The sequence below is a fragment of the Rhodococcus sp. BS-15 genome (assembly GCF_000813105.1).
Taxonomy (GTDB): domain Bacteria; phylum Actinomycetota; class Actinomycetes; order Mycobacteriales; family Mycobacteriaceae; genus Rhodococcoides.
The window spans coordinates 1-57,671 of record NZ_BAOX01000002.1 but is presented as its reverse complement, the minus strand read 5'-3'; the positions used below and the strand labels follow the sequence as shown (position 1 = coordinate 57,671).

The 57,671-nt window shown below is 64.0% G+C and carries 53 protein-coding genes, 1 tRNA gene and 9 pseudogenes (1 of these 63 running past the window's edge); 27 read left to right on the top strand and 36 right to left on the bottom strand.

The genetic code is table 11. The features are described from left to right. From gcvH to idi, 7 genes and pseudogenes are all read right to left on the bottom strand, one after another. Positions 1–127, bottom strand: partial view of a glycine cleavage system protein GcvH gene (gene gcvH / locus RHBS_RS00680; RefSeq protein ID WP_094614226.1) — the 5' portion only. Its footprint begins 278 nt before the window's first position; 127 of the gene's 405 nt are visible here — the first part of the coding sequence; its start codon is at positions 125–127; the stop codon falls past the left edge of the window. 41 nt (positions 128–168) lie between these two features. Further along, positions 169–918, bottom strand: a complete 750-nt coding sequence (locus RHBS_RS00675; RefSeq protein ID WP_128644560.1) for a DUF881 domain-containing protein — start codon at positions 916–918, stop codon at positions 169–171. 3 nt (positions 919–921) lie between these two features. Then, positions 922–1,281, bottom strand: a complete 360-nt coding sequence (locus RHBS_RS00670; protein ID WP_128644574.1) for a small basic family protein — start codon at positions 1,279–1,281, stop codon at positions 922–924. Between the two features lie 64 nt (positions 1,282–1,345). Beyond that, the gene (locus tag RHBS_RS00665; RefSeq protein ID WP_236745319.1) at positions 1,346–2,140 is read right to left on the bottom strand and encodes a DUF881 domain-containing protein; all 795 of its coding nucleotides are present in this window, start codon (positions 2,138–2,140) and stop codon (positions 1,346–1,348) included. Between the two features lie 86 nt (positions 2,141–2,226). Further along, positions 2,227–2,827: pseudogene (locus RHBS_RS29560) on the bottom strand (CDP-alcohol phosphatidyltransferase family protein). Between the two features lie 61 nt (positions 2,828–2,888). Then, positions 2,889–3,524, bottom strand: a complete 636-nt coding sequence (locus RHBS_RS00655) for an NUDIX domain-containing protein (protein ID WP_187298304.1) — start codon at positions 3,522–3,524, stop codon at positions 2,889–2,891. A 27-nt stretch (positions 3,525–3,551) separates the two neighbouring features. Then, the gene (idi, locus tag RHBS_RS00650; RefSeq protein ID WP_128644559.1) at positions 3,552–4,160 is read right to left on the bottom strand and encodes an isopentenyl-diphosphate Delta-isomerase; all 609 of its coding nucleotides are present in this window, start codon (positions 4,158–4,160) and stop codon (positions 3,552–3,554) included. A gap of 44 nt (positions 4,161–4,204) precedes the next feature. On the opposite strand from idi, the gene RHBS_RS28620 reads away from it, so the two are divergent. The 3 genes from RHBS_RS28620 to RHBS_RS00640 all read left to right on the top strand — a co-directional run bounded on the left by RHBS_RS28620 (position 4,205) and on the right by RHBS_RS00640 (position 5,986). Next, the gene (locus RHBS_RS28620; protein WP_179275515.1) at positions 4,205–4,363 is read left to right on the top strand and encodes a hypothetical protein; all 159 of its coding nucleotides are present in this window, start codon (positions 4,205–4,207) and stop codon (positions 4,361–4,363) included. A gap of 103 nt (positions 4,364–4,466) precedes the next feature. Further along, positions 4,467–4,724 (top strand): hypothetical protein, encoded by a 258-nt coding sequence (locus tag RHBS_RS00645; protein WP_032398144.1) that lies wholly within the window; start codon positions 4,467–4,469, stop codon positions 4,722–4,724. Beyond that, positions 4,721–5,986, top strand: coding sequence for a cupin domain-containing protein (locus RHBS_RS00640; RefSeq protein WP_128644558.1), 1,266 nt, complete (start codon positions 4,721–4,723; stop codon positions 5,984–5,986). The genes RHBS_RS00645 and RHBS_RS00640 overlap by 4 nt, the downstream gene beginning before the upstream one ends. A 3-nt stretch (positions 5,987–5,989) precedes the next feature. On the opposite strand, the gene RHBS_RS00635 is transcribed toward RHBS_RS00640, so the two are convergent. Beyond that, positions 5,990–6,751: an SDR family NAD(P)-dependent oxidoreductase gene (locus RHBS_RS00635; protein ID WP_094614219.1), complete on the bottom strand. Its 762-nt coding sequence runs from the start codon at positions 6,749–6,751 to the stop codon at positions 5,990–5,992. A gap of 25 nt (positions 6,752–6,776) precedes the next feature. Beyond that, positions 6,777–8,573, bottom strand: coding sequence for an acyl-CoA dehydrogenase (locus RHBS_RS00630; RefSeq protein WP_128644557.1), 1,797 nt, complete (start codon positions 8,571–8,573; stop codon positions 6,777–6,779). A 317-nt stretch (positions 8,574–8,890) separates the two neighbouring features. Between RHBS_RS00630 and car the strand changes: the two genes are divergently transcribed. Continuing rightward, positions 8,891–12,418 carry a carboxylic acid reductase gene (gene car / locus RHBS_RS00625; RefSeq protein ID WP_128644556.1) on the top strand — a complete coding sequence of 1,176 codons (3,528 nt, stop codon included), beginning with the start codon at positions 8,891–8,893 and terminating at the stop codon, positions 12,416–12,418. 42 nt (positions 12,419–12,460) lie between these two features. Here car and RHBS_RS00620 read toward each other — a convergent pair whose 3' ends face one another. From RHBS_RS00620 to RHBS_RS00605, 5 genes and pseudogenes are all read right to left on the bottom strand, one after another. Further along, positions 12,461–14,131 (bottom strand): regulator, encoded by a 1,671-nt coding sequence (locus RHBS_RS00620; RefSeq protein ID WP_237668891.1) that lies wholly within the window; start codon positions 14,129–14,131, stop codon positions 12,461–12,463. After that, a complete protein-coding gene (locus RHBS_RS00615; RefSeq protein ID WP_128644555.1) occupies positions 14,049–14,762 on the bottom strand; it encodes a cysteine hydrolase family protein in 714 nt (237 codons plus the stop codon). Before RHBS_RS00615 ends, RHBS_RS00620 begins: the two co-directional genes overlap by 83 nt. Next, positions 14,759–15,187, bottom strand: a complete 429-nt coding sequence (locus RHBS_RS32005; RefSeq protein WP_374700509.1) for a hypothetical protein — start codon at positions 15,185–15,187, stop codon at positions 14,759–14,761. Before RHBS_RS32005 ends, RHBS_RS00615 begins: the two co-directional genes overlap by 4 nt. Before the next feature lie 27 nt (positions 15,188–15,214). Beyond that, positions 15,215–16,590, bottom strand: a pseudogene (locus RHBS_RS00610) (allophanate hydrolase); the annotation flags it as partial. A gap of 57 nt (positions 16,591–16,647) precedes the next feature. Continuing rightward, positions 16,648–17,322, bottom strand: a complete 675-nt coding sequence (locus RHBS_RS00605; protein ID WP_128644554.1) for a GntR family transcriptional regulator — start codon at positions 17,320–17,322, stop codon at positions 16,648–16,650. A gap of 104 nt (positions 17,323–17,426) precedes the next feature. Between RHBS_RS00605 and RHBS_RS00600 the strand changes: the two genes are divergently transcribed. After that, positions 17,427–17,723 (top strand): DUF503 domain-containing protein, encoded by a 297-nt coding sequence (locus tag RHBS_RS00600; protein WP_128644553.1) that lies wholly within the window; start codon positions 17,427–17,429, stop codon positions 17,721–17,723. A gap of 16 nt (positions 17,724–17,739) precedes the next feature. Here RHBS_RS00600 and RHBS_RS00595 read toward each other — a convergent pair whose 3' ends face one another. Continuing rightward, positions 17,740–18,303, bottom strand: a complete 564-nt coding sequence (locus tag RHBS_RS00595) for a dihydrofolate reductase family protein (protein ID WP_128644552.1) — start codon at positions 18,301–18,303, stop codon at positions 17,740–17,742. 90 nt (positions 18,304–18,393) lie between these two features. Between RHBS_RS00595 and RHBS_RS00590 the strand changes: the two genes are divergently transcribed. From RHBS_RS00590 to RHBS_RS00570, 5 genes are all read left to right on the top strand, one after another. Further along, the gene (locus RHBS_RS00590) at positions 18,394–19,545 is read left to right on the top strand and encodes an FAD-binding oxidoreductase (protein WP_128644551.1); all 1,152 of its coding nucleotides are present in this window, start codon (positions 18,394–18,396) and stop codon (positions 19,543–19,545) included. A gap of 19 nt (positions 19,546–19,564) precedes the next feature. Further along, positions 19,565–19,855, top strand: a complete 291-nt coding sequence (locus tag RHBS_RS00585) for a hypothetical protein (RefSeq protein ID WP_128644550.1) — start codon at positions 19,565–19,567, stop codon at positions 19,853–19,855. Between the two features lie 50 nt (positions 19,856–19,905). Beyond that, complete coding sequence (locus tag RHBS_RS00580) at positions 19,906–20,325, top strand: hypothetical protein (RefSeq protein WP_128644549.1); 420 nt, start codon at positions 19,906–19,908, stop codon at positions 20,323–20,325. Further along, complete coding sequence (locus tag RHBS_RS00575) at positions 20,322–20,618, top strand: transcriptional regulator (protein WP_128644548.1); 297 nt, start codon at positions 20,322–20,324, stop codon at positions 20,616–20,618. Before RHBS_RS00580 ends, RHBS_RS00575 begins: the two co-directional genes overlap by 4 nt. Before the next feature lie 104 nt (positions 20,619–20,722). Continuing rightward, the gene (locus tag RHBS_RS00570; RefSeq protein ID WP_121869789.1) at positions 20,723–21,142 is read left to right on the top strand and encodes a VOC family protein; all 420 of its coding nucleotides are present in this window, start codon (positions 20,723–20,725) and stop codon (positions 21,140–21,142) included. A gap of 15 nt (positions 21,143–21,157) precedes the next feature. On the opposite strand, the gene RHBS_RS00565 is transcribed toward RHBS_RS00570, so the two are convergent. Further along, entirely contained in the window at positions 21,158–22,429 is a 1,272-nt protein-coding gene (locus RHBS_RS00565; protein WP_128644571.1) for an MFS transporter, read from the bottom strand. Between the two features lie 13 nt (positions 22,430–22,442). Continuing rightward, positions 22,443–23,075, bottom strand: a complete 633-nt coding sequence (locus RHBS_RS00560) for a GyrI-like domain-containing protein (protein WP_237668890.1) — start codon at positions 23,073–23,075, stop codon at positions 22,443–22,445. A 168-nt stretch (positions 23,076–23,243) separates the two neighbouring features. Here RHBS_RS00560 and RHBS_RS00555 point away from each other — a divergent pair, with 168 nt between their 5' ends. From RHBS_RS00555 to RHBS_RS00550, 3 genes are all read left to right on the top strand, one after another. Then, entirely contained in the window at positions 23,244–24,089 is an 846-nt protein-coding gene (locus tag RHBS_RS00555) for an MFS transporter (RefSeq protein ID WP_236745314.1), read from the top strand. After that, entirely contained in the window at positions 23,972–24,436 is a 465-nt protein-coding gene (locus RHBS_RS29555; RefSeq protein ID WP_237668895.1) for an MFS transporter, read from the top strand. Before RHBS_RS00555 ends, RHBS_RS29555 begins: the two co-directional genes overlap by 118 nt. 65 nt (positions 24,437–24,501) lie before the next feature. Then, complete coding sequence (locus RHBS_RS00550) at positions 24,502–25,449, top strand: LysR family transcriptional regulator (protein WP_121869786.1); 948 nt, start codon at positions 24,502–24,504, stop codon at positions 25,447–25,449. Here the strand turns inward: RHBS_RS00550 and RHBS_RS00545 are convergent. From RHBS_RS00545 to RHBS_RS00505, 11 genes and pseudogenes are all read right to left on the bottom strand, one after another. Then, positions 25,442–26,419, bottom strand: coding sequence for a cyclase family protein (locus RHBS_RS00545; RefSeq protein ID WP_128644546.1), 978 nt, complete (start codon positions 26,417–26,419; stop codon positions 25,442–25,444). The two genes, RHBS_RS00550 and RHBS_RS00545, sit on opposite strands and share 8 nt — an antisense overlap. Further along, positions 26,416–27,141 (bottom strand): SDR family NAD(P)-dependent oxidoreductase, encoded by a 726-nt coding sequence (locus RHBS_RS00540; protein ID WP_128644545.1) that lies wholly within the window; start codon positions 27,139–27,141, stop codon positions 26,416–26,418. Before RHBS_RS00540 ends, RHBS_RS00545 begins: the two co-directional genes overlap by 4 nt. Continuing rightward, entirely contained in the window at positions 27,134–28,108 is a 975-nt protein-coding gene (locus RHBS_RS00535; protein WP_128644544.1) for a fumarylacetoacetate hydrolase family protein, read from the bottom strand. Before RHBS_RS00535 ends, RHBS_RS00540 begins: the two co-directional genes overlap by 8 nt. After that, positions 28,105–29,043: a VOC family protein gene (locus RHBS_RS00530; protein ID WP_121869783.1), complete on the bottom strand. Its 939-nt coding sequence runs from the start codon at positions 29,041–29,043 to the stop codon at positions 28,105–28,107. Before RHBS_RS00530 ends, RHBS_RS00535 begins: the two co-directional genes overlap by 4 nt. Next, positions 29,040–29,252: pseudogene (locus tag RHBS_RS32000) on the bottom strand (amidohydrolase family protein); the annotation flags it as partial. The pseudogene RHBS_RS32000 and the gene RHBS_RS00530, both read right to left, overlap by 4 nt. Beyond that, complete coding sequence (locus tag RHBS_RS31340) at positions 29,222–30,055, bottom strand: amidohydrolase family protein (protein WP_374700508.1); 834 nt, start codon at positions 30,053–30,055, stop codon at positions 29,222–29,224. The pseudogene RHBS_RS32000 and the gene RHBS_RS31340, both read right to left, overlap by 31 nt. 157 nt (positions 30,056–30,212) lie before the next feature. Further along, a pseudogene (locus tag RHBS_RS31335) lies at positions 30,213–30,332 on the bottom strand (FAD-dependent monooxygenase); the annotation flags it as partial. Next, the gene (locus tag RHBS_RS00520) at positions 30,326–31,177 is read right to left on the bottom strand and encodes an FAD-dependent monooxygenase (protein ID WP_272913827.1); all 852 of its coding nucleotides are present in this window, start codon (positions 31,175–31,177) and stop codon (positions 30,326–30,328) included. The gene RHBS_RS00520 and the pseudogene RHBS_RS31335, both read right to left, overlap by 7 nt. Further along, the gene (locus RHBS_RS00515) at positions 31,174–32,160 is read right to left on the bottom strand and encodes a fumarylacetoacetate hydrolase family protein (RefSeq protein ID WP_236745313.1); all 987 of its coding nucleotides are present in this window, start codon (positions 32,158–32,160) and stop codon (positions 31,174–31,176) included. The genes RHBS_RS00520 and RHBS_RS00515 overlap by 4 nt, the downstream gene beginning before the upstream one ends. A 142-nt stretch (positions 32,161–32,302) precedes the next feature. Beyond that, positions 32,303–33,847 (bottom strand): sodium:alanine symporter family protein, encoded by a 1,545-nt coding sequence (locus RHBS_RS00510; protein WP_128644543.1) that lies wholly within the window; start codon positions 33,845–33,847, stop codon positions 32,303–32,305. Between the two features lie 90 nt (positions 33,848–33,937). Continuing rightward, complete coding sequence (locus RHBS_RS00505) at positions 33,938–35,155, bottom strand: EAL domain-containing protein (protein ID WP_237668889.1); 1,218 nt, start codon at positions 35,153–35,155, stop codon at positions 33,938–33,940. 185 nt (positions 35,156–35,340) lie between these two features. Here RHBS_RS00505 and RHBS_RS31330 point away from each other — a divergent pair, with 185 nt between their 5' ends. The 12 genes and pseudogenes from RHBS_RS31330 (at position 35,341) to RHBS_RS00455 (ending at position 48,317) form a co-directional block, all read left to right on the top strand. Beyond that, the gene (locus tag RHBS_RS31330) at positions 35,341–36,693 is read left to right on the top strand and encodes a serine/threonine-protein kinase (protein ID WP_128644541.1); all 1,353 of its coding nucleotides are present in this window, start codon (positions 35,341–35,343) and stop codon (positions 36,691–36,693) included. A gap of 30 nt (positions 36,694–36,723) precedes the next feature. Then, the gene (locus RHBS_RS00495; protein WP_128644540.1) at positions 36,724–38,058 is read left to right on the top strand and encodes an NAD(P)/FAD-dependent oxidoreductase; all 1,335 of its coding nucleotides are present in this window, start codon (positions 36,724–36,726) and stop codon (positions 38,056–38,058) included. A gap of 110 nt (positions 38,059–38,168) precedes the next feature. Then, a pseudogene (locus RHBS_RS00490) lies at positions 38,169–39,634 on the top strand (alanine/glycine:cation symporter family protein). Positions 39,635–39,721: 87 nt separating this feature from the next. Next, positions 39,722–41,326: a DASS family sodium-coupled anion symporter gene (locus RHBS_RS00485; protein ID WP_128644539.1), complete on the top strand. Its 1,605-nt coding sequence runs from the start codon at positions 39,722–39,724 to the stop codon at positions 41,324–41,326. Between the two features lie 186 nt (positions 41,327–41,512). Further along, the gene (locus RHBS_RS00480; protein WP_128644538.1) at positions 41,513–43,576 is read left to right on the top strand and encodes an AMP-binding protein; all 2,064 of its coding nucleotides are present in this window, start codon (positions 41,513–41,515) and stop codon (positions 43,574–43,576) included. 547 nt (positions 43,577–44,123) lie between these two features. Beyond that, on the top strand, positions 44,124–44,381 hold the full coding sequence (locus RHBS_RS00475) for a hypothetical protein (protein WP_128644537.1): 258 nt from the start codon (positions 44,124–44,126) through the stop codon (positions 44,379–44,381). A 50-nt stretch (positions 44,382–44,431) separates the two neighbouring features. Further along, the gene (locus RHBS_RS00470) at positions 44,432–44,881 is read left to right on the top strand and encodes a carboxymuconolactone decarboxylase family protein (RefSeq protein WP_128644536.1); all 450 of its coding nucleotides are present in this window, start codon (positions 44,432–44,434) and stop codon (positions 44,879–44,881) included. A 170-nt stretch (positions 44,882–45,051) separates the two neighbouring features. Further along, positions 45,052–45,450: a DNA-formamidopyrimidine glycosylase family protein gene (locus tag RHBS_RS29980; RefSeq protein WP_237668887.1), complete on the top strand. Its 399-nt coding sequence runs from the start codon at positions 45,052–45,054 to the stop codon at positions 45,448–45,450. 20 nt (positions 45,451–45,470) lie between these two features. After that, entirely contained in the window at positions 45,471–45,740 is a 270-nt protein-coding gene (locus RHBS_RS29975) for a hypothetical protein (protein ID WP_306303497.1), read from the top strand. Positions 45,741–45,814: 74 nt separating this feature from the next. Further along, positions 45,815–47,113, top strand: a pseudogene (locus RHBS_RS31685) (DEAD/DEAH box helicase); the annotation flags it as partial. 161 nt (positions 47,114–47,274) lie between these two features. After that, a complete protein-coding gene (locus RHBS_RS28545) occupies positions 47,275–47,742 on the top strand; it encodes a helicase-related protein (RefSeq protein ID WP_237668885.1) in 468 nt (155 codons plus the stop codon). Beyond that, entirely contained in the window at positions 47,742–48,317 is a 576-nt protein-coding gene (locus tag RHBS_RS00455; RefSeq protein ID WP_128644534.1) for a hypothetical protein, read from the top strand. Before RHBS_RS28545 ends, RHBS_RS00455 begins: the two co-directional genes overlap by 1 nt. 16 nt (positions 48,318–48,333) lie before the next feature. On the opposite strand, the gene RHBS_RS00450 is transcribed toward RHBS_RS00455, so the two are convergent. Together RHBS_RS00450 and RHBS_RS00445 are read right to left on the bottom strand one after the other, a co-directional pair. Then, positions 48,334–48,798: an SRPBCC family protein gene (locus RHBS_RS00450; RefSeq protein WP_128644533.1), complete on the bottom strand. Its 465-nt coding sequence runs from the start codon at positions 48,796–48,798 to the stop codon at positions 48,334–48,336. Between the two features lie 104 nt (positions 48,799–48,902). Beyond that, positions 48,903–49,271: a helix-turn-helix domain-containing protein gene (locus tag RHBS_RS00445; protein WP_128644532.1), complete on the bottom strand. Its 369-nt coding sequence runs from the start codon at positions 49,269–49,271 to the stop codon at positions 48,903–48,905. Between the two features lie 79 nt (positions 49,272–49,350). Here RHBS_RS00445 and RHBS_RS00440 point away from each other — a divergent pair, with 79 nt between their 5' ends. Further along, the gene (locus RHBS_RS00440; protein WP_128644531.1) at positions 49,351–49,761 is read left to right on the top strand and encodes a RidA family protein; all 411 of its coding nucleotides are present in this window, start codon (positions 49,351–49,353) and stop codon (positions 49,759–49,761) included. Positions 49,762–49,819: 58 nt separating this feature from the next. Here RHBS_RS00440 and RHBS_RS00435 read toward each other — a convergent pair whose 3' ends face one another. Then, positions 49,820–51,811, bottom strand: a complete 1,992-nt coding sequence (locus RHBS_RS00435) for a TerD family protein (RefSeq protein ID WP_128644530.1) — start codon at positions 51,809–51,811, stop codon at positions 49,820–49,822. A gap of 181 nt (positions 51,812–51,992) precedes the next feature. Here RHBS_RS00435 and RHBS_RS00430 point away from each other — a divergent pair, with 181 nt between their 5' ends. Beyond that, positions 51,993–52,745 carry a potassium channel family protein gene (locus RHBS_RS00430; protein ID WP_128644529.1) on the top strand — a complete coding sequence of 251 codons (753 nt, stop codon included), beginning with the start codon at positions 51,993–51,995 and terminating at the stop codon, positions 52,743–52,745. A gap of 104 nt (positions 52,746–52,849) precedes the next feature. Here the strand turns inward: RHBS_RS00430 and RHBS_RS00425 are convergent, their stop codons facing one another. The 5 genes and pseudogenes from RHBS_RS00425 to RHBS_RS00405 form a co-directional block, all read right to left on the bottom strand. Continuing rightward, positions 52,850–53,632: a class II aldolase/adducin family protein gene (locus RHBS_RS00425; RefSeq protein ID WP_121869759.1), complete on the bottom strand. Its 783-nt coding sequence runs from the start codon at positions 53,630–53,632 to the stop codon at positions 52,850–52,852. Between the two features lie 721 nt (positions 53,633–54,353). Then, positions 54,354–54,427: transfer RNA gene (locus tag RHBS_RS00420), tRNA-Pro, on the bottom strand. An 85-nt stretch (positions 54,428–54,512) separates the two neighbouring features. Then, positions 54,513–55,960: pseudogene (der, locus tag RHBS_RS00415) on the bottom strand (ribosome biogenesis GTPase Der). Next, positions 55,957–56,639, bottom strand: a pseudogene (gene cmk / locus RHBS_RS00410) ((d)CMP kinase). Before cmk ends, der begins: the two co-directional pseudogenes overlap by 4 nt. Further along, positions 56,639–57,671: pseudogene (locus RHBS_RS00405) on the bottom strand (pseudouridine synthase); the annotation flags it as partial. The pseudogenes RHBS_RS00405 and cmk, both read right to left, overlap by 1 nt.

Below are 57,671 nucleotides of genomic sequence, written 5' to 3'. Positions count from 1 at the left end.
CCACGTCGCCCAACTGCGCCTGCGCGAAATCGGTGATACCGATGCGCACCGTTGCAGGCCCCGTGCGCTGCACCCACTCGTGCTCGGGGGTGTAGTACAGATCAGCTGGTGTGTCGATGTCGCTCAACGCGGCATTCCCTTCGATCGTGGCCCGGGGCGATCAGGCGGTCAGTTACCGGGCTGAGCGTATTGACGCGGGCGCGGGTCTCGCAAGGCGGACACCGTGACCTGGTCCGACTGCGCGATGTTCGACGTAGCGCCGTTGCGAGTGACCGTGTCCACGACCCCGCCGGGAATGTTCAATGCCGACGCGAGCGTCGGCGGGTCTCCGATGGCAGTGAAGGTGTACGGGGCTCGTAGTTCTCGCCCGTCGACCACCACCCGACCCGCGGAACCGGCGATCCACGAATCGACGCCGATGCGAACGGCGTTTCCGCCGCCTTCGAGCTGGAGTGCTTCGGCACCGGCGGCGCGCAACTCCTGCATGGCGTCGAGCAGCACCTCCGATCCAACGCCCGAGTTCGGGTCCTCGATCACCAGTGTCACGCCCGGCCCCTGGGCCGCGACGGTGCCCACTTGAATCGACAACGCGGACAATCGTTCCTGCGCTTCCGCCACTGCCGCCTCCGATCCCGAACCGGACTGGCGCAGCGTCGCCAGAGTGGCCTGCAAGGTGCCGATCTCGTCCCGGATCGACGCCTCGCGTCGGGTCAGGGTGTCCAGCACGACCAGTAGGTCCTCGGGCCGGGAGTTCTCCAGGCCATCGGTGGTGCTCGTCTCTCGTACCTGCGTGGCCAGGCCGATTCCCAGGAAGCACAGCAGTGTGAGCGCGAGAACGCCGAATGCCGCTCCGCGCCTTCGCCCCTGCGCATCGGGACGTCGCGCGCGCCATCCGTGCCGTCCGCCGCTTGCCGTCATTTCCTAGGCACCGAACAGACGTCTGCGCAGCGCCGCCGCGTTGCCGAAGATGCGAATTCCGAGGACGACGACGATGGCCGTGGACAGCTGGGTCCCCACCCCGAGCTGGTCGCCGAGCCACACGATCAAGGCCGCGACCAGAACGTTGAAGACGAACGAGATGACGAACACCTTGGCGTCGAAGATCCCGTCGAGAAAAGCCCGTACACCGCCGAACACCGCGTCGATCGCCGCCACGACGGCGATCGGCAGATAAGGAGCAACCACTGCGGGAACCTGAGGACCCGCAACCGTCCCGATGACGACCCCAATGATCAGCGCGGCGATCGCGGCGAGAGCGTAGACGCCGTGGGTTGGGGTGATCGGCGCGTCTGTCGACGCCTGCACCTCGGACTCGGCCGGTAGGGCACTCGGTGATCGTGCTCCGTCATCGTGGGCCTGCCTCCTCTGCCTCGAACGACTCTCTCACAGCGGCGGGTCCGAACTCGAGATTCGTAGCCGGACGCACCGTGAATCCGACGCCGTACAACTGCGCCACCGTGCTCATCCGCAGATAGGCGTCGCTGACGACGAACTGGACCTGAATGCGCTGCGGCGGCCCGATCGCGTCGATCTCGTAGGGCGAGTCGATCGGGCGATTGTCCAGCAGCATCGCCCCGCCTGCCTGCCGGATGGTCACGTTCGGGCCGACTCGAATACCGTCCACCGACACCGCCTCCGCACCGCTCGCCCACAACGAATTGACGATCGCAGCGATGTCCCGATCGAGCACGGCTGCGCCCGAACCCCGGCGAACCGACCTATCCGACGTGTCGTCCTCGGCCACCGGTTCGGTGACGACGACCGAAAGCCCGGGCCCGGACACCGAATCGATGCCCGCAGCAGATTCGACTGCGCGCAATCGCTCCAGCAGCGCACTGCCCGAGACATCGGACTGAAGGGCTCTGTCGCGCTCCGAGGACACCTGTTCGGCCAGTGCCTGCTGTGTCGCTTCCAAATCAACGCTGCGATCCTGTGCGGCTCGGACCGCAGCCGACGCATCGGAGCCCGCACGGTCCACATCGGACGCCAGTTGCGAGAACGCGATACCGAAGATCACCCCGACGACGACGGCCCCGCCCAACAACCAGAGCGCCGCAGGCACCCGCGGCTTTCGGGTGTGGAGCGCGCTACGTTCGGCGGCCGCTGCGCCGTATCCCGGGTCCAGATGGTCGGTGAGCAACGACGTCAGCAGCGACGGGACGGGATTCCTTCTGACCTGTGTTCCCGGTCGTTCGGCTCTCTCCGGTCGTTCCGCAGGCTCCACAGTCAGGTGCCGGCCACTGTCGGATCGACTGCCCTGGCGACAGCGATCGCTTTGCGAGGTACAGCAGACCGGTCCAGGTGTACAACGCCGTGCCCCAGATCAGCAACGCGTATCCGAGCGGTCCTGCGGCGTCGGCCACCGAATTGCTGCCGGCCGATACGAGCAGGACCGGCAACGCGATCATCACCACGAACGTGGCGGCCTTGCGAGGTAGATGACGTCCGGAGGCGGGAGGGATCTGCGGCGGTAGACGAACATCGTCAATCCGAGTACGGCGTCGCGCCCGATGAGGATCGCCGCAACCCACCAGGGGATGATGCCGCGCAGAACGAACGCCACCAGAGTGCTGACGACGTAGAGCCGATCGACCAGTGGATCGAGAATGGCACCGAGCTTCGATGCCTGGCCGAGCATGCGAGCCAATTTGCCGTCGAGCCAATCGGTTCCACCGCTGACGAGCAATATCACCAACGCCCACCCGTCGGCCTCGGGGCCAAGCATGAGATAGAGGAACAGCGGAACGCCCAACAGCCGGATTGCGCTGAGCAGGTTGGGAATGGTCGCGATGCGATCCGACACCTCGAGCTCATGGTTGTTCGTCATCGGCAATCACCTCCTTCTCGTCCTGCTCGTCGCAGTCTGCCCACCGGGGCTTGCGGCCACGTTAGCGCCACGCGAACACCGGCTGCTCGAAGTCCGCGACTCGGGTGTGTCGACCGTGCAATACCACTTCACGAAACTGGTGGACGATCGCGCCGGTCGGAGCGTGGATGGCCCCGGTTCGGTACGGCCACCGAATGACCGGGCGCGTCGATTCGGGGATCGACACGAATTGGGCGTCCACGTCGAGTTCGTCGACCGTCACCTCGAACACCTCGGCCACCTCGTCCTCGCTGGGTAGCAACGTGGACGAGTAGTCGCCGACCCACACCACGAACGGAGTGATGACGTACCCGGATCGAGTGACGTAGTCGTCCAACCTGCCGAGTACGTCGGCCTCATCGGCTCGAATCCCCAACTCCTCGGCCAGTTCCCGCAGACAGGCCTGCATCGTGGATTCGCCCGGGTCCACACCGCCGCCGGGCAACGCGTACTGACCCGGATGCGCGCGCAACCGATCCGGCCGCCTCGTCAGGAGCATGCGCCTGTCCCCCGGCGGTCCACCGACCGCAACGGCGACGGCAGCGGCGCGCAGTCCGTCGGATTCGGCGGTGCGATGGGAGAAACGGGCGAGTTCGCGCGCGACGGAAGCTCGATCGAGCAGGTCCTCGTTCGGCCTACCGGAATCGTCGACAGTCACAGTAAGAACCCTAGAGGCCCGGCGAGATCAGCGGGTATCGGCGGGCCGGGCGGCGGGTGGTAGCAGGTCGTCCGGCGACGCCGGCCAGCCGAGTGGCTCGTCGGCCAGAGCGGTCAACTGCTCCACCTGCGTTCGGCACCAGGGTGATACGTCGATGGTGCCGCCGAGCACCCCTGCGGAGAACTCACGCCACGACACCCATCGTGTCTCGTCCACCTCGGCCGGATCCGGATCGAGTGTCGCGTGCTCGTCGACTCTCACGCGGTACACGGGACATATCTCGTTCTCCACGATTCCGTTGTCCATGACGGCCCGGTATCGGAAGTGCGGCAGTACCAACTCGGCGGATTCCGCGCGCAGGCCGAGTTCTTCACCGATCCGGCGCAGCACGGCGTCGTCGAGCTTCTCGCCGGGAGCCGGGTGGCCACAGCACGTGTTGGTCAGCACCCCTGGCCACGTCGTCTTGCTCGACGCTCTGCGGGTGAGAAGAACAGCGCCGTCCGATCTCACCACGTAGCTGGAAAATGCCAGGTGAAGTGGCGTGTCCAGCGTGTGGACGGTGGTCTTGTCGTGCGTGCCGACGGCACGGCCTTCGTCGTCGAGCAGCACCACGTGCTGCGCTCGGGATCGATCCATCGCTCCATGGTCCCACGGCCTGCGCGGCGGTCTACTGTCGAACCATGGGACGTGACGAGAACACCGACAACGAGAACCCTACAGAGTCCGAGAAGGCATCGGACACGCCGAAGGGCGGCCGACCAGGCCCCGTGGACGGCGGCGGCGGAGGCGGGATGGCGACGCGGGAGAACGCGCCCGAGATCGCCGACGATTCTGCCTGAGATTCACGGCGTCATCGCTGTTTGAGAAACAGAGTTTGCGTCAATACCTCCGATGTTCTCGCGCTGCGCGGGCACACGAACCTCCACGACCGGAAGGACTTCGATGAGCATCAACGACGACGACATCACCACCACGGGCGGAGCCGCAGGTGAAGGACCCGCCGACGGCGGATCGAACCCCGGTGGTCATGACGGCGGAGCAGACGGCCCCGCCGGAGCCGGTGAAGGACCCGCCGACGGTGGATCCAACCCCGACGGACACGACGGCGGAGCAGACGGCCCCGCCGGAGCCGGTGAAGGACCCGCCGACGGTGGATCCAACCCCAACGGACACGACGGCGGTGCGGACGGTACCGCTTGAGCACTGAGCCGAGCGGCGAGCGCGGATCGGGAAACCGGTCCGCGCTCCGTCGTCTGACCGGTATCGACCTCGGGACCTTCGCAGATCGGTTCTGGGGCGTTGCTCCCAAGCTGACCAGATCAGCTGATCTGTCGGACTCGTTCGACGATCTGATGACGCTCGACGCGGTCGACGAGCTGATAGCCGAACGCGGAGTCCGTACCCCGTTCGTGCGCATGGCCAAGGACGGCCGTCTGCTGGACAAGTCGCAGTTCACGGCGTCCGGCGGGTTCGGTGCCGAGGTGACGGACCAGGTCGACTCCGCAGCGGTGCTGGCAGCCTTCGCGGCCGGAAATACGTTGGTACTTCAGGGCCTGCATCGACTGTGGCCCCCGCTGATTCATTTCGTCGGTGATCTCGTTCGCGAGCTGGGCCATCCGGTGCAGGTGAATTCCTACGTCACACCGGCTGCGTCCCAAGGCTTTTCACCGCACTACGATGTGCACGATGTGTTCGTCGTGCAGATCGCGGGTACCAAGCGGTGGAGCGTCCACTCGCCGGTGCACGTGCATCCGCTCAACAATCAACCGTGGTCGGATCGACGGTCGGCCGTCGAGGACCACGCATCGAACACTCCCGAACTGGACATCGTCCTCGAGCCCGGCGATGTGCTCTACCTGCCACGCGGGTGGATCCATTCGGCCCAGGCGCTGGGCGACACCACCGTGCACCTGACCATCGGCGTCGCGTCGTACAACGGCTACGACCTCGCCCACCACGTGCTGAAGTCGCTCGGCGACGTCGAGAGTCTGCGTGCTCCGCTCCCCGCCGGCCTCGACCACTCCGACCCCGAGTCCATCGTTCCGCATATACACCGAGTTGTGGACGCCATGCGCGCCGCGCTCGACGACATCGACCGAGACCCCGACGCGGTCCGTCGACTCGCCGAGCGCGTCGCAGATCGTCACGACGACCTCGTCCGACCGGAAGCGGTGCGCCCACTGGCGAGCGTCGCCGCGATGGGAGCGTTGCGGGGCGAGGATTCGATCCGACTTCGGCCCGGCATGTTCGCGCGGATCGCGCACACGAGAGACGGCGTATCGATGGTTCTTCGGAACAAAACGGTCACGCTGCCGTCTCAGTGCGCCGACGCGATCGAGTCCCTGATGAAGGGCGCTCCGTGCCGCCTGGATGCGCTGCCCGGACTCGACACCGACGACTCGCTGGTAGTTGCGCGCAGACTGATCCGCGAGGGCATCGCCGTGCCGGCCGTCGAGGGATAGCCGTCAGGTGATCGTGATCCCGCCGTCGACCGCGATTGTCTGACCCGTCACGTATCCCCCGGCGTCCGAGGCGAGCCAGATCGCGGTTGCGGCCAGTTCTTCGGGATCGCCCTTGCGTCCGAGAATCATACGCGGAGCCATCGAGTCGAGGTATCCCGGCTGGTACGAGTCCGTCATCTCGCTCTGGAAGAACCCTGGCGCAATAGCGTTGACCCTGATGCCTTTTCGTGCGCCCCACTGCTGTGCGAGATCGCGGGTGAGGCCGATGATGGCGGCCTTGCTGGCGCTGTAGGCCGCCTGCGGAAGGCCCGCGGTGGTCAGGCCAAGAATGCTGGAGATGTTCACGATCGAACTGCCGGGTGCCATCACCCGTCCACAGGCCTGCGCTGCCCAGTACGACCCGTTCAAGTTGATGTCGATCACCGAGCGGAACTGCTCGGGTGTCTCACGAGTTGCGGGGTAGGCCGTGCCGACTCCGGCGTTGTTGATCAGAATGTCGACCTTTCCGAACTCCGTCATCGCGGCCTCGACCATCGCGGTGCACTGATCCGGGTCGACCACGTCGGTGGCTACCGTGATCGAGCGCCCTCCGACGCTGTCGATCAACTCGGCGGTCTGCGCCAACTTGTCCACTCGCCGTGCGGCGAGCACCACATCCGCTCCTGCCTCGGCAGCTGCTTTGGCGAATGCCACGCCCAGTCCCGAGGATGCACCGGTGACGATGACGACACGTCCGTCCAGGCGAAATTTGTCCAAGATCGACATGTTGATGAATCTCCTTGTACTCGACTCAGAACCAAGCGGGTGACATATCGAGGGTCGTGCGGTCCAGTCTCGCCAACAGGTCGAGCTGGACGTCCACCTTCGGCAACTCGTAGACGTAGAAATACTTTGCTGCAGAACGCTTTCCGTCGTAGAAGTCGCCGGCTTTCGTGCCAACGGCCAGCAACTGCTCGAGCCACATCCAGGCGATGACCGTGTGCCCCATCGCCTCGAGGTAGGCCGTGGAGTTCGCCAGCGCCACAGCGGCATCGCCGGTACCCCACACCGCAGCAGTGACCTCGACGATTCTGCCGACGCGCGCGTGCAGTTCGTCCGCGTACCGAGCAGCGTCACCGCCCGCTGCGTGCGCCCGATCGACCGTCTCCGCGATGTGTTCGGCCAGCAGAGCCAATCCCGCGCCGCCCTGCATGATCACCTTGCGCCCGAGCAGATCCAAACCTTGAATACCGTGTGTGCCTTCGTGAATGGGATTCAGGCGATTGTCGCGGTAGTGCTGCTCGACGTCGTAGTCGCGGGTGTATCCGTAACCGCCGTGCACCTGAATGGCCAAACTGTTGGCTTCGAGGCACCACTGCGACGGCCAACTCTTGGCGATGGGCGTCAGTACGTCGAGCAGCAGTGTCGATCGCGCAGCTTCGGCATCGTCGGACGCCGAGTCCTGATGATCGACCAGACGCGAACAGTAGAGTCCGAGCGCCAGCGCTCCCTCGACGTAGGACTTCTGCGCCAACAACATTCGACGAATGTCGGCGTGTTCGATCAGCGCGACCGCAGGTGCAGCCGGGTCCTTGGCACCGAGTGGTCGCCCCTGAGTACGGGTCTTCGCATACTCCACCGACTTCAGGTAACCGACGTAGCCGAGGGCGATCGCGAGGAATCCGACGCCGATCCGGGCTTCGTTCATCATGTGGAACATGTACGACAATCCGCGGTTCTCCTCGGCGACGAGGAAGCCGACTGCTCCGGGTTGCTCACCGGGAGAGTGGGTTCCGTCGCCGAAGGCCAACAGGGTGTTGGTGGTGCCGCGGTTGCCCATCTTGTGATTGAGGCCGGTCAACACGATGTCGTTGCGCTCGCCCGTACCGCCGTCGCCATTCGGAAGAAATTTGGGAACGATGAACAGGGAGATTCCCTTGACCCCCGGCGGTCCGCCCGGCGTCTTGGCGAGCACCAGGTGAACGATGTTCTCGGTGAGTTCGTGATCTCCACCCGAAATCCACATCTTGGTACCGGTGATGCGAAAGCTTCCGTCGTCCTGCGGTACTGCCTTGGTCGTGATGTCCGCCAGTGACGATCCGGCCTGCGGTTCCGACAGACACATGGTTCCGAACCAGCGCCCGTCCAGCATGGGCCGGACGTAATCTCGCACCTGATCGGGTGTGCCGTACGTCGCGATCAGGTTGGCGTTGGCCATGGTGAGAAACGGGTACGAGGAGGTCCCGGCGTTGGCGGCCTGGAAGAACGCCATCGCTGCCCGGGAGACGGTCGCGGGCAGTTGCATGCCACCGATCGACTCGTCGAACTGCCCGGCGATCAGGCCCGCCGACGCGTAGACATCGAGCGCTTCCTTGACTTCCGGTATCAGCTCGACCGAACCGTCCGCATTCATCGTCGGCTCCTGCGCGTCCGCCTTCTTGTTGTGCGGAGCGAAATGCTTGCGGGCGATGTCCGCACTGAGGTCGAGTACCGCGTCGAAGGTCTCCCTCGAGTGCTCCGCGAAGCGAGGTCGAGCAGTCAGTGCCGCCACGTCCAGCCATTCGTACAGCAGAAAATCCAGGTCGCGTCGCGAGAGGACGTCCGACATTCACTTCTCCGATCGCGAGGGGTGACACGTGCGCACGATGGTGACGAGCACTGTGACGCACATGACTGTGGATTCACCATACAAGTCGCGATCTCCCGCTTTCACCGAGTACCCGCGTGAGCTGTCAACGCAGATCCGCGTCCGCGATCCGGACTCGAAAAGCGCAGTCAGGCAGACATTTACGACCAATCAGACTATGAGGAGCGTCACGATTGGCGAGATGCCTCACGGCATATACTTATCTTTGATAACGAAATGAAGCGGACAATCGCGAGGTGCTCCGAAGGATCGGTGTGCTTCGTCGGAGGGAGTCGAGCATGACGCACACACTGGCCGTCGACAGCCGACAGGATCGTCAGCGCAGGCAACGCAGTCGATTCCAGGAACTGCACGAGTCCGACCAAGAGTTTCGAGCCGCCGAACCGGACAGCGCAGTGGCCGACGCTGCCCAGGAGCTGTCGCCCAACCTGGCCCGCGTGGTTGCCGAGATCATGACGCGTTACTCGGATCGGCCTGCCCTCGGCCGCCGAGCGCGAGAGATCGCCCGAATCGACGGTGCGAACACGCTGCGGCTGCTCCCGCGCTTCGACACCGTCACCTACGGCCGAGCGTGGAACGACGCCGGTGCACTGGCCTCGGCGCTGACGCACGACGCATTCGGTATTGCTTCAGGAGACTTCTTCGCAACCCTGGCATTCGCGAGCGCCGACTATGTCATTGCGGAACTGGCCACGATTCGACTCGGTGCGATTGCCGTTCCGTTGCAGGCCGGTGCCACCGCGGGCCAGCTCTCGGCCATCGCCGACGAGGTCGAACCCGTCGTCCTCGCAGCCGATGTCGACAACCTGTCCGTCGCGGTCCAGGTTGCCACTCATTGTCGGTCCATTCGGCAAATCGTCGTTCTCGACTACGACGGTGCAGTAGACGCGCACACGCGAATCATGAAGTCTGCGCGCACCGATGCCGAACAGGTGGGAATCTTCGTTCGGCCGCTCACCGAGCTGGTTCGCGACGGCGCGCAACTTCCGGAGGTTCCACTACCCGCTGCCGAGGATCCCGACCGACTCGCAACGCTGATCTACACCTCCGGCAGCACCGGCACCCCCAAAGGGGCGATGCACACCGAACGAATCGTGTGCGGGGCCTGGACCGGGGCCTGGCACCACACCGGAGCTTCCTCCGAGTCCGCGGACGGGCCGGCCTTCCCAGTCATCACTCTCGACTATCTTCCGATGAGTCACCTGGCCGGCCGTGGCCTCGTTTTCTCGACGCTTGCGGCCGGCGGCACCGTCCACTTCGCAGGAACGAGCGACCTGTCCACCCTGTTCGAGGATTTCGCTCTCGCCCGGCCCACGATGGCACTGTTGATCCCGCGGGTCTGCGAGATGATTCGCCACAACGTCCTGGCCGAGATCGACCGCGAGGTCGAACGCTCTGCCGGTGGCGATGCCGACAGGACGCGTCGGGAGGTCCTCGAACGCAACAGGATCGAACAATTCGGCGGACGTGTTCTGGCTGCGATGGTCGGGACCGCACCGATCGCCGAGGAGGTCAAGGACTTCGTCACGGAGCTGCTCGATATCGAGGTGCGCGACAACTACGGCTCCACCGAAGCCGGAATGGTGTTGCACGACGGCGTCGTTCAACGCCCGCCGGTGATCGAATACAAGCTCGACGATGTGCCCGAACTCGGCTATTTCTCCACCGACACACCGCATCCGCGCGGTGAGCTCCTCCTCAAGACGGCGTCCATCATTCCCGGCTACTACAAGCGCCCGGACGTCACGGCCGACGTCTTCGACTCCGAGGGCTTCTATCGCACCGGTGACGTCGTCGCCGAGATCGAGCCGGACCGACTGGCCTATGTCGACCGGCGCAAGAACGTGCTGAAGCTGGCGCAAGGCGAGTTCGTCGCGCTGGCGCGCCTCGAAGCCCTGTTCGGTACCAGCGAGCTGGTCGACCAGTTATTTCTGTACGGCAACAGCCAACGGGCGTATCTCCTGGCAATCGTCGTACCGGCCCACCCGGATACGACTGCGGGTTCGGTCATCGAATCGTTGCAGAGGATCGCGCGCACCGAAGCGCTGAACTCGTACGAAATTCCGCGCGAGGTCATCGTCGAGCACCAGCCGTTCACACAGGAGAACGGACTGTTGTCCGGTGCAGGCAAGCAACTGCGTCCCAAGTTGGTCGAGCGCTACGGGGACGAACTCGAGCGTCGTTACGCAGACCTCGAATCCGGTCAGAACGAGCGCCTGCGCGAACTCAGGCGCACTGGTGCCGATGCCCCTGTCCTGACCACCGTCGGCGATGCCGCGCAGGCCCTGCTCGGGTGCGCCGGGTCCGATGTTCGCCCCGATGCCCACTTCAGCGACTTGGGCGGAGATTCGTTGTCGGCGTTGACGTTCTCGACGCTGCTCCGTGAGATCTACGAAATCGATGTTCCGGTCGGAGTGATCACCGGACCCGCCATGGACTTGGCAGCGCTGGCCGAGTACATTTCCTCGGCTCGCGACAATGATTCCGACACAGCGACATTCGCCTCGGTGCACGGCCGCGGTGCCGCCGTTGCACGCGCCTCCGACCTGCGTCTGTCGGCATTTCTCGACGACGCCCTCCTGGACGCCGCACACCATGTGCCCGGCCCACGAGAACAGACCAGCACGGTCTTGCTGACCGGTGCCAACGGGTACCTCGGCCGCTTCCTCTGCCTGGAATGGCTGGGGCGCATGGCCGAGGTCGGCGGAAAGGTCGTCTGCCTGGTGCGCGGACGCTCCGATTCCGACGCGCGAGCTCGTCTCGATGCAGCCTTCGACAGTGGAGACGTGGAACTGTCGGAGCGTTATCGAACCTTGGCCGACGCCGCACTCGAGGTCGTGGCAGGCGATCTCGGGACACCTCACTTCGGCCTGGACCACAAGGCATTCGAGGCGCTGGCCGAACGGGTGGATCGCATCGTCCACCCCGCAGCGCTGGTCAACCATGCCCTGCCGTACGAGCACCTCTTCGGGCCCAACGTCGTCGGTACGGCCGAGGTGATCCGGCTGGCGCTGACCGACCATGTCAAGCCGGTGACCTACCTGTCGACGGTGGCCGTCGCAGCGGGCGTCGCGGAATTCCGGGAAAACGGCGACATCCGTGTCGACAGTCCGTCGCGGGCCGTGGACGATTCGTACGCCAACGGCTACGGCAACTCCAAGTGGGCCGGTGAAGTGCTGTTGCGCAATGCGTTCGACGAGTTCGGCCTACCCGTCTCGGTCTTCCGCTCGGACATGATTCTGGCGCACAGCACGTGGACGGGTCAGCTCAACGTCCCGGACGTGTTCACGCGTTTGATCCTGTCCGTCGTCGCAACCGGTCTGGCTCCACACACGTTCTACGCCACCGACACCGGGGCACCGACCGACGAGAAGGGGCGACCGCTGGCCCACTACGACGGACTGCCGGCCGATTTCAGTGCGTCGGCCATCACGTCGATCGCGGGTGGCGATACCTCGGGCTACCGAACCTTCGACATCCTCAACCCACACGACGACGACATCTCGCTGGACACGTTCGTCGACTGGATCCGTGACGCAGGTCGCGACATCGAGACTGTCGAGAACTACGACGAATGGTTCGAGCGTTTCAGCGCCGCAGTCGAGGCTCTTCCGGAGAAGCAACGTTCACACTCGCTGCTCCCCCTGATCGACTCGTACGCAGAGCCGCAACACCCGTCGTCCGGGGCGATACTGCCTGCCGACGAGTTCGCCTCGGCCGTCGGGGATATTCCGCACCTCGGACGCGAACTGATCGAGAAGTATCTCTCCGATCTCGTGGCGCTCGAGCTCGTGAGCAAGCGCTAGAGAAGTTCCCGATGCGGGCCGTGCGGCCCGCATCGGGATGCACTACTCCCCGACCGGTTGTGGCTCGGTCGTCGGCTTCGGTGCGGGAATCAGCCGCGAGTACGCCAGACACACGAGCCCGAAGAACAGATAGCCGAGTGCGACTTGGGGATTGGCTGCCCACCCCACCTCGTGCGAGTGGATCAGACCGACCCACGACAGTGCCGCGGCCACCCCACTCGCTGTTGCGGCGGCGAGAAACCGTTTGTCGAGAACGAACGTGACGATGGTGCCCAACATGAGTCCGGCGAGTACCGCTCCCGACCCGAATGTCTTCAGCCCGTCGTAGACGACACCCGCCTGACCCAGTGCCTCGCTTCCCACTTCCGTCGCCGACGTGCCTGCCGCGCTGAGTGCGTTGTCGATCAGACCCACCGCCCACTCCGCGAGGTTCGGTAGCAGGGCCACGACCACCGCGATGGCGTGCAGCTTGGGCACCGACTGGAATGCCTGGGCACCGATCAGCAGTCCGATGTACAGCAGAATCGGGACGATCGCGGGAATCGGAAGCAACGTTGCCAGCAATCCGAACAATCCGAGAAAACACATCACCCCGATCGCGACGCCCGACGCGACCGAGTATCCGCTCCGGCCGCCTGCGTCTTTCCAGCCGGGATGGCCGATGTAGACCGCGGGCGGGAACGGCGATCCGAACGCCGAGCCGACGACCGCACCGAAGCCGTCGGCGAGCAGCACACTGCGCAGGTTGTAGTTGTCTCCGGCAGCAGATGCGCTCTCGACGTTGCTCATCGCCTCGGTGAAGTTGTAGACCCCCAGAGGAATTGCGGTCGCGAGCAGCGGTGCCAGATTGCCGAGCCCGTCGAGGAGCAGGTCGAGGCGTAGATCGGGAAGGCCGATAGCGATGTTGCTCGCCGCCTCGGTCACGTCCGGCACGGACATGTATCCGCCGATCCAGCCGATCGCCGTGCCCACCAGGAGCGCGGCGAGCCCCACCGGAATATTGCCGGGCAACTTCACATCGGTGAAGAAGCCGATGAGAATGATTGCGAGAACAGGCAACCCGATCCAGGCGGCCTCCCACATCTGCGCGGCCGGGCGCATCGCGATGAAGGTGATCGAGATGCCGGCCAACGTGCCGAGCATGGCCGCGCGCGGGGTGATCCTGCGAATGTAGGGCCCGACGAACGCTCCGATCATGACGATGATGCCGATCATGAAGGCCCAGGCGAGCCCTGCCGCCCACGCCTGCACCGCGTCTCCCGTCGCCAGGTAGACCGGGAGCATGACCACGAACACGACGATGAACATGTGCGGAACGCTCGGGCCGTACGGTAGCGCCGTCACATCGGTTCGGTTCTCGCGCTTGGCAAGTCGACGAGCGAGAACCATGTAGTACAGGTTCCCCAGGATCAGGGCGATCCCGAGGGCAGGCAGCAGGGTCCCGAGGACGTCGCTTCCTGGAATTCCGACCACCGCGATGCTCAAGGTCGTCAGAGTGAGCACGTTGACGAGAATGTTGAAGCCGAGTCCGAAGAATGCGTTGGTGTCGCCCTTCGTCCACCACGGGAGGGTGAACGAGGACGAGAGCCTGCAGCGGGTGAGTCCTTGACGTCCATGGTCATGTTCGGTCCTATCGACTTGCCGAGGTGGGGACGAGCGCAACCAACGCGGCCACGACGTCGTCCGACGGCGCGGTCCAACCGAAAATGCCACCTTGAGCCGAAATCATCTCGAGGCCCACTCGCTGGAAATCCGGGAAGTACGAACCGACACAGTCCGTCACAACGAGGCACTCGTAACCTCGATCATTGGCCTCCCGAACCGTGGTGTGCACACACACCTCCGTCGTCACACCGGTGACGAGCAGAGTGGTGATTCCGGCGCTCGCGAGAACCTCGGAGAGCTCGGTGGCGTAGAACGCCCCTTTGCCGGGCTTGTCGATGACGGTCTCGCCCTCGAGCGGTGCCAGCTCGTCGACGATGTCGTGGCCGTACTCACCGCGAACGAGGATGCGGCCGAACGCTCCTGGATCGCCGATGCGCTGTGACGGGTTACCGCGGCGCAGCTTTGCCGGCGGGCAGTCCGACAGGTCCGGTAGATGCCCCTCCCTGGTGTGGATCACGGGTATCCCGGCTTCCCTGGCCACTGCGATGAGACCTGCGAGTGGTTCGATCACGGTTCGGAGCAGTCCGACATCGTTGCCGAGGCTCTCACCGAAACCGCCAGGGAGCAGAAAGTCCCTCTGCATGTCGATGACGAGCAGTGCCGTCGTCGCGGCATCGATGGTGAACTCCGATGGTGACGCCGACCGTATCGACGTTTCCCGAGGGTGTGCTGAGGTCATGAGATCTCCTGTGCTGCAGTGGAAGTGTGGTGAGCAGAACTGATCGCCCGGGAATATGCCCGCCAGCCACCGAACTCGCTGATGTCGTCGACGGTGTGCCGCTGCGCGCCGGCCTGCACAGTGACGTCGCAGACGTAGCCGAGAACGTCGGAACCGTCGGCCAGCAGTACTCGTCCCAGAGCGAGTACCGCCGGCATTCTGCCCGCGAGTACCGCAAGAGAAGTGGCGGGCAGACGCCACCTCTCCACGTCGATTGCGCTGCCGCCGAGAGGAACTCGCAGCAGGCCGGGTGTCGGATCGGCGGTTCCGATCCGAAGCAGTGTGTATGTCGGGGCGGTGGACGTGGCCTCGACCAGGGACCCGCCCAGCTCGAGCAGCTGCGGGTTGGCCCGCTCCCCCGACAGGTGATGCCCGGCAACGACGATGTCGATGGTCTCGACTGTCGACCCATCGGCTGCGGGGTGCGGCGAGTCGGCGCGCCCTTCTCCGAGCAACCGAGCCGCGACCGCGAGAATCGTATCGTCGGCCAGCGCAGGCCCGATCACCATGAGACTGACGGGTCGACCGTCCTCGGTGAGCCCCACGGGAACCGCTACCGCAGTCAGGTCGAGAAGGTTCCCGAAGTGGGTGTAGTGACCGAGCTTCGTATTGCATGCAATGGGGTCCGCGAGTACCTCCGGCACGGTGAAGGTGGTGCCGATGGTCGGCACGATCATCACGTCCATCGACGTCCACAGCTGTGCGACGCGAGCGCGAAGGTCTTGCAGCGTCTGCAGTGCACGGAAGGCATCGACGGCGCTGTACCGGCGCCCACCCAGAAAGATCTCGCGGACGACGGGAACGATGGAATCGGGTTTCTCGATGAGGAATTCATCGAACTCGACCAGTCGCTCGGCGACCCACGGCCCCTGATACAGCAACGAACCGGCTTCGAGAAACGGAACGAGATCCGCTGTGGTGGTGAGTAATCCACGATCGGCGAGCGACAGGCGTGCGACCGAGTGCGCGTCGAACATGGCTGAGTCGCCGAAAAAGTCCAGCTGCTGCAGGTCCGGTAGTCCGACAGTGATCTCTCGCCCGTCGTATCTCGCTCCGCGCGGGCGTGCCCACCCGTCCACTGGATCCTCGGCGCACATGATGTCGAATACGCGATCGAGGTCCTCGATCGTGGTCGCCATCAAGGTGATGCAGTCCAGCGACTTGCACGCGGGGACGAGTCCGACGGTGCTGATCAGCCGCGCGACGGCTTGTATCCGACGATCCCGTTGAGCGCGGCAGGCACTCGACCGGATCCTGCGGTGTCGGTGGCCACACAGAACGGCACCTGCCCGAGGGCGACGGCCAATGCCGAACCGGAACTGGAGCCACCGGAGATCATGTCGTTGCCGTAGACGCTCCGCGGAATCGGGTGCGGCGTGCGGGTTCCGTTCAGCCCGGTCGCGAACTGGTCGAGGCTGGTCTTGCCGACGAAAATGGCTCCGGCGTCGACCAACGCCTGCACTGCGGGGGCCGTCGAATCCGCCGTGTACGCGTAGTCGGGACAGGCGAGGGTGGTCGGGTATCCGGCCACATCGATGCTGTCCTTGACTCCGAAGGGAATTCCGTACAGGGGTAGCGACATTGCGTCGGGTCGCGCTTCGAGAGCAGCGGCGGCCGCGAGCAATTCTGCTCGGCCGACGACGGTGATCCATGTTCCGTCGTCGCCGCGGGCAGCCACGGCGGTCGAGAACGCCTCCACCGTTGCAGTGGGAGTCGTTCTTCCGGTTCGGTACGCCGCGAGCATCTCGGTGACGGTCGGGCCGAGTGCAGGTCCCAGGTCTGAATTCATACCGTCGATTGTCGACAGTTTCCTGTTACTGCAGGTTGTTGCCGTGTTTCGAGTCTGTTAGGAAATACTCTCGAGATGCAGGTAGGTCAGCTCGCCGTGCTGCTTCAACGCAGCGAGCGCCACCGACACGTCGTTCGATTCGATGGCATCGAGCAACCACTCGTGACGCCGAATCCCGTCGACCGGGTTGGCGACTCGGGCTTCTTCCCTGAGATTGCGCGCCATCGGTAGCTGCAACTTCAGCAGGATGGGCGCATACGCCATATCGAGCTGGCGACTGCCGGCCAACGCCACGATGGCCTCGTGGAAACGCCGGTGGGCGTCGTCCTTCTCGAGGGTGTCCCCCCGCGCATCGGCGTCGCGCATCTCGTCGAGCGCCGTTCGTACCGGCGCGAACGCGCCGTCGCGAGACGACGTGAGCGGCAGCGCTCGCTCGAGCGCATGCCGTTCGAGGACCTGACGCAGCTCGAAGAGTTCGAGAATGTCCTCTGCCGACCACACCGTCACTCGGAACCCGCGACGGGGAAGATGTTCGACCAGACCCTGCTGAGCCAACAGGCGCAACGCCTCACGTACCGGTGCTCGGCTGATCCCGAGGCGCGCGCACAGGGTTTCCTCGACCACTCGGGATCCGGGCTCGAGCGCACCGCTGAGCACCTCGGATCGGACCTGGCGAGTCGCCATTTCGACAAGGCTGGGCGGCAAGGAGCCGTGTTCGTCCGGTGCAGCCATGACGCCAGTGTACGAACATGTTCGGCGAATGGTGTGCATCCGAAGCATCGCCGAGTCGAATCCCGAGCGCTCGGGTATCCCCCCAGCGTTAGAATGGTCGGCATATGTGGATTGGATGGATAGAATTCGACTTCCTTCTCGGAGATGTTCACTCACTCAAAGAGAAGCGCTCCGTGATCCGGCCGGTGATCTCCGAAATGCAACGCAAGTTCGCGGTGTCGGCCGCGGAGACCGATCATCGCGAGTTGCACAGACGAGCAGGTATCGGCGCGTCCGTCGTAGCAGGCGATCGCGACCACGTCACCGATGTTCTCGACCGAATCGAGCGCGTGGCGGCCTCACGTCCCGAGCTGCAACTCGTCTCCGTGCGGCGGCGCACCATCCGAAGCGACGACGTCTGAGGGCTGCCCCGCCGGGTCATCGACGTACGTCGAACACCTGCTTCTGAATTCCGTTGCCGTAGACCTCGTGTTCGACCAGTTCGAGATGCGTGGTGTCCTTGTCGGCCTCACTGAACAGTCGTTTTCCCGCCCCGAGCAGGAGCGGAAAGACGAGCAGGTGGTACCGATCGACGAGCCCGGCGTCGGCCATGCTTCGCCCCAGGGTGGCGCTGCCGTGTATCGAGATCGGCCCACCATCGGAGTTCCTGAGCTCGGCAACGTCGTCGACACCGCGCAGAATGGTTGCCGGCCAACGTGAGTCGTCCTGTTCGAGCGTCGAGGACACCACGTACCTCGGCATCGCGTTGTACCCGGCAAAGTCGTCCATGGTGGGCCAGATCGGCGCAAATGCTTCGTACGAGGTGCGGCCCAACAGCAGGGCAGTGGCTTCGTCCTGCTCGCGCCCCTTGATCTCGTACGCTGCCGGGTCGAATTCGATGCCCTGAAACGTCCACCCGGAGTTGCGGTAGCCCACCTCGCCGCCAGGTCCCTCCATGACACCGTCGAGCGAAACGAACGCGGTCACGATCACAGTGCGCATGGACGGTCCTTACCGGAGCTGGGATGCGGGTGCCGGAATCGTAAACCATCCGCCGGCCGAATCCGCCGATACCATCGATACCATCGACCGATGATTGACAGCCACATCTCCCGCCCGGCGTGGGACGACGACCCGGTCGTGTCCGGCTGGGCGGGGTTGCCCGCACTGGAGCGTGAGAGCAGCGCGGATGTCTGCGTCGTCGGCCTCGGCGGGTCCGGTCTGGCCGCTGTCGCCGACCTCCTCGACCGTGGTCTCGATGTGGTCGGAGTCGACGCAGGGCGGGTCGCCGCCGGTGCCGCGGGCCGGAACGGTGGCTTCCTGCTCGGTGGTCCTGCGACCTTTCTGCACACGGCGCTCGCGACATGGGGTCCGTGCGCGGTGGATCTGTACCGAGCGACTCTGGCCGAGATCGACTCTCTGGAACGTCTTCTCGGATCCGCCGTCGTCCGCCGCACCGGCTCCATCAGGCTCGCGGGAGTTCCCGGTGCGCCGATCGAGCACGCCGATTCGGAGGATTGCGACGCGCTGGCACAGTGCTTGCGCGAGAACGACATTGCCGTCGAGCAGTATTCGGGTGAGTTGGGGCGCGGCATCTTCCTGCCGGACGACGCGGTGATGAATCCTGCACGTCGCGCGCTCGGGTTGGCGTCGATCCTCGCGGACCGCGCCCGGTTGTACGAGCACACGCCCGCAACCGCCATCGGACCAGGAGCGGTCACGACGCCGAACGGGGTGGTTCGGTGCGGCCTGGTTCTCGTTGCCGTCGACGGTCGCCTCGAACAGGTACTCCCCCAGCTCGACGGCCGGGTTCGGACCGCACGTCTGCAGATGCTCGCCACCTCGCCCGTCACTCCGGGACGACTGCCGTGCCCCGTGTACGGACGATGGGGATACGACTACGCGCAGCAGGACGCGTCGGGACGACTGTACGTCGGGGGCGGTCGTGACCTCTTCGCCGAGGACGAGTGGACACCGTCCGGTGAACCGACAGCTCAGGTGCAGAACTACATCGAATCCGTCGCGACATCGTTTGCAGGAGAACCCGTCTCGGTTCGTGCGCGATGGGCTGCATCCCTCGGATTCACCACGGATGGGCGCCCGCCGTGCACATTCGTGGACGACACCGTGATCGCATTCGGCGGCTACAACGGGACAGGCAATCTGGTCGGACCGGTCGCCGCTCGTGCCGCGGTGGCACTCGGACTCGACGGAATTGCAGTGCCGCAGTATCTGAGCAGCTGACACATGGCAGTGTGGACCCATGGCCGAAGGACCGGAACGCACCGAGGACGGTCGCTACATCGTCATCAAGGGTAGACGTTGGCGCGCAACGGATCCTGACATCCCGGAGGATCGCAATGCCGAACTGCGGTCGATTCTGATGGCGTGGCGCAGGGAGGTCAAACGTACGTCGGGCGCACCGGAATCTCGCGCTGGCGTGCAAGCCACCAAAGTCGCCCTCGGTGAGCGAGGAACTCCGTGGTGGGAGCAGTCCGACGACGAACGACGGGCCCGATGGGAATCGGAAGTATCGCGGCCTGCCGACACCTGACCCTTGCCGGATTGTTGCCGTAGTGGAAACTATCCAATACAGTTTCCATCATGGAAAGCACCGGAGAACCCACACCTGCCGAAGCACGAACAGCTCTCGCCGACATCGACCGAGTTCAACGCGCGGTACGAGACACTCCGTGGCCGGTGTGGCTGTATCCGGTCAACGCCGTACTGCTTGCAGCATCCGCACTGACCGCACTGCTCGACAGCCCCGCCTCGTTGCTCGGAGTCGCCGCGGTGATCATCGCAGTCAACGTCATCACCGGATACCGAATGGGAACGCCGTGGGCCCTACCCACCAACCGAGGATTCCTCACCTGCGTGGCACTCTCGGCGCTCTGCGTCGCACTGGCGCAGGCTGTCGGCAATCCCAGCGGACCGGCCGGGCCGGTGGTTCTGCTCGCGGCCGCGGCCGCGTCGATCTACTCGATCGGCTCGATCCTGCACTACCGCAGTATACGTCGATGACGAACGATCTCGATCCGATCGTTCACCCCGCCCACCGGCTGCGAATCTGCGCCCTTCTGGCCGCGGCGACGACGGTGGAACTCGCGATCGTCAAGGAACACAGCGGGTTGAGCGCATCGGCGCTGAGCAAACAGGTCGCCGCTCTGGTCGATGCGGGATACGTCGAGCAGCAGCGATCACGCACGGACTCGCGTCGACTGTGGTTGTCGTTGACCAAGGACGGAAGAACGGCATATCGACGTCACGTGGCGGCACTGCGCGCGATCCTGGCCGACACCGACGCCTCCATCTAGTCGTCTGCGGTGACTTTCCGTCGTGGGGCGTGTCTATTGTTTCGACGGATGTCGTCGATGCAGTTCAACGAAGTAGCTCGTCCAGCGAAGAAGGAGACCGGCTCATGTCCATTCTCAATCCCTATCTGTCGTTCCGAGACAACGCCCGCGAGGCCATGGAGTTCTATCGGTCGGTCTTCGGTGGCGAGCTCACCGTCACCACGCTCGGCGAGGCCAATGCCAGCGAGGATCCCGCCGACCAGGACAAGATCATGCACGGCCAGTTGACCACCCCGAACGGCTTCACTCTGATGGGAGCCGACACGCCGTCGTCGATGGAGCACACCCCGGGCAACACCATGAGCGTCTCGCTCAGCGGCGACGAAGAGGACGAACTGACGGGCTACTGGAACGCGTTGGCCGTCGACGCACAGTTCACCATGGGTCTCGAGAAGGCTCCGTGGGGCGACACCTTCGGTATGTTGACCGACAAGTTCGGTGTGCAATGGATGGTCAACATCGCCGGATCCCCCAGCGGGAGCTGAGCACAGCGGCCGCCGCTACCGGACGACGGTCTTCGGCGGGATCACCTGTCGGAGACCTTCGGGCCCCCAGCCTCGGTCGAGTGCCACCAGCAGCAATGCACAGCCGATACCGGACAGGACGAGCGCGGAACCGAACATCGCCGTGTATCCGAACAAGTCTCCGACCACTCCGGCGGCAATCCCGGCCGCGCCCTGCGCGAAGACGATCGCGCACGCCATCAGCGTGTAATCGCTTCCCGCGAAGCGCTTCTCCGACGCGTCCATCATCAGCGCGAACACTGCGACGGTGGCCGCACCACCGAGCACGTGTTCGGTGATGTTGGCGGTGACCAGAAGTGGAAAGCCGCCGACGCCCAGGGACGCAACGACATACAGACCGAGGCTCAGCGTTTGGCTCACGCCGCCCACCAACAGCGCCCGGCGCCGTCCGTGCCGAAACGCCAACCATGCCCCGAGTGCGGCTCCCCCGACCGCCGCCACCGACGACAGACCGCCCTCGACCAGTGCTATCTGGGGCAGGGACAGTCCACTGTCCGACAGAAACGGACCCACGAGGGCCGACCCCATCGAGTTCCCGAACTTGAACCCGATGATCAGCAGAATGAATGCCACCATTCCGGGTCTGCGAAGCCGCGACCACCACGCACCAGCAAGCCGCCCCGGCGTCGGGCGCTCGGCCCGAGGATCGGAGTCCGCGTCGGCCGCGTCGAGTTGTCTGCGCATCCACCACACGGGGATCGTCGTCAGCACGATCAGCAGTGCCATCGCGACGAACAGCGCCCGCCATCCGGCAAAGGTGAACAGCCACAACAGCAGTCCGCCACCGCACACCATCCCGATCCGGTAGGCACCGACCTGAAGACCGTTGCCCAACCCGCGCTGCGCCGCGGTGAGCGTACGCACCGCGATGCCGTCGGTCGCGATGTCCTGCGTCGCCGAGAGAGCATTCATGACGAAGATGCCGACGAACAGCCAGCGCAATGTCGAGGACAGGTCGAGGAACGACAACGCCAGTGCCACCGCCGCGGCCGAACACTGCAGCGACAGCAGCCACCGCCGCCTCGATCCGTACCGATCGACGTACGGAGCCCAGAGAAACTTGAGTGCCCACGGCAGGAACAGCACACCGGTCGCGCTGATCTTCACCAAGGAGAACCCAGACTCCCGCAGTACCACCGGCAGGGCCTGGGTGAAGAATCCGAACGGCAGTCCCTGTGCGAAGTAGAGCGCACCCAGGAGAGTGAGGGTCCCGGCGGTGAACGATGCCGGACGCACCGCGTTGGTCATGACGGTCATCGTGTCAGAGCGACGCCGACTCCGCTGAATGCGCAACCGGCTGGCGAAGAATGGTGCGGAGCTTCGCGGGTTCGACCCGGCGCGCATCGCTCAGGTAGATCTCGTGATGCCTGCCGGTCATCGTCAGTCCCGAACTGGGAATGTATCGGTGGTGGAGCTCGTCGAGTACCGGCGTCTCGTCGTCGTAGGACCCGATGTGCAGCGTCTGCACGCACAGTCCCTCGTCGAGAGTCTCCAATCGAATACTGCTCGACGCATCCGAGTGGCTCTTCGCGTCGGCGGACGCCTTCGCCACCTCGAACATCGATCGGTCGATCCAGTCGGGCACCATGATCATGGCCGTCCAGTTCCACTTGTTCTTGTCCCTCTCGGTGGTGAACGAGGCCATGTTCTCGGCCCACCACAACGCCTCGAGCGGCATGACGACGTAGTCGCGGTCGAGGGTGTTCTTGCTGGCGAACTTCAGTGCGTAGGCCACGGGGTAGAGCGCCCCGATTGCTTCGGCGTACTCCGGAGCGGTGTTCGGATCGCCGCGACCGTCGATCATCAGGTAGGTCAACGGCGGAACGACGAGGGTACGAAAGGTGTTGTGCCGCGCCGAATATGCGTCGAGCGTCTTCTTGAAGTCGATTTTCACCGCTGGTCTCCCCCGATCGAGTTCTCGATCGCACTGGTCCAGTGCGACCGGCCCCATAGATTCGACTGATACCCACCGTCAGCAATCACGACTTCCCTGATCGCGCGGTTGCACCCGAGACTGTGATTCGACCGTGATGTACCTCACTCTAAATCCTGGAGATGGCAGATGACACACCTTGGATCCAGACGCGAGTCCACCGAAAGGCAGGCCGGACGCAAACACGGGCTGTTGCTCGTATCGATGAGCTGTCTACCCGTTCTCGGGGCTGTTCTGCTTGCGCCGCTGCAACCCCAGATGCTCGAGCATTTCTCCGAGACCGCGGGCGTGAACGCGCTCGTGCCGCTCACGATCACCGCTCCAGCACTCATGATCGGTCTTCTCGCGTTCGCGGCAGGACGAATCGCGGACAGCCTCGGTCGCATACGGCTACTCACCGTCGCCCTCGTCCTGTATTCCGTGTGCGGCATCGCCCCGCTTCTGCTCGATTCCCTGCCACTGATCGTCCTCTCGCGTCTCGGTGTGGGAATTGCGGAAGCCGGGATCATGACGTGCTGCACCACCCTGATCGCCGACTACTTCACGGGCCAACAACGGGCTCGGTACTTCGGACTGCAGATTGCGTTCACCTCGTTGTCGGCAGTCGTCTTCATCGCACTCGGTGGGGCGTTGGCACAGGACACGTGGCGGACGCCGTTCTGGCTCTACTCGGTGGGCATCGTCTTCGCCGTCGTCGTGCCGTTCGTGCTGTGGCAACCCAACGCAGATACCGAGTCCGGCACGGTGCACAGCCTCGCGTGGCGGCCCCTTGCCCTGCCACTGACCGTCACCTTGTTCGGCGGAGCGTCTTCTACACACCGATCGTCCAGATACCGCTCAAACTCGACGGCGTCGGCATCGACAACCCGGGGACGATCGGGGCGATCAGCGCCATCGTCGCGGTCGCGACCGCGGCGTCTGCCTTCATGTTCGTACGGATCTCCGATCGTGGCCCGAAGGTGCTGCTGCCCATAGCATTCGGAGTTGCCGGTGTCGGTCTGGTCGTCGTGGGGCTTGCCCCGAGTGCAGCGATGGTCGCCGCCGGAGGAATCGTTGCCTCGGCCGGATCGGGAATGCTGCTGCCGACCCTGCTGATGTGGGTGATCGGTGAACTCGAGTTCGCGCAACGCGCTCGCGGTACGGGAGCCTTCACCGCATCGATCTTCCTCGGGCAATTCCTCAGCCCGCTCGTGGTGCTCGCCTTTGCGCTCGCATTGGGCGGATTGACCGCAGCCCTCGCAGCTTTGGGAGTACTGGCAGTGATCACTGCGCTCCTCCTCCGTAGTTCGCAGAGCGTACGGAAACTGTCACTGCAACCGTGACATCGACTGCGCCCCATATACCGAACCCGCTGCTTCACGCAGTCGAGCGGAGATAGGCTAGCTCAATGCGGGAAGTGCACAGTGTCGCCAATCTGGATCTCAATCTTCTCGTCTCACTCGATGCACTGCTTCAGCATCGCAGCGTGACGAAGGCTGCGAATCAATTGGGATTGAGCCAGCCTGCGCTGTCGGCCGCACTCGGCCGGCTGCGCAGGCATTTCGACGACAACCTGCTCTACCGCGTGGGCAACGAATATCACCTGAGTCCCTTGGCTGCCGAGCTGCGGCAACGTGTGCGCCTCGCCCTCGACGGCGTCGAACGCGTCTTCTCCGCACAGCCTGATTTCGACCCGGCGGAGAGTACGCGTGAATTCAGTATTCTGGTGAGCGACTACGGAATCGGAGTTCTGGGTGACACACTGGCAGGACTGTTTGCCGACGCCGCGCCCCGAGCGCGTCTGAGATTCGGCCCTACCAGTCCGGACCTGGTTGCCCGCGCCGAGCATTCCTTGCTCGGATCAGACCTGATGCTGGTTCCCCACGGATTCGTCACCGATCTTCCGCACCAGGATCTGTACCGGGACCGGTGGGTGATGGTGCTCTCGTCCGACAACGACGACGTGGGCGAATCGATGACGACGGACGATCTGAGAACGTCGCCCTGGGTCGTGGTCTATCACGGTCAAACCGCGTCGACGCCAGCTGCGCGGCAGTTGCGCATGCTCGGGATCGAGCCGACCGTGCAGGTGATCACCGAGAGCTTCCTCACGGTGCCGCAACTCGTCGTCGGCAGCAAACGAATTGCGCTGCTACAGGAGCGCTTGGTTCACTTGCTGCCGTTGAACGTCGGGCTCCGGACCGTCGCCTGCCCCGTCGACGTCGGGGAATTGGTGGAGGCCATGTGGTGGCACCCGGTCTACGAGCGGGATCCCGAACACCTGTTCCTTCGCGAGCTGGTCACCCGAGCGGCCTCGATGGCCACCGACGAGCCCGGCGTCCCCTGGCCTACTTGACGGCTATCGGATTCACCGGGGCCCCGACCGCACCCGTCACCGGAATCGGCGCGGCGGTGAGGAAGAACTCGTACGTACCGTCCCCCGCACAATGCTCCGCCAGGGCATTGAGGTCCCACATCTCGCCGAGGAACAAGCCGATGTTGGGGATCGCCACCTGGTGCAGCGGCTGGAACGCCACGTCGAACTCGTTCGGCCGAACCTCGAATCCCCAAGTATCGGTGGCGATTCCGGCAATCTCACTGTCGTGCAACCAGTCTGCGGTGGTGAACGACAGGCCCGGTGCCGGACCGCCCGCGTACTCACCCCAACCGCAACGGCGCGCTCGGGTGAGCTGCCCGGTGCGGACCAACACCAGATCTCCCCGCCGGACCGTCGACGACGGTCCCTGCGCTTCGATGGTGGCCTCCAGATGCGCTGTGGTGATCGCGAATCCGTCGGGTAGTTCACCGCTTTCACCGCAGTGCCGGCCCACATCGAGCAGGACTCCGCGTCCGACGATGCCGTTGGCGACGGTTTCGATTCCGGTCACGGAATCGCCGAGCGAGGTGACGACCTTGTCGGCGTCGCGTCCGTTCCACGCCTTACCGTGATCGAAGATGTGCCCCAGCCCGTCCCATTGCGTCGAGCACTGCAGGGGCATCGACACCACGTCGTCCGCTCCCCCCAGTCCGTGCGGGAAGCCCTGAATTCCGCTGACGGCGTCGGTACCGGTGTCGAGCATCGTGTGGACCGGATTGGTTCGCCGCCGCCAGCCGCGCTGAGGGCCGTCCATGTCGAAGCTCTGAGACAGCGAGAACGAGACGCCGGAGCGGACGAGACCTGCTGCAGCGCTACGTATGTCGTCGGTGAGAAAGTTCATGGTTCCCAGGACGTCGCCCTCACCCCATCTGCCCCAGTTCGAGTTTCGTGCAGCCGCGGTGGCGATCTCACCTTCGGGATCGGTTCGATCGAGCGAAACATCGCTCATGTGGATTCCTTTCGAGTGTCGGCGCGGAGCGCGTCCGCGATGGATTTGACGCCGCCGTGCGAACTCGCTCCGCCGTCGACGGGGATTTCTGCACCCGTGACGAACGACGAGTCGTCTCCGAGCAGGAACACCGCGACTCGCGCGACTTCCTCGGGTTCGCCTGCCCGACCCAGCGGGGTCTCCGCAATCGATGACTCGCGAAGGGCCCCGGGAGCCGAGCGGGTCATCGCGGTATCGATGAATCCCGGATGCACGATGTTCACTCGCACACCCCGTGATCCCCATTCGAGGGCAGCAGCCTTGGTCAATCCGCGCAACGCCCATTTGGCGGCGGTGTAGGCCACCGGGTAGTGCGCGGTCAGTGCCGCAAGCGATCCCACGTTGACGATCGAACTGCCCGAGGGCATTCGAGCACCGACGGCCTGAACAGCCAGCAGTGTGCCGATCACGTTCACCGAGTAGATCCTCGCCATGTCGTCGGGCCGCACGTCGGAGAGGCGGGATCGCCACGTGATGCCCGCGCAGTTCACCAGCCCGTGTACGGGGCCGTCGATCGAGTCCATCAGTGCGGCCCAATCCTGCTCGCTCGTCACATCGAATCCGCTCACATGGTCCACCCCGACGACCGTTGCGCCGTGGTCCCGCGCGCACGCGGCCACCGCACGTCCGATGCCTCCATCGGCACCGGTGACCACGACGACCCGACCCGTCAGATCAGACATGACTCGTCCGTGCTCGATTCTGCTCACGATCGGGACGCCTCGCCGGTGGCACGCGCGGCGTCGATCGCGGGCGACCGACGGTGTTGGTGATCGATCCGATTCCGTCGACCGTCATCGTCACCACATCCCCGAAGGCCAGGGGCTCGGGACTCCGTTCTCCCCTTCGACCCCACAGTTCTGCCAGACACCCACCGTTGCCGACGGTTCCACTGCCCAACACGTCACCCGGATGAACCCAGGAGTCACGTGAGGCGTAGGCCAGCATGGAATCGAAGGTCCACCCCATGTTCGCGAGCGAATCGCGTCCGATTTCCTCACCGTTGACCTCCACCGAGCAGCCGACCTCGAAGAATCCGTCCTCGGTGCGATACGCGTCGAACTCGTCGGCCGTGACGATCCAGGGCCCGAGCGTGTTGGCGAAATCCTTGCCCTTCGCAGGCCCCAGGCTCACTTGCATCTCGCGCCGTTGAATGTCGCGAGCCGACCAGTCGTTGAGGATCGTATATCCGAAAATGTGCCCACCGGCATCGTCCACGGACACGCTCGAGCCCGACCTGCCCACCACCGCAGCGACTTCCAACTCGAAGTCGAGATCGACACATGCCTCGGGCGGACGAACGGTGTCGCCGGTCCCGTGCACGGTGTACGGATTGGTGAAGTAGAACCGAGGTGCCTCGTACCACGCGTCGACCACACCTACCTCACCGTCGACGCTGCGTCGTACTCCTTCGACGTGTTCCTCGAACGTCACGAAGTCTCGAATGGTGGACGGCTGCAACGGTGCGAGGAGGCAAACATCCGATATCGGAACCCCGACTGCTTCGACCGCCCGCGCCCCGGCCTCGAGCGCTGCGGGCAGGCCTGCCGCGAGCAACTCGGCCATGGTGCAGTCCAGCGAGTGGACCATGCCGTCGTCGACGACGCCGGCCGTCGTCTCGCCGCCGTGAACGTACGTTGCGAGGATCATGCCGGCGGTGCCACGAACAGACCCTTGTCCGGATCGTTGAAGGATCTGGTGGCCACGAATTCGTTCATCGCATTCGCGGTGCCCCACTGGTCCGAGACCTCCGGCAGCGAGAAGTCGAGCAGATGGGGATGCCACGTGTCCTCGTCGAGAGTCTCGAGCTCGGTGGTGTACTCCATGGTGTTTCCGTTGGGATCGAGAAAGTAGGAGAAGGTGTTGTTTCCGGCCTGGTGACGGCCGGGACCCCAGATCTTCTCCACCCCAGCCCTCAACATCCGGCCGGTGCCGCGCATGTATTCGTCGAGCCCACGCAGCTCGAAGGACGCGTGGTGCAGCGAAACGTGCGGTCCGCGGGCGACGGCCATGCTGTGGTGCTGCGCGTTGGTGCGCAGGAACCACATCATGTTGCCCATCCGTGGATGCATCAGAGTGTCGGAGAGCTTGAAGCCGAACCACTTGTCGTAGAACTCGACGGTCTTTTCGGGGTCGGGTGAGTTCAGAACGACGTGCGAGAGTTTGACCGGAATGGATTCGCCCTCTTCGACTTTTCGATGCCGGCGCACCGCGACGTCGGACGACACCTCGATCGTCCTGCCGTCGATGTCGAAGAATCGGAACCCGTACCCGCCGCCCATGGTCTGCAGGGTGTTCGGCTCGTTCACCAACTGCACTCCTCCCACCGCGAGGCGCTCTGCCAAGGCGTCCACCGCTGCGGCGTCCGACATCCCGTAGGACACCAGGTCGAGTCGCTTGTCGGAATCCTTGCGGATCCGCACCACGTACTGCTCGGGCGAACCTTCGGCGGCGAGATACGTGATGTCGCCGTCGGTTCCGACCGCGGTCAGTCCCCACTGGCGGGTGTAGAAATCGAGTTGCTTGTCGAAGTCCGGTACCGCGAGATCGACATGGCGGAGGTGTGTGAAGGCGTAGTCGTTCATGAGTTCACTCCTGTTGGTGCGGGCGACAATCCGAGACGTTCGGCGTTGCCACTGAGAATGGATCGGGTGACGTCGGCAGAGAGTTCGGCTGCGCGTAGTTCGGCAACCGGGTTTTCGTTGCCCATGTCGAACGGATAGTCCGAGCCGAGAACCACGGACTGTGGCCCCACGGCATCGATCAGCGCGCGCAACGCACCGGGACCGTGGACGATGCTGTCGAACGTGATCCGACCGAGATAGTCACTCGGCGGTAGCGCGCAACGCCGAGCCTCGGGTCGGACCCGCCACGCATGGTCGGATCTCCCAGGTACGTGGGGAGATACCCGCCGCCGTGCGCGGCAACGACTTTCAGGCCCGGGTGGCGGTCGAGCACACCGGAGAAGATCAGATGGGACAGGGCGACCGCGTTCTCCACCGGCTGTCCTACGGTGTTGGACAGGTAGTACCTGTCCAGGCGCTCGTCCAGCGAGCATCCGAAAGGGTGCAGAAAGACCACTGCACCCAGATGCGCTGCTCGGCTCCAGAACGGCTCCAGACGTTCGTCCGACAGCTCCACACCCGGTGCGAACGAGGATATTTCCACACCGGCGAGCCCGCAGGTGAGCACAGCGTCGTCGAGCGCATAGACGGCTGCATCCGGGTGTTGCAGAGCAATCAGTCCAAGGCCGGTCAATCGGCTGGGCTCCTCCGCGACGAGTGCGGCGATTCCGCGATTCGCACTCGACGTCACCACTTCGGCCAGTTCGCGATCGGCCCAGTAGTGATACTGCGAGGGCGAGGGAGACACCACCTGCACGTCGATTCCAGCGGCATCCATGTCCGCCATCCGACGATCGATCGAAGTGAGCTGCGGAATTCTCGACGCCACCATCCGGCCCGAAACCTGCTGCGACTCGGAACCGTTGCGCAGCGCATCGAGTGCGCGCTGCGCGGCCAGGCCAGGGTGACCCGCAACCACGGCCTCGACCTCGGGCACTATGGCATGTGCGTGGACGTCGATGATCGGACGCATCAGGCACCTCGGTGACGAGTGCGGACACCTGCCCCATCACTGCGGGTACGTCGGCGTGAGGATCGCACTCGAGCATCCAGGTACAGATCTGCCGTGAGGCCTCCACCACCTGTCTCGCACGGGGTAGCCGACGCGCGACGAAGGCATCGAGAACCGCGTCGTCGACGGTGTCGGCGGCGAGCACCATCTCGGCGAGCACCAGCGCGTCCTCGAGCGCTTGTGCCCCGCCCTGAGCGACGGTGGGTGGGCAGCAATGTGCCGCATCGCCGATCAGCACGACGCGGCTCGATGCCAACGTCCTTCGAGGACGTGGCTCTCGAACCAGGTGTAGTTGATCTTCGTGGAATCGCGCAGTTGCTTCCGGATCTCGTCCCAGGGCCCGTGATACTGCGAGGCCAGGTTCTGCATCACCGCGAGTCGTTCTTCTGCCGTCGAGTGCGTGTGGTCCTGCGCGGCCTCGACGATGTAGGCGTACAGCGAGTCCTCACCGGTCGGGCAGTAGCCTGCGATGAAAGCTGCTCCGCCGTAATAGAGCTCGGTACGGACGACGCTTGCCGGACGTGGTCCGACCAGACGCCAGATACCCATTCCGGTGCGCTCGGTCTCGAGTTCGATCCCGAGTGTGCGACGCGTCCACGACCGCACCCCGTCCGCGCCGATCACCAGGTCGTAGTGGCTCTCGGTGCCATCCGAGAACGTGACCGATGTACCGGTCTCGCTGTGCACCAATCCATCCGCGACAGTGTCGAATCGAATCTTCGCTCCCGCGCGTTCGGCAGCGTCGTGCAGGATTCCGGCGAGGACGGGTCGTTCCATGCCCATTCCGGCAGGAAGATCCGGTCCACCGGTGCGGGCGTCGTCCATCTCGACGATGACAGTGCCGAGGGCGTCGGGGGCACGGATCCCGATAGTGTCGAATCCGTAGCCGCATGCCCGAACCTCGTCCCAGACCCCGAGCTCTCGCAATGCGCGCAACGCGTTGCCCTGCAAAGTGATTCCGGACCCGCTCGCGCTCGACCGTGGCGCGGCCTCGACGACGTCCACGGACGCTCCGCCTCGAGCCAGTGCGATGCTCACTGCCGACCCGGCGATTCCGGCTCCGATGACCAACACCGATGTCATGACGCGGTGCCCACGACCGGTGTCTGCTGGTAGCCCAGACCGGTGATGGTCGATGTCATCACGTCGCCGTCGCGCAGCAACCGACCCCAGTGCATTCCGTTGCCTGCCGGACTGCCCGTCAGAACGAGGTCGCCGGGCAGCAGTCGTACCGTCTGTGAGACGGCAGAGACCAGTGCGGCCACGTCGAAGAGCATGTCCTGGGTGGATTCGTTCTGCATTGTCGTGCCGTCGAGTTCGAGGGTCAGCCGCATCTGCGCGACGTCGCCCGCGTCGTCCTTCGGCACGATCCACGGACCGAGTGGCAGAAAGCCCGGTGCGTTCTTCGCCCGCAGCCAGTCGGTGCCGATTTCGGGCATGTCGCGCCGGAACACCAACTCACGGGCGGTCAGGTCGTTTGCGATCGTATAGCCGGCGATCACGTCGAGCGCCTCGGATCGATCCAGGCGGTAGCCCGAACGTCCCACGACGGCAACGAGTTCGAGCTCCCAGTCGTTCTTGGAAGTACCAGGTGGCAGGACGACCTCGTCGTACGGGCCGGTGATCGCCGAGGGCAACCCGACGAAGAAATACGGATCGCCCTCCGCCGCACGCTTGTCCATCATGGCCGCGGTCTCGGCGCGAACCTCGTCCTCGGTCCTGCCGTCGGCGATGTCGGCATGCTTGACCGCGAGATCGATGACGTGAGTGCGGTAGTTGGCTCCGGCCTGCAGAATCTGGCGGGGTTCGACGGGCGCATGCACCGTGGCATCGGAGGCGTCGGTCCATTGTCCGTCCGCATCGTCGAACGAACGCAGAACCGGCAGTACCCGATCCCAGACCTCGAACAGATCACGGGTTGTGATCGGTGCCGAGAGGCCGAGCCGATCGGCCACTGAGTCGAGATCCAGCAGCCGACCGCTCTTCAGTAGAACGGCGTGCGGCTTGCCGCCGGTTTCAGCGGTACCGACCGCGAAGTTGGGCAGAGAAATTGTTGAAATGTCCACGAAGGCCGACTTTCGTTGTGGCGTGTATGTGACCACCACCACTGTCGGGCACTAGGAAACATCAGTCAAAGAGATATACGTGATAACCGATATCGACGAGACTGATACCACCCAGTCTCGCCGATTCGGTTCGACCGACCCGTCACACCTCGGCGTCGACCTTGTCCGGCTCGCCTCGGCGCATCGCCAGGTACTCGGAGAGCTCGCGCTTGACCACAGGCAACAGCAAGTACAGGCCCGTGATATTGACCAGCGCCAGCAGGAACAGGGTCGCGTCGGCGAAGTCGAGCACCGAACCGAGCGACAGCACGGTTCCGATGACGGTGAACACGCAGAACATGACGTTGAAGAAGCTGCGCGACAGGCGGCTGCGTCCGAACAGCGACGTCCACGCCTGCAGCCCGTAGTAGGCCCAGGTAATGGCAGTGGACAGCGCGAACAGCGCGACTGCAACCGTCAGTACGTACGGGAACCACGGCAGCACGGTCTCGAACGCGTCGGACGTGAGGGTGACACCTCCGGCGGGAAGCTCGCCCGTCTCGGCGACGATCGCCCGCTGGTCCTGCCAGGTGACGGTATTGGCGATCACGATGGTCAGTGCCGTCGCGGTACAGATGACGACCGTGTCGATGAAGGGTTCGAGCATGGCCACGAAGCCCTCGGTGACCGGGTGCCTGGTCTTGACGGCCGAGTGCGCGATGGCAGCCGAACCCAGTCCGGCCTCGTTCGAGAACGCGGCGCGCTGGAATCCGATGATCATGACGCCGAGTACACCGCCGGCCACACCCTCGGGCGAGAACGCACCTTCGAAGATCGCGGTGAACGCCGTCGGGACCGAACGGAAGTTGACGGCGATGACGACGCCGCACGCGACGATGTAGACCAGCGCCATGGACGGTACGAGCTTGGCGGTGACCGCCGAGATCGACTTCATGCCGCCGATGATGACCAGTCCGATGATCAGCGCGATGACGATACCGAAGACGGCCTTGGCTCCGTCGGAGCCGAGGAACCCGTCGTCACCGCCGGTGACCGAACGGACCTGCGCGTACGTCTGATTGGCCTGGAACATGTTTCCGCCGCTGATGGCGAAGAACGTGATGACGATGGCGTAGAAGACGGCCATGACCTTGCCGACCTTGGCAAGTCCCCGCTCTGCGAGACCCTTGGTCAGGTACTTCATGGGCCCACCGGAGACGGTGCCGTCCTCGTTGATGTCGCGATACTTCACGCCGAGTGTGCACTCGACGAACTTCGATGCCATGCCCAACAAGCCGGCGAGGATCATCCACAGGGTGGCACCCGGTCCACCGAGCGTCACTGCGACGGCGACACCGGCGATGTTGCCGAGCCCGACGGTTCCGGACACTGCGGCGGTGAGCGCTCTGAAGTGGCTGACTTCACCGGGCGCGTCCGCCTCGTCCTCCTTGCCGCTGACGAGAATCAACGCACGTTTGATTCCGCGGACCTGGATGAACTTGAACGCCACCGTGAAGACGACGGCACCGACGATGAGCCAGAGGACGATCAGCGGGACGGCGGCTCCACCGATATTCACGGTGAAGAAGACGACATTCGACACGGCAGCGGAGATCGGATCGAAGGCATTGTTGATCGCCGTCTCGATGGAGCTGATCGTGCCTCCGTCCGCGGCCAGTAAATCGGTTGCGAGGGGGTGAGAGCTCATGGCTTCGAGTGAACAGCACGTGGACGGCAGAGGACGCGATTTACCGAATTTCGCGCGATAATTTACGTGATCTTGACCGAGGCCGGAGACTCACTCCGCAGATCTGGCCGGGATTCGCCTCAAAAGCACTGTTGCAGCATCCAGTACGACATGGCGGTCGTAGGTGAGGCGGTAGTCGTACATCGGGGTGCCATCCTCGGCCGTACCTCGCTCTACCGCGATGAGCGCCACGCTCGACATAGGAGCAACGATCACGATCGAACGTTCCAGCGCCAACGGTTCGTCCGCGCCCACGACCACGGTCCGGAAGCCGGCGGCGGGCGGGGCGGTATGGGAGTCGAAGACCGCCGTCAGCGCGGTACGTGCAGCAAGGTCTTCGAAGATCGCTTCGCGCGCAGGCGTCAGGCCGGTGGACGCGCTCACCGTCGCCAGTACGACGGTCGAGGAACCGGTGCCGTACGCACTGTGCAGCAAACTGTTCTCGATTGCGTCGAGCAGAGTCGAATCCGCGTGCCTGCGAGCGCCGAGCGCATGAGTGAGGCCGTACGGCGTGACCGCCACGGGGGCACGCACGGTCACCGTTCCATCCAGCTCGAGCGAACGGACCGGCCCCTGCACCTCACCGAAATCCGGGAGAGCGTCCGGTGCGCCGTAGAGGTATCCCTGACCGAGAACGGCGCCCATGGCTCGCGCACAACTCTCGTGTTGCTCGGTTTCGATTCCCTCGGCCAGGACCAGCGCACCGGTGCGTTCGGCCTCAGCGGCGACGGCAGCGACGATCGCGGCGGTCTCGTTGCTCGAATGCCCCTGTACGAGTGCCATGTCCAGCTTGATCACATCGGGACGCAGCAGTGGGATCAGCGCCAGGCTGGACGAATCTGCCCCCACATCGTCGATGGCGACTCGCCACCCCAGGTTTCGAGCGTGCTCGGCCGCCCTCAGCAGACCGGCCGGATCACCCATCAGGTCTCGCTCGGTGATTTCGACGAAGATGGACAGCCGCGACGCGTCGGCGAGAGTCGGTAGGTAGTCCCGAGGAGGCGGTGCATCGAGGGCGATGGGTTCGGCATTGACGAACAGTGCGAGCTGGTCGGGATAGCCGGAGTCGACGGCACCGCGCAGCGCGCTGAGTCGGCACCGCCAATCGAAATCGGCAGTGACGCCCTGTTCCCGAGCCACGCCCAGCAGTTCCGGCGGCGGAATCGGGGCACCGTCTCCACAGGTCCGCACCAACGCTTCGTAACCCACGACGGCGCGTCCGGCCAGCGTGACGATCGGCTGATAGACCGACGTGATATCGACCGACATCGGCGAAATCTCGGCACTCGTCGAACGTCGGTGCATGGGCGGACCTCCCTCGATACTGCTCGATCGGTCCCCACCCGGGGCATCATCATGCCCGACCGCATCGTGATGTCGATACCCGACTGCGGTCTGCGCGTCGATTCTTTGGCTATAAGGTGCTCCAAGGACTCGACGAACGGCGGTGACCGATGGTGGAAGCGGACTCTCGTCCCGGTGCCCCTCACGACCACCTCTTCGCGGGTCGATACCGACTGGGCACGGTGTTGGGGCGCGGCGGAATGGCCGACGTCGTGCACGCCGACGACCACGTTCTCGGCCGATCGGTAGCGGTGAAGATATTCCGCCACGGCGAGCCGCCGGACACTGCCCAGCGCATCGATGCAGAAATTCGGACTCTCGCGTCGCTGTCGCACCCTGGTCTGGTGACGCTGTACGACGCGGGCACTGCACTCGATGCCAGTGGGATGCCGGTGCCTTACCTGGTGATGGAGCTGATCGACGGTCCGACGTTGAGTGCGTATCGCCAGGGCCGAACAATGGACGGTGCCCACGTCGCGCGAATCGGATGCGAGCTGGCGGAGGCTCTCGCCTACATTCACGATCAGGGTGTGATGCATCGCGACATCAAGCCCGCCAACATCCTCGTTGCGCAGGCGCCGGACGTCGGTGTGGGACAGTGCGCCAAACTTGCCGATTTCGGCATCGCCCGTATCGTCGACGCCGAACGACTCACCGAACACGGCACCACGGTCGGTACTGCGCACTACCTCAGCCCGGAGCAGGCGACGGGCACTTCGGCAGGCCCACCGACGGACATCTACACACTGGGGCTCGTTCTCATCGAGTGCCTCACCGGCACAATGGCATTCGAGGGAAGCGCCGTGGCAGCAGCGGTGGCGCGCCTGCACCGCGATCCCAGCGTCCCCGAGGGGCTCGGATCGGACTGGCACGCTCTGTTGACGGAGATGACATCCAGACGCCCGGAGGATCGACCGACCGCAGCTGCGGTCGCCCACCGATTGCGCGGGATCTCGCACAGGGCGACTCTTCTTCCCCGCACCGCCGCTATGCCCGTCGAGCCCACGAACATGGTTGCGCACCCGGCAGTTCCAGCGTCCACCGACGCGAAATCTGCGCGCCGACCATGGATCATCCCGGCGGCAGCGACTCTGTTCGTTTCGCTGGGAGCGGCGATCGTCTGGATCGCAATCGGCACGGGCGACGAGCCCGAGCCCATGTCGCCGTCGACACCGACTCCGACACTCGTGGAGTCGACCACAGTGGCAGCCACGACCCCTACACCTGCACCTGCGAGTTCGATTCCGGTCTTCTCGAACCCGCCCGAACCTGCTCCCGTACCCACGGCGAATCCGGTTCCGATCGAGCCCGCTGCGCCGGCCCCGCTACCGCCGGGTAACAGCAACGGCAATTCGGGGAACGGAAACGGAAACGGAAACTCCGGCAACGGCAACTCGGGAAACGGCAACGGGAACGGCAACAACGGCAACAGTGGCAACGGCAATTCCGGCCGAGGGAACTGACCCCACGGCCGTCGACGGACAGGAGTGACGGTGACACACGTCGATACCCTCGTGGTGGGAGCAGGTATTTCCGGCTTGGTCGTTGCGACACTTCTACATCGCGCCGGTCGGCGCGTCGTCGTTCTCGAGGCCAGAGATCGCGTGGGCGGTCGGGTCTGGACGATGCGCACCGACGACAGCACCCTCGACGTCGGTGCGTCCTGGATTCATGGAACAGACGACAACCCTCTCGCCGATGCCGTGCACGCTTTCGGAATGCGGACCGTCGAATTCACCGTCGGTAGCTACCAGCCGGACGGCAGGCCCATCGCGTACTACTCCCCCACCGGGGCCAGGTTGAGCGAGCAGGCAGCCGCACAGTTCGGTGCCGACGTTCACCACTTCGACGAACTGTTCGCCACGACGATCGCGAAGTCGTCCCCGGGAACATCGTTCGGTGATGCGGTGGAAGCTACTCTGACGCAATTGGATTGGAACGAGGACCGACTCGCCCGAGTTCGCGAGTTCCTCGGACATCGGGCCGAGGAACAGTTGGGGGTAGGAAAGGATCTCCTCGACGCGCACGGTTTGGACGACGACGCCATCGAGGGCGACGAAGTCGTGTTCCCGGACGGTTACGACGAATTGGCCGTTCGGCTGGCCGAGGGACTCGACATCCGACTCGAACACGCGGTGACGCAGGTCCGTTGGGGTCGAGACGGAGTGCTGGTCGATACCGGGGCCGGGACGTTCTCGGCAGAACGCGCTGTGGTGACGGTGCCGATCGGAGTACTGAAGTCGCCGGCATTCACTGTGGAACCCCCACTGCCGGAACCTGTTTCGGGCGCACTGAAACGACTGGAGATGAACGCGTTCGAGAAGGTGTTCCTCAGGTTCCCCACCAAATTCTGGGACGAGAATGTCTATGCCGTACGGCAGCAGGGCGAAGCCGGGCACTGGTGGCACTCCTGGTATGACGTGAGCATGCCGCTGGGACGTCCGACGCTTCTGACTTTCGCAGCGGGCGCATGCGCGCAGCAGACTCGGCACTGGTCGGACGCACGCATCGCGGACTCGGTTCTCGAAGCACTGCGTGGCCTGTACGGCGACCGTGTCGTTACACCGGACCGTGTGTATGTCACTCGCTGGCAGGACGATCCGTTCTCCTACGGTTCGTACTCGTACATGACGGTGGGTTCACGTACGCGAGATCACGACGACCTGGCCACTCCGATCGGCGATGTACTTCACCTCGCCGGTGAAGCGACCTGGACCGATGACCCGGCAACGGTCACCGCAGCCTTGAAGTCGGGACACCGTGCAGCAGAACGCATTCTGGGGCGTTCGATACCGTTCGGCGAGATCTGGGGTCCTGCCGAGCACTGACAGCACGCACGGAACTGCACCCGTGCGTCTTTGTTCGGTGCAAACTTTCGGCCATCTGCGAGTAATGTGCTGTCGACGCACCCACACACCGAGCACTCCAGGATGGCACCGTGGATACCGTCAGTTCGATAATCGACTTTCTTGCAGATCGTCTATACAGCGTCTTCCTCATCTACTTGTTGATCGGCGTCGGACTGTACTTCACCGTCCGCACCAAATTCGTTCAAGTTCGACTTCTTCCGTCGATGTTCAAGGCAATCGGCGGATCTCGGTCGAACGCCGAGGGCGGCATCTCGGCGTTCCAGGCCTTCTGTGTCGGCCTGGCGTCCCGAGTGGGTACGGGAAACATCGCCGGCGTCGCCATCGCGATCACTCTCGGCGGACCGGGCGCAATCTTCTGGATGTGGCTGGTCGCAGTGGTCGGCATGGCGACGGCGTTCATCGAGGCGACTCTGGCGCAGATGTACAAGGTGCGCAATCCCGACGGCAGCTTCCGGGGCGGTCCCGCCTACTACATCCAATTGGGTCTGGGTTCGCGTCGATGGGGAATCGTCTTCGCGTGCCTGCTGATCTTTGCTTTCGGCTTCGCGTTCAACATGGTTCAGGCGAACACCATCACCGAATCGTTCTCGTCCACGATGAACATCGATGCGGGCTGGATCGCGGTCTTCCTGGTGGTGCTGTCTGCTCCGATCCTCTTCGGTGGCGTCCGGCGAATCGCGCGGGTGGCCGAATACCTCCTCCCCGTCATGGCGCTGGTGTATGTACTGCTCGCGCTGGTGATCGTGGCGATGAACATCGGCGAGATCCCGACGGTCTTCGGTCAGATCGTCTCCAGCGCATTCGGCCTGAACGAGGCGATCGGCGGGACGACGGGCGGAATCTTGGCCGCCATGCTCAACGGCGTCAAGCGCGGCTTGTTCTCCAACGAGGCGGGCATGGGCAGCGCACCCAACGCCGCTGCGACCGCAACGGTGTCCCATCCGGTGAAGCAGGGTCTGATCCAGTCGCTCGGAGTCTTCTTCGACACCATCGTCATCTGCAGTGCGACAGCGTTCATCATCCTGGTCTCGGGTGTGTACGACATCAGCAACCCGAGCGGGGTGGCGGGCGCGGTTCTGACTCAGGACTCGATCTCCGCTCAGTTGGGGACCTGGACGGCGATTCCGATGACACTGTTGATCTTCACGTTCGCGTTCTCTTCGATCCTCGCAACTATTCGTACGCCGAGATCAACCTCAACTTCCTCGGAGTCGAGGGCAAATTGCTGAACCTGTTGCGCACCATCGTCCTTGCGGCCATCGGCTTCGGCTCCTTGTCCGCGCTGACGACGGTGTGGGCGCTGGCGGACGTCGCCATGGCTGCGATGGCAACCGTGAACCTGGTAGCCATTGCGCTGTTGGGCAAATGGGCCTTCGGCGCGCTGGCGGACTTCGAGGCAATGCGGCGCGAAGGTCGCGACGACAAATTCGTCGGACGCGGCAACAGCTATCTACCGGGCGACCTACCCGGCGACGTGTGGGATCCGGTGCTCGACAACGATTTGGCCGCGAACAAGCCCGACATCGCCCGGTAGGCGACGCAGGCGTCGACGCTGTTCGATTCGGACCTTCTGGACAATTCGCGCGTTAGGGTGATGAAACGTCCACACCGAGGAGGTTCCATGACGCAGGTCGGCGACGAGGAGAAGGCCGGGCGCTCATCCGAAGGCCACGACTTCGACGAAGTGGATCAGAGATCGGCCGGAGAACGCGAAGAGGAAGTTCAACCCGGGCGCCGCAAACGTCAATGGGTCGGGCTCGGCGCAGGAATCCTGTTGGCAATTCTCGTGTACCTGGTTCTCCCCGACGACGTCGCGCATCCAGCGCGGCTGACCGCAGGCACCGCGGTATTGATGGGCATCTGGTGGATGACGGAGGCGGTGCCCATCCCAGCGACCGCGCTGCTGCCCCTCGTCATCTTTCCGGTCTTCGATTCCGATGTCGCCGTCAACGATGTCGGTGCTTCGTACGGCAACAGCATCATCTTTCTGTTCATGGGCGGATTCCTGTTGGCACTGGCCATGCAACGGTGGAATCTGCATCGCCGCATCGCGCTGCTGACGGTCAACGCCATGGGCACGAAGCCCACGATGGTGATCGCCGGGTTCATGATTGCGACAGGCTTTCTGTCGATGTGGGTTTCGAACACCGCCACCGCCGTGATGATGATTCCCATCGGAGTCTCGGTCCTCGTCCTGGTACTCGACATCGGCAAGAAGGCCGGAGCTGTTCCCGGCTCCGACGGTGAAACGACCGCAGACGCCGAGAACATCACTCAGGCCATCATCAAGAGCAACTTCGGCACCGCGCTGATGCTCGGCATCGCCTATGCGGCGTCGATCGGCTCGCTCGGAACCATCATCGGCACTCCACCCAACACCCTGCTGGTGGGTTACCTGGAGGGGCAAGGAATCACGATCGGGTTCCTCCAGTGGATGATCGCCGGCGTTCCGCTCGCCGTGATCCTGCTCGTGATCGCCTGGTTCCTGTTGACCCACGTGATGTTCAAGCCGGAGATCGACGACATCCCCGGTGGCAAACAGCTGATCAGAGGTGAACTCGACGCCCTGGGCAGGATGTCGCAGGGTGAGATCCGGGTCGCGATCATCTTCTGCCTGGCGGCCGTGTCGTGGGTGGGTGTTCCGCTGATCTTCGACGATGCCCCGATCTCCGACACCGGGATCGCCATGACAGCAGCACTGCTGCTGTTCCTGCTGCCCAGCGGAAGCAAGAAGGGCGTCCGCCTGATCGACTGGGAGACCGCCGTCAAGCTGCCCTGGGGCGTGTTGCTGCTGTTCGGCGGTGGGCTCGCCCTGTCGGCCCAGTTCGAGTCCAGTGGCCTGACGGAGTGGATCGGGAGCGTTGCAGGTGGCCTCGACACCATTCCGGTGGTCATGTTGGTCGTCGTCGCCACGGCCGCGATCATCTTCCTGACCGAAATCACCAGCAATACCGCGACGGCGGCGACGTTCCTTCCGGTCGCAGGTGGCGTCGCGATGGGCATGAACATCGACATTCTGGTCCTGACCGTCCCCGTAGCGCTTGCGGCCACCTGCGCGTTCATGTTGCCCGTGGCGACTCCGCCGAACGCGGTGTCCTACGCCAGTGGCTACATCACGATCGGCCAGATGATGCGAGGCGGCTTCTGGCTCAATCTGATCGCCATCTCACTGATCACCATCGCCGCGTACACCGTCTTCGCGTGGTCGCTCGGCATTCAGTTCTGACGCTCACCACAGAAGAAATCAGCAATTCGAGACCGACTTCGGCCGATTTCGTGCACACAACCGTGCCCCGGGTTTACGATGACGACTTCATCCAGGCGGATGACCCGTTCCAGGTGCGCGCCGCCATCCCCTGGTCGGTACTGTGTCGGCGTTGCTGTCGACTCGGCAAGGTACGGGGGGTGGGGCATGGTCTCGGACGTCATCGACTGCAGCACGGTCTTCGCACACGACATCGAGCAGGTGTGCGGAGTCTTGAGCGCGGTCGAGTTGTTCCCGCGCTACTTCCCCGGGCTCGACCACTGCATGCTCCGTGAATCCACGGCCGGCTACCTGTGCGGAGTCAACGGTGTCGAGCACGCCCTCGACCTGGTGGTGAACAGACGAAACCGGCCGATCATCACCATCGAGCATGTCGAGTCCGGCGGATTCGTGAGATTCACCCTCACTGCGCGCTCGGCCGGCGAGACGAAGATCGATGTCACCGTGTTCAGAGCGGGGCTCGGCGGGTCCTACTCACCCCAACCCGAGCACAACCGCGCCGTCGTCGATTGGGTCATGGGCGGTCTGCGCCGACTGGAGAACTCCCTGTCCGGCACCTCGACGTCGATCGTGACCAACACCGGGGATTCGCGGTCGCTACCGCTGGCGATCATGAAGACGATGGTGGGAACCGGCGTCATTCGTGCTGCACGTCCCGACCGTGCGTACAGGCAGCTGAACTCACTGGCGAAGTGGGGCTTCACTCTGGGCGGTGGTTTCGCAGCCGCTGCAGCGAAGTCCCCGAACGAGATCGCCTTGATCGACGACCGAGGTACACGGACCTTCGCAGAGATCCACCACCGATCGCACCGTATCGCGGCAGGTCTCGACGCGTCCGGAATCAGTCCGGGAAGCACCGTCGGAATTCTGGCCCGCAACCACTCGGCGATGATCGAGTGCACCGTCGCGTGCGGCATGCTCGGAGTCGAGGTGGTCCTTCTCAACACCGGTCTCGCTGCCCGCCAGATCGAGACGATCGCCGCCCGCCACCAGCTCCGAATGCTGTTCGTCGACGACGAGTTCGACTCGATGGTGCGCTACCTGCCCGAGAACGTCACCCGTGTGAGCCTGTCGTCCCATACCGCCGTTCCGCGTCGGCGCACCCTCGAACACTTCGTCGCAGCACCGTCCGTCACGTTCGCGAGGCCGGATCGCCCTGGGTCGGTGGTCGTGCTGACCTCCGGAACCAGCGGGTCACCCAAAGGTGCGGTTCGTCCCACGCCGAAGGGCTTCGGAACAGTGGCAGCCATGCTGTCGCGCATGCCTCTTCGGATGAACGAGAGGATGTTGATCGCGGCACCGATGTTCCACAGCTGGGGGCTGGCGGCACTGCAGATCAGCACTCCGTTGCGCGCCACGGTGGTTCTCCAGGATCGATTCGATCCAGAGGACTGTCTGCGCGCGATCGAGGCGCGCAGATGTACCTCGTTGATCGCGGTTCCGATCATGCTGCAGCGGATACTCGACCTGCCCGACGAGGTTCGAGCACGTTACGACACCTCGAGCCTGCGGGTCGTCGCGTGCAGTGGGTCGGCATTGACCGGATCGACCGTCAGCCGTTTCATGGATGTCTTCGGTGACGTCCTCTACAACTTCTACGGTTCCACCGAGGTCTCGTGGGCCACGATCGCGACCCCCGAAGACCTGCGCGCAGCCCCCGCCACCGCCGGCCGCCCTCCCCTGGGTACGACGGTCGCCGTGCTCGACGCGAACGGTACTGCCGTTCCGGTCGGAACCCTCGGCCGAATATTCGTCGGCAACGACATGTTGTTCGACGGCTACACAAACGCCGAACCGCCGTCGACGGCGTCCGCCCGCGGAGCTGCCCTGATGGACACCGGCGATCTCGGGTACATCGACTGCAACGGACGGCTGTTCGTCTGTGGCAGGGACGACGAGATGATCATCTCGGGAGGCGAGAACGTCTTTCCCGGCCCCGTCGAGGATGCCATCGCCAATCTTCCTCAGGTCGGCGAGGTCGCGGTCGTCGGTGTGCCCGACCCTGAATACGGGCAGCGTTTGGCCGCCTTCGTCGTCGGCCGCGGATCGGCAGGCCTCGACGCGGACATGGTGCGCGCCTACATCCGAAATCGGTTGAGCCGCTTCTGCGTTCCACGCGACATCACGTTCCTCGACGAACTGCCCCGAACCGCGACCGGCAAGGTGATCAAGAGAATGCTGATCGAACCGCCTACCGCCGCTGGAACGTAACCTTCATTCGAAGGCTCGGCCGCGATGCACGCTCCGGCCACTCTCGATGCCGACGAGCGCGAGTTGCACCGCGACCGGACCCCCATCTCGACGACGAAGCTCTCCTTGCGCTGCAGCTTCTGGGCACCCTCGCCGCCCACGGACACCTCTCGAAGTTGCTCGATCGCCACCTCCTTCTTTCGTGCCACGGATTGCACTTACTGTCTCAGTTGCTTAACTATTCAGAATCTGAGACTGTTGTTCGCGGACACGGGAGGAGAGCGAATCGCTATGTCGAGGGCATCGGAAGACCCCCGAGAGGGAAGTACGGCGCAAGAACGAGGCGCGCATTCTTCCTTTCTTCAGCTGTTTCTCGAAGCAACGCGCGCAGAACAAGCCTCCGACGACATACAGACTTCGCGCGACGACCGTGACGGTGGGCCGGTTTCTCCGCGCTGAGCAGATCGACCGACACCGTGTGTCCTGGTTTCGTCCCCCGGAGTCGCTCCCATGCCCGATAATCGATAGCGACCGGTCGGGTTTACGACGGTGAGGATCGGAGACTGCTATGGACACAGCGTTGGCGCTGGTTGCCGTAATCGCCGGGTTCGCCGTCGTTCTGGGTGTCTTCGTTGTCATCGCGCGCATACTTCGCTCGCGCATGCGGCGCGGTCGTTTCCACGGAATCGACAGTGCTGTCGGAGGATCGGCCTACATGGCTCGCCACGCGAAAGTGGGATCGCCCCACCCGATCACGGTGATCCACGCACGAACACCGAACAGATCGAACCGTAGCCGAGTTCCCCTCCGCCTTCTGCTCCACTGAAACCCCCTGCCATGATCTGTCGACGACGCAGACGACGGAGAGGGAACACCATGATCGACGACGAGGCGGCCAATAGGAACAGGGGACCGCGCTTCGAGGACGGACTCGAGGTCCGTCGGAACGTGATGGGCGAAGAGTACGTCGACAAAGCGTTCGCCAATGCCTCCAGCACTGACTCCGCTGCACTGCAAGACTTCGTCACCGACACCGTGTGGGGCGGCGTGTGGACGCGTCCCGGTCTCGATCACCGCAGCCGGAGCCTGCTCAACCTCGGAATCCTCATCGCGTTGCGCGCCCACGAGGAACTCGCAGGACACGTGCGTGGAGCTCTCCGCAACGGCCTCACCCGAACCGAGATCGCCGAAACCGTCGTCCATACAGCGGGGTACTGCGGTGCGCCTGCTGCGCTGGCGGCGATGCGCGTCGTGCAGAAGGTGCTCGACGCCGAACTGGGTCCACTGATGCCCGAAGGTGACATTAACGCGTCGAACGACCGTTGACCGCACCCGCGTATAGTGCCCACGAATCGGGTACACCGGATGAATGCCGGAACTACCCGAAGTGGAAAACGCCCGACAGGTCGTCGAAAAGGCTCTAGGTCGCGTCATCGTCGACATCGACGACACCGACACGTTCGAGTGCCGACCGCACATGCCAGGCGATATTGCCCGTGCTGACGGGCGGGAAACTCACCGAGGCGCGTCGACGCGGCAAGGCGATGTGGTGCGAAACCGTCACGGCCGACGGCTCGAGCGGCCCGACGTTGGGCATTCACCTCGGCATGGGTGGACGCGTCATCGTCACCGCTCCCGACGGTGAGCGCACCTCGCAGTACGGAGGTGGCGATCCTCATGTCGGTGAGCGCCCGACCGACAAGCCGGAGTGGACGCGCTTCTCCATGACGTTCGACGACGGGGGGCAGCTCCGACTGTTCGACAAGCGCCGCCTCGGCCGGGTTCGACTCGAACCCGACATCGACGCTCTCGGTCCGGACGCCGCGGAGATCGGTCGCGACGACTTCCGCCACCGAATCGGTTCCAGCGGTGCACCTCTCAAGCACGACTGCTAGACCAAGCCGCGATAGCGGGAGTGGGCAATCTACTGGCCGACGAGGTGCTCTGGCAGAGCGGGCAATCCCCGTCCAGGCGAGCCAAGACGCTCACGACGGAGGAGCTCGACGAACTGCGCGTTGTTCTGCGCCGCGCGATCCGATCAGCGATAAAGAAGGGTGGGGTACACACCGGGGAGATCATTCCGTTCCGAAAAGCGGACGCGGCGTGCCCTCGCTGTGGTGCGCCGATGACTCGCGGTACGGTGGGCGGCCGCACGACATGGTGGTGTTCTCGCGAGCAATCCTGAACCGGTCCATCGCGTGAATCATTCTCGATGGCACTGTAGGACAGTAATTTTCGGAAAAGTCAAGCTGATTCCGGATGCGGCACAATGCCACCGGACGGCGTACGGTGTTGGCAGCTTCGGACCCAGCCGAGGCAGCGAACTTCGCCGGAGAGTGCATGCTTTCGACCGCCGACACAGACCCAGCTCCGCACGTTACCTATCTGCCGCACCGTCATTGTTTCGCCGTCTGGCACAGCACACCGGGGGCGACGCCTGTAGGTGAGACCACTCCCGTCGAGCTTGCGATTCCCGGCGCGGACGGAACCGTTGCCGTGCGCACTGTGCGCGCGCGACTCGTGGCAGCGAACCTCGGCGAGCTCCGAACCGCAACCAGCTCTGCGGTAGGTCGATCGGCACGCGGATGGTTGGCGATCCTGAACCACGTCGAGCACAATCCCGACGTGAGCGGACTTCCGCCAGCGCTCGTCGATGCACTCCCGCCTGCGGCGCACGCGGTTCCCAACGCAGGCGGGTCGAGCCTGTCGACGGCACACGGTGCCGCTGACGCACTCCGCGCCAGCCCGTTCCTGCAGAACCATCTGCTCGAACGTGCCTCGGCCTTCACGCCCAGGCCCTATCAAGTGCACGGTGCCGCCTGGATGCCGACCGTTCACGAGGTCGGAGGCGGCGGAATCCTCGCCGACGAGATGGGGCTGGGCAAAACGCTCCAGGCCATTGCGCACATGATCGTCGGAGCACGGCGAGGCGAGGGCAGCTACCTTGTCGTTTGCCCGACGTCGTTGATCAGCAACTGGAGACGAGAAATCGAGAACTTCTCCGACGGCGAATTGGTCGTCAACGTGTACCGCGGACCGTCTCGCACCCTCGAGCAATGCGCCGCCGCGGGCTCGGTGACAGTCACCGGGTACCCCACCCTGCGCACCGACACAGACCGATTGACCGAAATATCCTGGAGCACAGTGTTCTTCGATGAAGCGCACGTCATGAAGAACTCCCGGACCAAGATTGCTCGCGCAGCGCGTCGGCTGAATTCGACCACACGCATCGCCTTGACCGGCACTCCCGTCGAGAACCGCATGGACGAACTCTGGGCCTTGATCGATCTCACCAATCCAGGTTTGCTCGGAACACGAGCTCGGTTCACCCGACGATTCTCGGCACCCATCGAGCAGGGAGGATCGGCGGCCGCACTCGCACAACTGTCGAACGCGATCGCGCCGGTCGTTCTTCGCCGGACGAAGGCCGAGGTTGCAACAGATCTGCCGCCGAAGAACCACATCGATGTTCTGTGTCCGATCTCGAATGAGCAAGCACTGCTGTACAACTCGGCCGTGGAGGAAGCATTCGATACCGGTTTCGGCACCGACCGCGGACGAGGAACAGCAGTGCTGGCGCTACTCACCCGGCTCAAGTTGATCTGTAATCACCCAGCCTCGTCAACGGAGACTTGGCGCGGCTTGCTGATCGGTCCGGCAAACTCGACAGGCTCACCGACATCGTCGAGGAAATCGCCGAATCCTCGCGAGCTGCGCTCGTGTTCACTCAGTACCGCCGGACCGGGGAAATCCTGGCGGAGCATCTCGAAGGCCTCATCGGAGCCCCGATTCCGTTCTTCCACGGCGGGCTCGACGTGGACAAGCGCGACAAGATGGTCGACCGATTCCAGAACAGCGACCGATCACCCGTCATGATTCTCAGTCTGAGGGCGGCGGGGTACGGCCTCAATCTCACCCGCGCCAGCACAGTAATTCACTACGACCGATGGTGGAACCCCGCGGTCGAGGCGCAAGCTACCGACCGGGTGCACCGAATCGGACAGAAGTCACAGGTAACGGTCATGGCACTCACGACGGAGGGAACACTGGAGGAGCACATCGCATCACTCCATACCCGCAAGAAGGCGATCGCTGGTTTGACCGAGAGCAACAACGAGTCGGCTCTGGCGGCGCTCGACGACTCGACGTTGCGCGAGACGCTGTCGCTGAGGGCGGTGTCGCGCTGATGGCCACCACACCGCAGCCCGCAGCATTCGGGTCGACGCCGTGGGGGAAGGACTGGATCCGGCGAGTGGAACCCATCGCCGTCACCCGGCCGAACCCGATGCTCCCGCGGGCACGCAGCCTGGTACGCAACGATGCAGTTGCCGTGGATCACAACAAGGTAGGCGAGTTTCGATGCGTCGTGTCCGCGGGCAAGAAGAGCGAGACGGCTGTGCTCTCACTCCCCCGATATTCGGCGACGGAACGGAAGTCGGTGCTGCGCATTCTTGCCCGCCACGCGCGCGGGGGTGCAACCAGCGGTGACCTCCCCGACGAGGTCCACGCCGAACTGACAGCGAGCAAACTGTCGCCGGTCCCCGACGCCACCGAAACGTCCTGCACCTGCTCCGGAAGAATCGATCCGTGCCTCCACGTGAGCCGCTACCTATGCCATCGGTCTGATCGTCGATCAGATGCCGACGTCGGCATTGGCCGTCCGTGGAGTCGACCTGTCGGCTACATCTGGGCCGGCGGACTTTCCTCGACGCTGGATGCCGATCGAGACTGTCGACACCACAGCGTTCTTCGGCTGACCTGAAACCTGCGGCCTGAACTCAGGACGTCGCTTCGACTGCCAGTCGAGCGAGTGTGTCGTTCAACTGATCCTCGGTGACCAGCGGAAACTTGATCTGCTGGAGCAACTTCTTGTCCGTGACCTTGGACCAGTCGTAGGTGTGGCGCACCAGCGTCTCGTTGGGGCCCTGAGATTCGAGCTCCCACAGCCACTCCCATCCGGGAGGCTCGTTGCCTGCGGGTGCCGTCTTCCATGCGACCAGCTTGTCCTTGATGTAGCCGGTCACGTGGTTGTCGGTCTGGTACTCGCCGCCCATGTGATCGCCCTGCATGTTCATCGTGAACTTCTCGCCGACCTTCTGAATCCGGTCGGCGTGGTCCACGCTGCGTACGAAGCCCGATCCATCGAGCGCCTGATGCCGCTCGGGATTGGACAGGACGTCGAAAACAGCGTCGACGGGTGCCTCGATGGTGCGTTCCACTGTCAGCTTTGCGTTATCTGTCATATCTTCTCTGTGCCCAGAGTTCGGCACCTTCAACCGCATCGTCGCTCGTCGGTCATCTGCCGTTCGGGTCACACCGAGTCTCTAGTTGCCGACTCGGACCGTCGTCAGAGAAGGTCGAAGTCCGCGCGAGCTCGTTCGATCTCCGGCATATGGTCGTTGGCCCACTGCAAGATGACATCGATCGGCGTCCGAAGCGTCTTCCCCAGTCGCGTGATTCGGTACTCGACGGCGACGGGACGCGAACTGAGCAGGACCCTTTCGACAATTCCGTTTCGTTCGAGTTTGCGCAATGTCGCGGTGAGCGATTTCTGTGTCACGTTCGGGATCGCGCGACGCAGTTCGTTGAAGCGGGAAGGTTGTTCGCAGAGCTCGTTGAGTACGGCCAGCGACCATTTGTCGAGTACCTGATCGAGCAGCTCGCGGTGGGGTGCGCTGATGGTGAGTTCGTCCTGCGCGGCCGAGGTATCGGTCATGAAACCACGTCTCCTTGAAGTGACTTTCGTGTACCAGGTATCAATGTTATACCTAGCCGCAACCACCGAGGAGAAGTCGATGTCCGTCATCTATTCCAGTCCGGAGGGCATGACTCAGCACGTGCCGTACCACCATGTCGCCGTAGGTACCGGAACGCGCCACGTACACGTCAGCGGCCAGATCGCACGCCTCGTCGACGGTGCCCCGGTGGCCCCTGGCGACCTTGCGGGTCAGGTTGCACAGGCGCTGAGAAACACCGCCATCGGATTGGCAGGTGCGGGCGCGACATTCAGCGACGTGGTGCGGTTGACGTTCAATGTCACCCATTGGGCACCGGAGAAGATCGCCGAGTTCATGGCAGGTGTCGAACAGGTGGCCGTCGAGATCGGACTTCCGACTCCCATGCCGCCCGCCTCGCTCATCGGAGTCGACTACCTCTTCGAACCGGACGTACTCGTGGAGGTCGAGGCAACAGCAATCCTCGACTGAATTTCACTGCGGGCCCGGATTCATGGAGACGCCGTGGGCTACTCGTGCAGCCGGGCGCTCAGTCGTCCGCGTTGTCAGTGGACGACGACTCCGGGGCCGACGGGACCCATGGCTTCAGAGGTTGCACGACGTCGCGGTAGAAGGCGTCGAGACCGTCGGTCACGCTACCGATGAAGCTGGCCGCAGATCCGGAGCGCTTGCTACCCATCTTGGTCGGTGACGTCAGCGTGAAGTACTGCAGTTCGCTGATCCGGCCTGCGGTCAACGATTTGGTATCCGCTCGCACGGTCGCCAAGTTCTCGCAGGATATTTCGCCTGGGTCTGAGAACACGGCTTCGACCAGGATGTCGGCGGGAGCGTTCTTCAATTGCTTGAGCAGCCATGCTGCTCGTCGGAGCGCGGTCCCGTCGGTCGGTGCGTCGATAGCGGTGCTGCACTGGATCTTGTTGGTACGCAGGTCCGCTTCGACAGTGACATCTCCGGCGGCATCCGGAATCCGCAACGTGGCCGAGAGGCACCCGGAGGAAACGAGCTGCTCGACGATGTACTCGTTGCGTGCCTGGGGATCTCCGCTGAACTTCCTCGGAAGGTGATGCTTCACCGGAACGCCGAGATCGGCAGTCATCCGCAACGCCAGGTGCCTGGACAGCGACGCCCACGTGTTCGCCACCGACAAGGCCTTTACATCACTGGAGCGGAGGGTTCCGGCGGTGACGGAGTCGCGAACAGCAACCCAGTGGCGACCCATATCGACGAACTCCGTCGCGCCGGACTTCGGATGCGTCAGATACCGGACGAATTCGCTCAGAATCCACACCTGCAATGAATCTGCAAGGTCGCCGTGCGACAACAACATTCGGGCCTCGTGAATGACCTCGGACCACGAGATATGCCGCAGCGATACCTTGTTCAGCTTGGTCTTGTTCACCTGGATCGGGAGCTCACCGGCGGAGGCCGGTATGTCGTTGGACAAACTCAGCACGGTCTCGTACCTGTGACGTTTCGCGACGTCGAGGTAGTTCTCGAGCTGCTCCTTCTGTAGCTTGCCGGTGCCGGTCTTCACTTCCAGCAACGCGGTCCACACTTGACCCGCGCGCGATACCCGAAACACACCGTCGGGGATGACCTTGCCCTCGCCCTTGGCGAACTGCACTTCGAGGTAGCCCTCGAAGGGACCGGACGGCGCGCCGGCATGTGCGCAGATTGCGCGAGCGAACGGACGAACCGCCTGCATCGTCGCGATCAGTGCCGAGGTGGCCCTCTTCTCCTGCTCCTCACCGGATCCGACACCGGCAACGGAGAACAGGCGAGCCGTCTGCCAGCCTTCTCCCCCTGCCAAGGTGAACTGCGGCGGCGTGACCTTTTTGGCAACCGGCTTCTTGGTGCGTACCCCGCGTTTCGGCGGTTCGACGTCGACAACCGAGACGTCGACGATCTCACCGGTCGTGTCGACTGCCTGCACACGCGAGTCAGCGACCTCGACAACGACCACATCGTTCGCTGCCGCTTCCGGCTCGGTGTCGTCGACGTCGACGCCGAAGTCCTGCGCCAAACCACCCAACCCGGATTCCCAGCCCTGCCCGACCGCGCGTAATTTCCACGCGCCGTTTCTCCGGTAGACCTCCCCGAACACCAACGCTCGTTCCGAGGACGCATCGGCGGTGAGGAACTCCCCGAGCACCGAACCGGTTTGATCCCGCACCTGCATCGACAGTTTCCCGAATTCACCCAACGGAACATCATCGGAGCTACCCGCGATGACCACCTTGTCGACTTCTGCTGCGAGAGAATCGAGATGGATCGACACTCGTTCCTGTTTGCCTTCGTCGGTGCTACTGCTCCCGCGGTAACGAACGGACGCGTCCGCGGACTCCGGCTGGTTGTAGAAGACGAAGTCTGCATCGGACCGAACGTGCCCGCTCGAATTCACCAGCAATGCAGACGCATCGAGATCTCGCTCCGGGTCTACCCAGGACACGATGACATCCAGTTCGGTCACGTCGTCCGGCAGAGAAATGTTCTGGCCCTTGACGAGAATGGGTGAACTCACGCGGACACGCTCCTGTCGGACAAATCGGACTCCGACTGCTCACCCTATGCACCGCGTGGCAATGTGAGTCGTCCTCGCTCGACATTCATTCATTCGACCTACCGACCGCCCGGCGCAATCTAGGCCGCGCATTGAAATGGGTCAGGCCAGGCCCCGCGGTCCCGCAGTACAGTCCGAGCCCATGAACTATCGGCAATGGGAGCGAGCAACCGAATGGCCGCTCGCCGGATCGGCTCTGACGTTCCTGGCGATCTACACCTGGACCGTGCTGAGTCAACCGACCGGCACGGCCGCACGCGTCGCCGAGTACGCAATCCTCGCGATCTGGGCCTTGTTCGGGATCGACTACCTGGTACGACTGGCCCTTGCCGATCAACGGGCGCGCTGGTTCGTTCGGCATCTGCACGAACTCGCAATTGTGGCGCTGCCGATGCTGCGCCCACTGAGACTGCTTCGGCTTCTCACCTTGGTCAGTTTGCTGCAACGCTCCATCGGCGGCGCGCTCCGTGGGCGGGTAGTGACTTACGCCGTCGCCGGAACCGCAGTGCTGGTTTTTGTTGCGTCACTCGCGATGTTCGACGCCGAACGCGCAGCACCGGGCGGGAGTATCAAGACGTTCCCCGACGCCTTGTGGTGGGCAACCGCGACGGTCACGACAGTCGGCTACGGGGACTACTCGCCCACCACAGCGACGGGCCGCTTCATCGCCGTCGGACTGATGGTGGCAGGCATCGCCTTGCTCGGTGTCGTCACAGCCACCTTGGCGTCCTGGCTCGTCCAAAAGGTGGCCGAACAGGACGACGCGAACCAGGCGGCGACGCAGCACCAGGTTGCGGAGCTGACCTCCCAAATTGCAGCGCTGCGAACCGAACTCGCGTTGCGACCCGACACGCGATGTTCGGCGGTGTCTTCGGCACCCGATGGCAAACAGTAGACAGAAAACCGCCGATCGAAGTAGAACCGTTTTCAGATGCCGGGAAGCCGCGTCGCTGAGCGGGGTTTCGGCTGTTCGGACGGAGACCGCGTCGCTGATGTCGTTCAGTCCATCAGCTCCGGGTGCTGCGCAACGATTCGGTCGTACATCGGCTGGAACTGGAACCACCCCGCGTACTCGAGACCCACCTGGTTGTACGTCAGCTTCGCCGTCACGTCATCCAACGGTTTCGGTTCACCCGCCGCCATGGCGATGAGCTGTGCCTGACTGGATCGCTCCATTGTGATGAACCACCATGCCGCGGAGTCCACGGTCCGACCGACCGTGAGCAGACCGTGGTTCGACAGCACAATCGCCTTGCGCTGACCGAGCGCCGCACCAATTCTCCTGCCCTCTTCCAACTCTGCAACGACACCCGTGTAGTCGTCGAACACGGCGTGGTCGTCGTAGAACGCGCAGGCGTCCTGAGTCAGAGGTGCCAGCCCCATCCGCAAACTCGACAGCGCTTTGCCGTACAACGAATGTGCGTGAGCGGCCGCAACCACGTCCGGTCGAGCCGCGTGCACCTGGGAGTGGATGACGAACGCCGCACGGTTCACCGGACGATTGCCTTCGACGATCTGACCCTCGTGATCGACCAGGATCAGATCGCTCGATTTGATCATGCTGAAATGCATACCGAAGGGGTTGACCCAGAAGTGGTCTGTCTTCTCTGGGTCACGAGCGGTGATATGCCCCGCCACCCCTTCGTCGAATCCGCACTGACTGAAGAGCCGGAAAGCGGCCGCCAGTCGTTGCTTTCGGTGCTGCCGTTCGTCGTCGACCGACTCGAAAACGGGCGGAGCGGGTACGTCGATTCCTGGGCGGGTCTGTGCCAGTTCGGACATCGTGTTCCTTCGAGTCGCAGGTGTCGTTTCCGCGCGCTACCTCAGGGCATGGTCGACGCGTAGCGGACGTTCCGCATGACAAACCCTCGCATCGAAACATCACCGCTCGGTCATGCTTCAGTTCTACACCCGCGAGTCGCACGTTGAATCGCGAAAGCCCATAAGCAATACGATGTGCCTCTTGCAGCCCCGGAGTGGTGACATCCGCTGATATTCGTAGCTTCTCGGTCGCAGGGTCATCGGCTGTCCACCACGCGGAGCTGTCCGAACGGTTCGTTGCACCACCTGCAGCTCGCGTCGACGTAGTCGTGGCCGTCTTCACGTTCGCACTCATCCACTGCGCACCCGCTGCCGCATGAGAGCATCTGGCCACACCGGCACCGCTCGCCGTCACACCCAGGGTGATGAAGCGCTCCCGGTGGGGTGCGGCAGTCGTGACACTTGCTCCTCCCGTTCCGTATTCGACTGGGCCGCCGAGTACAACCCACCGAATCGAGCATCTCCAGATCGCACGCCATGCACATCGCCATGCCGTGCAGAGTCGCACAGGCACCGACAGCAGAATTCTTCGAAGTTTGCGCTTGACGCGTCGCTACGCCCCGGCAAGTTCATATCCACGAGTTCGAGACCATCACCTGGACAGACCGGTGACAGTCACGCGACGCTCAGACGAAAAAAGCGGCCCCAAATTTCTTCGGAACCGCCTTTGAACTGCAATGTGTCGGGCTGACAGGATTTGAACCTGCGACCACTTGACCCCCAGTCAAGTGCGCTACCAAGCTGCGCCACAGCCCGCCGCGCCTCGAAAGGCGCTTGCTGAGATTACCCCAGCCCTACCCCTGAGAGGAAATCGCCTGCTCAGGGGCGGGGTCGGGCTACATCAGCGGTTGTTGCCCTTGCCTGGCCGTTCCCGCTTCTCGCGGATTCGTACCGAGACGCGCACGGGGCTGCCGTCGAAGTTGAACTCCTCACGCAGACGCCGCTCGATGAATCGGCGGTAGCCGGCCTCGAGGAAGCCGGTGGTGAACAGCACGAACGTCGGCGGCCGGGTGCTGGCCTGCGTCGCGAACATGATGCGCGGAAGACGTCCGCCACGCATCGGCGGCGGAGTGGCCGCCACGACCTCCTTGAGCCAGGTATTCAACCTGCCGGTGGGCACACGCTTGTCCCACGACTCCAGAGCAGTCTCGAGCGCAGGCACGAGCTTCTGCACCGCTCGGCCCGTCTGCGCCGAGATGTTCACTCGCTGCGCCCACGGCACCCGGGCGAGATCGCGGTCGATCTCCTTTTCGAGCTGCTGACGACGATCGTCGTCCACCAGGTCCCACTTGTTGAACGCCAACACCAACGCGCGGCCGGCATCGGCGACCATGCTGAGCACGCGCATGTCCTGCTCCGAGATCACCTCGGAGGCATCGAGAAGGAGAATCGCGACCTCGGCGGCCTCGATAGCAGACTTCGTCCGCAGTGACGCATAGAACTCGGCACCACTGGCATGGCTGACTCGCTTGCGCAGTCCGGCGGTATCGACGAATCGCCATGTCTTGCCGCCCAATTCGACCAACGAGTCGACAGGATCGACAGTGGTTCCGGCAACATCGTGCACCACCGAGCGCTCGTCACCCGAGAGCTTGTTGATCAGCGACGACTTGCCCACGTTCGGCTTGCCGACCAGAGCGACACGCCTGGGTCCCCCACCGGGGATGCCCTCACGCGGCGTCTCGGGCAAGGCCTCGAGCACACGGTCCAGCAGATCACCGGTACCGCGGCCGTGAGTCGCGGAAACCGACAACGGCTCCCCCAGACCCAGCGACCACAGTGCGGCGACCTCGGACTCGGTGCGTCCGTCGTCGACCTTGTTGGCCACCAACAGAACCGGAGTCTTCGACCGGCGCAGCACTCGCGCCACTGCCTCGTCCGTCGTCGTGGAACCGACACGCGCGTCGACGACCAACAGGATCGCGTCGGCGGTGTGCATGGCCAATTCGGCTTGGCGCGCAACGGATGCCTGCAGACCCTTGGCGTCGGGTTCCCAACCGCCGGTGTCCTGCACCAGGAAGCGTCGACCACTCCAGTTCGCCTCGTACGACACGCGGTCGCGGGTGACGCCTGGAACGTCCTCGACCACTGCTTCACGTCGTCCGATGATGCGGTTGACGAGCGTCGACTTGCCGACGTTCGGTCGCCCCACCACGCGAGAGTCGGTACGGCTACGGCATCTTCGCCGTCTTCGCCCTCGTTGAGGTCGACGTACTCCCACTCGCCCTCGTCGCTCCATGTTCCGTCGCCCGCGGTTTCCGCTGCGCCGGAGAAGAATTCTTCACTCACTGCACTGCTCCACTTCTGTCGTTCACCACGAGCAGCAAACGCTCGATCACGCCGTCGAGATCCAGCTCGCTGGTATCGACGATCACCGAATCCTCGGCGGGACGAAGCGGTGACACTGCTCTTGTCGAATCTGCGTGATCGCGTCGTTGCACGTCCGCGAGCACGGATTCGTAGTCGTCTACGCGACCCTGTTCGATGTTCTGCTTGTTGCGACGCTCTGCCCGCGCTTCCGGTGAGGCAGTCAGGAACACCTTCACGTCGCGTCGGGAAGAACGACGGTGCCGATGTCGCGGCCCTCCACAACGATTCGCGTCGACGAGCTCGCAAGGTCGCGCTGCATCTGCACCAACAGCTCGCGCACCGCAGGCACTGCGGACACGGCCGAGACGGCCTTGGTGACTGCGTCGCCGCGGATTTCGCCGCTGACGTCTTCACCGTCGAGCAGAACGGTCTCGGCCAGCGGGTCCTTGCCGATCTCGAGGGGAAGCGCCGCAACAGCTTTCGCAACAGCGTCTGCATCGGTGGGCTCGACGCCCGAGCGCAGCACCCACACCGTCGCGACGCGGTACATCGCACCGGTGTCGAGGTAGCTCGCTTCCAGTGCCGACGCGAGCCGGCGCGATACCGACGACTTACCGGTGCCCGAGGGACCGTCCATCGCAACGACGAGCGCACTCATCACAGGCCCACGGATTCGTAGAGCTTGCCGATCTCGCCGCGACCGAGAACACGCAATGTTCCCGGACGCTGATCGCCGAGCACGATGTTGCCGACATCGGTACGCACGAGGCGTCCGACCGGGAAGCCGACCTTGTCGAACAACCGGCGCACGATGTGCTTGCGGCCCTCGTGCAGGGTCACCTTGACGAGCGACTTGCCGTCCGAGATGTCGAGCAGCTGGAAGCCGTCGACCTTCACCGGGCCGTCGTCGAGGGTGACACCTTCACGGAGCTGCTTGCCGAGCGTGCGGGGAATGGTGCCCGACAACGTCGCGAGGTAGGTCTTCGACACCTCGAACGACGGGTGCATCAGGCGATGAGCAAGATCACCGTCGTTGGTGAAGAGCAACAGACCCTCGGTGTCGGCATCGAGGCGGCCGACGTGGAACAGTCGCTGCCCCGCCTGGACCCGCTCGGAGACGATGTCTCCGACGCACGGGCGTCCCAGATCGTCGGACATGGTGCACTGCCATCCACGCGGCTTGTTCATCGCGAGATGAACCAGTTCTTCCTTCACAACCACGCGAGTGCCGTCGACACGGACCACAGCGATGTTCGGATCGATGCGGATGCCTGTTCGGTGACGATGCGTCCGTCGACCTCGACGCGGCCGTCGGCGATCAGTTCCTCGGCTGCGCGGCGCGATGCGACACCGGCCTGTGCGAGCACCTTCTGCAACCGGACGCCTTCACCGACGGGCACGTGCTTGCGCGGTGAGGAATCGGTGTGCTGATGCTTCGCCGGCTTGGCGTTGCTGATCGTGGTCGACGGAACCTGCTTCTTCTGCGGCTTCGGCGGCTTGGGACGCGAGGGCTTCTTGCGAGGAACGGCGTCGTTGCTGCGATCGTTGACACCGGTCTCGACGGGCGTGTAGTCGATCGATTCGTTCTGCTCGACGCCACGGCGAGGGGCAGGTCGGGCTCCTGCGCGAGGAGCTCCGGTACGGGGCGCGCCTGCGCGAGGTCCCCCGGTGCGGGGAGCTCCGGTGCGCG

Coding starts and splice junctions, on each gene's coding strand:
- RHBS_RS00675 (WP_128644560.1), bottom strand. CDS start 918: ATGACGGCAAGCGGCGGACGGCACGGATGGCGCGCGCGACGTCCCGAT.
- idi (WP_128644559.1), bottom strand. CDS start 4,160: ATGGATCGATCCCGAGCGCAGCACGTGGTGCTGCTCGACGACGAAGGC.
- RHBS_RS28620 (WP_179275515.1), top strand. CDS start 4,205: ATGGGACGTGACGAGAACACCGACAACGAGAACCCTACAGAGTCCGAG.
- RHBS_RS00645 (WP_032398144.1), top strand. CDS start 4,467: ATGAGCATCAACGACGACGACATCACCACCACGGGCGGAGCCGCAGGT.
- RHBS_RS00635 (WP_094614219.1), bottom strand. CDS start 6,751: ATGTCGATCTTGGACAAATTTCGCCTGGACGGACGTGTCGTCATCGTC.
- RHBS_RS00630 (WP_128644557.1), bottom strand. CDS start 8,573: ATGTCGGACGTCCTCTCGCGACGCGACCTGGATTTTCTGCTGTACGAA.
- car (WP_128644556.1), top strand. CDS start 8,891: ATGACGCACACACTGGCCGTCGACAGCCGACAGGATCGTCAGCGCAGG.
- RHBS_RS00615 (WP_128644555.1), bottom strand. CDS start 14,762: ATGACCTCAGCACACCCTCGGGAAACGTCGATACGGTCGGCGTCACCA.
- RHBS_RS00605 (WP_128644554.1), bottom strand. CDS start 17,322: ATGGCTGCACCGGACGAACACGGCTCCTTGCCGCCCAGCCTTGTCGAA.
- RHBS_RS00600 (WP_128644553.1), top strand. CDS start 17,427: ATGTGGATTGGATGGATAGAATTCGACTTCCTTCTCGGAGATGTTCAC.
- RHBS_RS00595 (WP_128644552.1), bottom strand. CDS start 18,303: ATGCGCACTGTGATCGTGACCGCGTTCGTTTCGCTCGACGGTGTCATG.
- RHBS_RS00590 (WP_128644551.1), top strand. CDS start 18,394: ATGATTGACAGCCACATCTCCCGCCCGGCGTGGGACGACGACCCGGTC.
- RHBS_RS00585 (WP_128644550.1), top strand. CDS start 19,565: ATGGCCGAAGGACCGGAACGCACCGAGGACGGTCGCTACATCGTCATC.
- RHBS_RS00580 (WP_128644549.1), top strand. CDS start 19,906: ATGGAAAGCACCGGAGAACCCACACCTGCCGAAGCACGAACAGCTCTC.
- RHBS_RS00575 (WP_128644548.1), top strand. CDS start 20,322: ATGACGAACGATCTCGATCCGATCGTTCACCCCGCCCACCGGCTGCGA.
- RHBS_RS00570 (WP_121869789.1), top strand. CDS start 20,723: ATGTCCATTCTCAATCCCTATCTGTCGTTCCGAGACAACGCCCGCGAG.
- RHBS_RS00565 (WP_128644571.1), bottom strand. CDS start 22,429: ATGACCAACGCGGTGCGTCCGGCATCGTTCACCGCCGGGACCCTCACT.
- RHBS_RS00555 (WP_236745314.1), top strand. CDS start 23,244: ATGACACACCTTGGATCCAGACGCGAGTCCACCGAAAGGCAGGCCGGA.
- RHBS_RS00550 (WP_121869786.1), top strand. CDS start 24,502: ATGCGGGAAGTGCACAGTGTCGCCAATCTGGATCTCAATCTTCTCGTC.
- RHBS_RS00545 (WP_128644546.1), bottom strand. CDS start 26,419: ATGAGCGATGTTTCGCTCGATCGAACCGATCCCGAAGGTGAGATCGCC.
- RHBS_RS00540 (WP_128644545.1), bottom strand. CDS start 27,141: ATGTCTGATCTGACGGGTCGGGTCGTCGTGGTCACCGGTGCCGATGGA.
- RHBS_RS00535 (WP_128644544.1), bottom strand. CDS start 28,108: ATGATCCTCGCAACGTACGTTCACGGCGGCGAGACGACGGCCGGCGTC.
- RHBS_RS00530 (WP_121869783.1), bottom strand. CDS start 29,043: ATGAACGACTACGCCTTCACACACCTCCGCCATGTCGATCTCGCGGTA.
- RHBS_RS31340 (WP_374700508.1), bottom strand. CDS start 30,055: ATGCGTCCGATCATCGACGTCCACGCACATGCCATAGTGCCCGAGGTC.
- RHBS_RS00520 (WP_272913827.1), bottom strand. CDS start 31,177: ATGACATCGGTGTTGGTCATCGGAGCCGGAATCGCCGGGTCGGCAGTG.
- RHBS_RS00510 (WP_128644543.1), bottom strand. CDS start 33,847: ATGAGCTCTCACCCCCTCGCAACCGATTTACTGGCCGCGGACGGAGGC.
- RHBS_RS00505 (WP_237668889.1), bottom strand. CDS start 35,155: ATGTCGGTCGATATCACGTCGGTCTATCAGCCGATCGTCACGCTGGCC.
- RHBS_RS31330 (WP_128644541.1), top strand. CDS start 35,341: ATGGTGGAAGCGGACTCTCGTCCCGGTGCCCCTCACGACCACCTCTTC.
- RHBS_RS00485 (WP_128644539.1), top strand. CDS start 39,722: ATGACGCAGGTCGGCGACGAGGAGAAGGCCGGGCGCTCATCCGAAGGC.
- RHBS_RS00480 (WP_128644538.1), top strand. CDS start 41,513: ATGGTCTCGGACGTCATCGACTGCAGCACGGTCTTCGCACACGACATC.
- RHBS_RS00475 (WP_128644537.1), top strand. CDS start 44,124: ATGGACACAGCGTTGGCGCTGGTTGCCGTAATCGCCGGGTTCGCCGTC.
- RHBS_RS00470 (WP_128644536.1), top strand. CDS start 44,432: ATGATCGACGACGAGGCGGCCAATAGGAACAGGGGACCGCGCTTCGAG.
- RHBS_RS00455 (WP_128644534.1), top strand. CDS start 47,742: ATGGCCACCACACCGCAGCCCGCAGCATTCGGGTCGACGCCGTGGGGG.
- RHBS_RS00450 (WP_128644533.1), bottom strand. CDS start 48,798: ATGACAGATAACGCAAAGCTGACAGTGGAACGCACCATCGAGGCACCC.
- RHBS_RS00445 (WP_128644532.1), bottom strand. CDS start 49,271: ATGACCGATACCTCGGCCGCGCAGGACGAACTCACCATCAGCGCACCC.
- RHBS_RS00440 (WP_128644531.1), top strand. CDS start 49,351: ATGTCCGTCATCTATTCCAGTCCGGAGGGCATGACTCAGCACGTGCCG.
- RHBS_RS00430 (WP_128644529.1), top strand. CDS start 51,993: ATGAACTATCGGCAATGGGAGCGAGCAACCGAATGGCCGCTCGCCGGA.
- RHBS_RS00425 (WP_121869759.1), bottom strand. CDS start 53,632: ATGTCCGAACTGGCACAGACCCGCCCAGGAATCGACGTACCCGCTCCG.